38 protein-coding genes and 1 pseudogene (1 of these 39 cut by a window edge) are annotated in these 40,431 nt (G+C 65.1%); 12 read left to right on the top strand and 27 right to left on the bottom strand.

Translation table 11 applies throughout. The annotated features are described in order from the left end of the window. Positions 1-305 (top strand): HNH endonuclease signature motif containing protein (locus tag AB0O58_RS16735; protein ID WP_366238508.1); only part of this gene is annotated, 305 nt, incomplete at its 5' end. 113 nt (positions 306-418) lie between these two features. On the opposite strand, the gene lepA is transcribed toward AB0O58_RS16735, so the two are convergent. After that, positions 419-2,260, bottom strand: coding sequence for a translation elongation factor 4 (gene lepA, locus AB0O58_RS16730; protein ID WP_283541631.1), 1,842 nt, complete (start codon positions 2,258-2,260; stop codon positions 419-421). A gap of 154 nt (positions 2,261-2,414) precedes the next feature. Here lepA and AB0O58_RS16725 point away from each other — a divergent pair, with 154 nt between their 5' ends. Then, positions 2,415-2,984, top strand: a complete 570-nt coding sequence (locus tag AB0O58_RS16725) for a type II toxin-antitoxin system PemK/MazF family toxin (RefSeq protein ID WP_027497518.1) — start codon at positions 2,415-2,417, stop codon at positions 2,982-2,984. Between the two features lie 48 nt (positions 2,985-3,032). Here the strand turns inward: AB0O58_RS16725 and AB0O58_RS16720 are convergent, their stop codons facing one another. From AB0O58_RS16720 to AB0O58_RS16710, 3 genes are read right to left on the bottom strand one after another with little or no spacing between them, the layout of a single operon-like run. After that, the gene (locus tag AB0O58_RS16720; protein ID WP_196248540.1) at positions 3,033-3,875 is read right to left on the bottom strand and encodes a transglutaminase family protein; all 843 of its coding nucleotides are present in this window, start codon (positions 3,873-3,875) and stop codon (positions 3,033-3,035) included. Continuing rightward, the gene (locus tag AB0O58_RS16715) at positions 3,872-4,846 is read right to left on the bottom strand and encodes an alpha-E domain-containing protein (RefSeq protein WP_032368183.1); all 975 of its coding nucleotides are present in this window, start codon (positions 4,844-4,846) and stop codon (positions 3,872-3,874) included. Before AB0O58_RS16715 ends, AB0O58_RS16720 begins: the two co-directional genes overlap by 4 nt. Beyond that, complete coding sequence (locus tag AB0O58_RS16710) at positions 4,847-6,400, bottom strand: circularly permuted type 2 ATP-grasp protein (RefSeq protein WP_230073984.1); 1,554 nt, start codon at positions 6,398-6,400, stop codon at positions 4,847-4,849. It abuts the gene before it with no gap. Positions 6,401-6,755: 355 nt separating this feature from the next. On the opposite strand from AB0O58_RS16710, the gene rpsT reads away from it, so the two are divergent. Beyond that, positions 6,756-7,016 carry a 30S ribosomal protein S20 gene (gene rpsT, locus AB0O58_RS16705; RefSeq protein ID WP_027497522.1) on the top strand — a complete coding sequence of 87 codons (261 nt, stop codon included), beginning with the start codon at positions 6,756-6,758 and terminating at the stop codon, positions 7,014-7,016. Positions 7,017-7,091: 75 nt separating this feature from the next. Here the strand turns inward: rpsT and holA are convergent, their stop codons facing one another. The 11 genes from holA to AB0O58_RS16650 form a co-directional block, all read right to left on the bottom strand. Continuing rightward, a complete protein-coding gene (gene holA / locus AB0O58_RS16700; RefSeq protein ID WP_179273972.1) occupies positions 7,092-8,069 on the bottom strand; it encodes a DNA polymerase III subunit delta in 978 nt (325 codons plus the stop codon). A gap of 50 nt (positions 8,070-8,119) precedes the next feature. Next, entirely contained in the window at positions 8,120-9,706 is a 1,587-nt protein-coding gene (locus AB0O58_RS16695; protein ID WP_366238507.1) for a ComEC/Rec2 family competence protein, read from the bottom strand. Next, positions 9,703-10,659, bottom strand: a complete 957-nt coding sequence (locus AB0O58_RS16690) for a ComEA family DNA-binding protein (protein ID WP_080736433.1) — start codon at positions 10,657-10,659, stop codon at positions 9,703-9,705. Before AB0O58_RS16690 ends, AB0O58_RS16695 begins: the two co-directional genes overlap by 4 nt. Positions 10,660-10,766: 107 nt before the next feature. Then, a complete protein-coding gene (locus tag AB0O58_RS16685) occupies positions 10,767-11,615 on the bottom strand; it encodes a DegV family protein (protein WP_027497526.1) in 849 nt (282 codons plus the stop codon). Beyond that, complete coding sequence (octT, locus tag AB0O58_RS16680) at positions 11,612-12,364, bottom strand: diglucosylglycerate octanoyltransferase (protein ID WP_032399931.1); 753 nt, start codon at positions 12,362-12,364, stop codon at positions 11,612-11,614. Before octT ends, AB0O58_RS16685 begins: the two co-directional genes overlap by 4 nt. Next, positions 12,351-13,004, bottom strand: a complete 654-nt coding sequence (locus AB0O58_RS16675) for a histidine phosphatase family protein (protein WP_027497528.1) — start codon at positions 13,002-13,004, stop codon at positions 12,351-12,353. The genes octT and AB0O58_RS16675 overlap by 14 nt, the downstream gene beginning before the upstream one ends. Beyond that, the gene (rsfS, locus tag AB0O58_RS16670; RefSeq protein WP_027497529.1) at positions 13,001-13,390 is read right to left on the bottom strand and encodes a ribosome silencing factor; all 390 of its coding nucleotides are present in this window, start codon (positions 13,388-13,390) and stop codon (positions 13,001-13,003) included. Before rsfS ends, AB0O58_RS16675 begins: the two co-directional genes overlap by 4 nt. Next, positions 13,387-14,211 carry a nicotinate-nucleotide adenylyltransferase gene (gene nadD, locus AB0O58_RS16665; protein WP_080729207.1) on the bottom strand — a complete coding sequence of 275 codons (825 nt, stop codon included), beginning with the start codon at positions 14,209-14,211 and terminating at the stop codon, positions 13,387-13,389. The genes rsfS and nadD overlap by 4 nt, the downstream gene beginning before the upstream one ends. Beyond that, positions 14,208-15,623, bottom strand: coding sequence for a VWA domain-containing protein (locus AB0O58_RS16660; protein ID WP_032370229.1), 1,416 nt, complete (start codon positions 15,621-15,623; stop codon positions 14,208-14,210). Before AB0O58_RS16660 ends, nadD begins: the two co-directional genes overlap by 4 nt. Position 15,624: 1 nt before the next feature. Beyond that, on the bottom strand, positions 15,625-16,506 hold the full coding sequence (locus AB0O58_RS16655) for a MoxR family ATPase (RefSeq protein WP_027497532.1): 882 nt from the start codon (positions 16,504-16,506) through the stop codon (positions 15,625-15,627). Between the two features lie 51 nt (positions 16,507-16,557). Beyond that, complete coding sequence (locus tag AB0O58_RS16650; RefSeq protein WP_366238506.1) at positions 16,558-17,838, bottom strand: glutamate-5-semialdehyde dehydrogenase; 1,281 nt, start codon at positions 17,836-17,838, stop codon at positions 16,558-16,560. A gap of 114 nt (positions 17,839-17,952) precedes the next feature. Between AB0O58_RS16650 and AB0O58_RS16645 the strand changes: the two genes are divergently transcribed. Further along, entirely contained in the window at positions 17,953-19,071 is a 1,119-nt protein-coding gene (locus AB0O58_RS16645) for an NADH:flavin oxidoreductase/NADH oxidase (RefSeq protein WP_366238505.1), read from the top strand. Positions 19,072-19,091: 20 nt separating this feature from the next. Here the strand turns inward: AB0O58_RS16645 and AB0O58_RS16640 are convergent, their stop codons facing one another. From AB0O58_RS16640 to AB0O58_RS16600, 9 genes are all read right to left on the bottom strand, one after another. Further along, entirely contained in the window at positions 19,092-20,048 is a 957-nt protein-coding gene (locus tag AB0O58_RS16640) for a D-2-hydroxyacid dehydrogenase (protein WP_206498209.1), read from the bottom strand. Then, on the bottom strand, positions 20,048-21,478 hold the full coding sequence (locus AB0O58_RS16635) for an MFS transporter (protein ID WP_051365181.1): 1,431 nt from the start codon (positions 21,476-21,478) through the stop codon (positions 20,048-20,050). Before AB0O58_RS16635 ends, AB0O58_RS16640 begins: the two co-directional genes overlap by 1 nt. Before the next feature lie 111 nt (positions 21,479-21,589). Continuing rightward, on the bottom strand, positions 21,590-22,786 hold the full coding sequence (locus AB0O58_RS16630) for a M20 family metallopeptidase (RefSeq protein WP_032374435.1): 1,197 nt from the start codon (positions 22,784-22,786) through the stop codon (positions 21,590-21,592). Then, positions 22,783-24,129 (bottom strand): PLP-dependent aminotransferase family protein, encoded by a 1,347-nt coding sequence (locus AB0O58_RS16625; RefSeq protein WP_241258037.1) that lies wholly within the window; start codon positions 24,127-24,129, stop codon positions 22,783-22,785. Before AB0O58_RS16625 ends, AB0O58_RS16630 begins: the two co-directional genes overlap by 4 nt. A gap of 3 nt (positions 24,130-24,132) precedes the next feature. After that, positions 24,133-25,311: a Xaa-Pro peptidase family protein gene (locus AB0O58_RS16620; RefSeq protein ID WP_032374568.1), complete on the bottom strand. Its 1,179-nt coding sequence runs from the start codon at positions 25,309-25,311 to the stop codon at positions 24,133-24,135. Between the two features lie 221 nt (positions 25,312-25,532). Then, on the bottom strand, positions 25,533-26,246 hold the full coding sequence (locus AB0O58_RS16615) for a GntR family transcriptional regulator (protein WP_230593412.1): 714 nt from the start codon (positions 26,244-26,246) through the stop codon (positions 25,533-25,535). A 14-nt stretch (positions 26,247-26,260) separates the two neighbouring features. After that, the gene (locus AB0O58_RS16610; protein ID WP_032368192.1) at positions 26,261-27,736 is read right to left on the bottom strand and encodes an NAD-dependent succinate-semialdehyde dehydrogenase; all 1,476 of its coding nucleotides are present in this window, start codon (positions 27,734-27,736) and stop codon (positions 26,261-26,263) included. After that, complete coding sequence (locus AB0O58_RS16605; protein ID WP_032400034.1) at positions 27,733-30,618, bottom strand: FAD-binding and (Fe-S)-binding domain-containing protein; 2,886 nt, start codon at positions 30,616-30,618, stop codon at positions 27,733-27,735. Before AB0O58_RS16605 ends, AB0O58_RS16610 begins: the two co-directional genes overlap by 4 nt. A gap of 23 nt (positions 30,619-30,641) precedes the next feature. Next, positions 30,642-31,907 (bottom strand): aminotransferase class III-fold pyridoxal phosphate-dependent enzyme, encoded by a 1,266-nt coding sequence (locus tag AB0O58_RS16600; protein WP_032374571.1) that lies wholly within the window; start codon positions 31,905-31,907, stop codon positions 30,642-30,644. A 105-nt stretch (positions 31,908-32,012) separates the two neighbouring features. Between AB0O58_RS16600 and AB0O58_RS16595 the strand changes: the two genes are divergently transcribed. Genes AB0O58_RS16595 through AB0O58_RS16585 form a run of 3 tightly spaced genes read left to right on the top strand, consistent with a single transcriptional unit; the run spans position 32,013 to position 33,781 of the window. After that, positions 32,013-32,900, top strand: a complete 888-nt coding sequence (locus tag AB0O58_RS16595) for a ribokinase (protein ID WP_080736431.1) — start codon at positions 32,013-32,015, stop codon at positions 32,898-32,900. Next, positions 32,897-33,367, top strand: a complete 471-nt coding sequence (locus tag AB0O58_RS16590) for a helix-turn-helix transcriptional regulator (protein WP_032399929.1) — start codon at positions 32,897-32,899, stop codon at positions 33,365-33,367. Before AB0O58_RS16595 ends, AB0O58_RS16590 begins: the two co-directional genes overlap by 4 nt. 9 nt (positions 33,368-33,376) lie before the next feature. Then, positions 33,377-33,781 carry a VOC family protein gene (locus AB0O58_RS16585; protein WP_027497546.1) on the top strand — a complete coding sequence of 135 codons (405 nt, stop codon included), beginning with the start codon at positions 33,377-33,379 and terminating at the stop codon, positions 33,779-33,781. 19 nt (positions 33,782-33,800) lie between these two features. Here AB0O58_RS16585 and crcB read toward each other — a convergent pair whose 3' ends face one another. After that, on the bottom strand, positions 33,801-34,175 hold the full coding sequence (gene crcB / locus AB0O58_RS16580) for a fluoride efflux transporter CrcB (protein ID WP_027497547.1): 375 nt from the start codon (positions 34,173-34,175) through the stop codon (positions 33,801-33,803). Then, on the bottom strand, positions 34,172-34,585 hold the full coding sequence (locus AB0O58_RS16575) for a CrcB family protein (RefSeq protein WP_080736430.1): 414 nt from the start codon (positions 34,583-34,585) through the stop codon (positions 34,172-34,174). The genes crcB and AB0O58_RS16575 overlap by 4 nt, the downstream gene beginning before the upstream one ends. Before the next feature lie 45 nt (positions 34,586-34,630). On the opposite strand from AB0O58_RS16575, the gene AB0O58_RS16570 reads away from it, so the two are divergent. The 5 genes and pseudogenes from AB0O58_RS16570 to AB0O58_RS16550 all read left to right on the top strand — a co-directional run bounded on the left by AB0O58_RS16570 (position 34,631) and on the right by AB0O58_RS16550 (position 40,183). Then, positions 34,631-36,748, top strand: a complete 2,118-nt coding sequence (locus AB0O58_RS16570; protein WP_032399928.1) for a RecQ family ATP-dependent DNA helicase — start codon at positions 34,631-34,633, stop codon at positions 36,746-36,748. A 126-nt stretch (positions 36,749-36,874) separates the two neighbouring features. After that, a pseudogene (gene ectA / locus AB0O58_RS16565) lies at positions 36,875-37,447 on the top strand (diaminobutyrate acetyltransferase); the annotation flags it as partial. Between the two features lie 48 nt (positions 37,448-37,495). After that, a complete protein-coding gene (ectB, locus tag AB0O58_RS16560; protein WP_045841368.1) occupies positions 37,496-38,773 on the top strand; it encodes a diaminobutyrate--2-oxoglutarate transaminase in 1,278 nt (425 codons plus the stop codon). A 38-nt stretch (positions 38,774-38,811) separates the two neighbouring features. Continuing rightward, positions 38,812-39,210, top strand: coding sequence for an ectoine synthase (locus AB0O58_RS16555; RefSeq protein ID WP_027497550.1), 399 nt, complete (start codon positions 38,812-38,814; stop codon positions 39,208-39,210). 154 nt (positions 39,211-39,364) lie between these two features. After that, positions 39,365-40,183, top strand: coding sequence for a Sir2 family NAD-dependent protein deacetylase (locus tag AB0O58_RS16550; protein WP_032368456.1), 819 nt, complete (start codon positions 39,365-39,367; stop codon positions 40,181-40,183). Here the strand turns inward: AB0O58_RS16550 and proB are convergent. Beyond that, on the bottom strand, positions 40,156-40,431 hold the final stretch of the coding sequence (gene proB / locus AB0O58_RS16545) for a glutamate 5-kinase (protein ID WP_045841369.1). It continues 855 nt past the right edge of the window; only the last 276 of its 1,131 coding nucleotides appear in the window; its start codon lies beyond the right edge, outside the window; its stop codon occupies positions 40,156-40,158. The two genes, AB0O58_RS16550 and proB, sit on opposite strands and share 28 nt — an antisense overlap.

Raw genomic sequence — 40,431 nt, 5'->3', positions numbered from 1 at the left:
GCATTCCACAACACCAAACGTTCGCACCATCACGGGCGTCACGAGAAGCACCCTCCTCGGTTGCGCCTCCGCGTGCCGCTAACTTAACGGCATTGCACCACATCTGGCACTGGGCCGATGGTGGCCCCACCGACATGAACAACCTCGTCCTCCTGTGCGGATTTCATCACCGCCTCGTCCACCACTCCGATTGGGAAGTCTTCATCGGCACCGATCAGCACCCCTGGTTCGTACCCCCGGCATCCGTCGACCCGTACCGAGAACCCCGACAATCCCACGCACGAGCCGGCCCCCACATCGCATGAGCCCGCGCAAACACGCACCAGCCCCACACAAACACACCAGCCCCGCACCGAGAACACGGTGCGGGGCCGGAAAGGTTGCGTTACAACGATTTCAGAGAGCGGAAGTCCCGTCCCTACTTCTTCGGCTTGTCCGACGAGGACTCCGAGGACAGTGCCGCCACGAAGGCTTCCTGCGGAACTTCGACCCGTCCGATGGTCTTCATTCGCTTCTTGCCTTCCTTCTGCTTCTCGAGCAGCTTGCGCTTACGGCTGATGTCGCCGCCGTAGCACTTGGCAAGCACGTCCTTACGGATGGCGCGGATGTTCTCGCGGGCGATGATGCGAGATCCGATAGCAGCCTGAATCGGCACCTCGAACTGCTGCCGCGGAATCAGTTCCTTCAGCTTGGTCGTCATCTTGTTGCCGTAGGCCGCAGCGGCGTCCTTGTGGACGATCGCGCTGAAGGCGTCGACGGCCTCGCCCTGCAGCAGGATGTCGACTTTCACGAGCGCTCCGCTCTGCTCGCCGATCTCCTCGTAGTCGAGGCTGGCGTATCCACGAGTACGTGACTTCAGGATGTCGAAGAAGTCGAAGATGATCTCGGCCATCGGAATCGTGTAGCGCAGTTCGACACGAGTCTCCGACAGGTAGTCCATACCGCCGAGCTCGCCTCGTCGCCCCTGACACAGCTCCATGATCGAGCCGATGAACTCGCTCGGCGAAATGATGGTGCACTTGACCATGGGCTCGAACACTTCCCGCGCCTTGCCCTCGGGCCAGTACGACGGGTTGGTGACGATGTGCTCGGCACCGTCTTCCATCGAGACGCGGTAAACGACGTTCGGCGAGGTCGAGATCAAGTCGAGGTTGAATTCACGCTCGAGCCGCTCGCGGGTGATCTCCATGTGCAGCAACCCCAGGAAGCCGCAGCGGAAGCCGAATCCGAGAGCCACGGAGGTCTCCGGCTCGTAGGTCAGGGCCGCGTCGTTGAGCTGAAGCTTTTCGAGGGCGTCGCGCAGATCCGGGTAGTCGGAGCCGTCGAGTGGGTAAAGGCCCGAGTAGACCATCGGCCGTGGCTCGCGGTAACCGGTCAGCGGCTCGGTAGCACCCTTGCGGAACGTGGTGACGGTATCGCCGACCTTGGACTGACGGACGTCCTTGACGCCGGTGATCAGGTACCCCACCTCGCCGACGCCCAGGCCCTTCGTGGCCTTCGGGTCCGGCGACACGATGCCGACTTCGAGCAACTCGTGCGTCGAGCCGGTCGACATCATCGTGACCTTCTCACGAGGGTTGAGTGCGCCGTCGACCACTCGGACGTAGGTGACGACGCCTCGGTAGGTGTCGTAGACCGAGTCGAAGATCATCGCGCGGGCAGGCCCGTCCGGGTTGCCGACCGGAGCCGGCACCAGCTTGACGACCTCGTTGAGCAGTTCTTCGACGCCTACTCCGGTCTTGCCGGACACCCGCAGCACGTCGTCGGCCTCGCATCCGATGATGTGCGCGATCTCGGCGGCGTAGCGATCCGGGTCGGCAGCAGGCAGGTCGATCTTGTTGAGCACAGGGATGATGGTGAGCTCTTTGTCGAGAGCTAGGTAGAGGTTCGCCAGTGTCTGCGCCTCGATGCCCTGAGCAGCGTCGACGAGCAAGACAGCACCTTCGCACGCTTCGAGCGCGCGGGACACCTCGTACGTGAAGTCGACGTGGCCGGGGGTGTCGATGAGGTGCAGAACGAATTCTTCGCCGTCGACGACCCAGGGCAGACGCACGTTCTGCGCCTTGATGGTGATGCCGCGTTCGCGCTCGATGTCCATCCGGTCCAGATACTGCGCACGCATCGACCGGTCGTCGACGACGCCGGTGAGCTGCAACATCCGGTCTGCCAGCGTCGACTTTCCGTGGTCGATGTGGGCGATGATGCAGAAGTTCCTGATCCTGGACGGATCGGTGAACGTCGTGTCGGCGAAGCTGGGCACTCGTATCCTTCGGCTGGCGTGTTCGAAATGAGCGAACGGGTTTCCCTATCGTCCCACGAGCGGAACGGTGCGCCGTCCCCGGCTGTCCGTCGTGGCTGGTCGCCCGGTGAGTCAGGGCGGTTTGTAGCGCTGCCGCCGTGGCTACACTCGCCGCATGGCTGGCAACTGGAGCAGATTCGGCAAGGAACTGGGCAAGATCGCACTGCGCGAGGGCCCGAGGCTACTGCGTCAACTACAGAACTCCGGTGCGCTGCAGAAAGGCAAGGACGCGATCTCCGGAAGCGCGTCGCGCACACCGGCTCCGGCACCTCGCCCCGGCCGTCCGGTGGCATCGCAGACCAGGCCGACCGCCCAACGGGCGCGGACCATCGAGTACTCCCCCGATCTGGACGGCAAGGCCGATCCGGGTGAGATCGTCTGGACCTGGGTTACCTACGAGGAAGACGCCACTCAGGGCAAGGACCGCCCGGTGCTGGTCATCGGGCGTGAGGGCAACGATCTGCTCGGCCTGATGCTGTCGAGCCAGAGCAGCCGCGACGGCGACCGCGACTGGCAGTCGATCGGATCCGGTGCGTGGGACGCCGAGGGGCGACCGAGCTGGATTCGTCTGGACCGAGTTCTCGACGTGCCCGAGGACGGTATTCGTCGCGAAGGCGCAATCCTCGGTAGAGCTCAGTTCGAGTCCGTGGCAGATCGGTTGCGTCGGGACTACGGCTGGAACTGACCTCGTGCGCGTTTTGCGTATCCCTGGGTACGCAAAACGCGCACGACGCTAGGCCAGTCGCGTGATCTCCACGACCACGTCGAGAGCCGTCGAACCGCCGCCGGAGAAGATGCCCTTGAGCGGCGGGACGTCGGCGTAATCACGGCCGAGTCCTACCGACACGTGCTGCTCGTTGACGGCGATGGCGTTGGTCGGGTCGTAGCCCCACCACGCACCGGTCCAGGCCTCGATCCAGGCGTGAGACTGGCCCTCGACCGTCGCACCGATCGCGGCCTGCTTCTTCGGATGCAGGTAGCCCGAGACGTACCGACTGGGGATGCCGACGCTGCGCAGCATCAGCAGCGTCAGGTGGGCGTAGTCCTGACACACACCCTTCTTCTCCGACCAGGCCTCCACCGCCGAGGTGTGCACACCGGTGGTACCGGGAACGTACGACATCTCCTGGTTGACCCAGTTGGAGATCTCGACGACCGATTCCTGCGGCGGCAGACCCTTCGACAGCTTTTTCGCGACCGACGCGAGTTGCCTGTTCTTCGGCACGTACTCGGTGTTGTCGAGCACCTCGTTGAAGCGGTCGGTGATCGGGTCGCTGGCCAGCTCCTCCCATGAGGCGTTCTCGTCGGGGTAGACGAAGGGGTCGGTCTCGACCACCGACGAACCGGTCACCTCGAGCTCGGTGTGCGGCGCGTGCAGGTCGAATGCCGTCACCGCCGTTCCCCAGTAGTCGGTGTACCGGTAGGAGCGGGTCACCGGGTTGGTCTCGACTCGGTTCAGAATGACGTTCTGCCGGTTGTCACTTCGCGGCGTCAGTCGAGCCTCGTTGTACGACGACGTCACCGGTGCGTCGTACTGATAGCCCGTGGTGTGCACGACACGCATACGCCAGCTCACAGTTCACCTTCCAATTGATCTTCGTATGTGCCGGACCCGGCATCGGTCCACGCCACCCACGGCGCGGCATGGAAGTACTGCTTCGAGATCGCCTCGCCGAGTTCGCGGCAGGTTTCCTGCAATGCCAGCAGCCGATCCTGCAGGTCCTCGAGAATTGCACCGGGACGCAGGAATTCGAGCTCACTTCGAGCGCGACCGAGTAGGCGCTGCGCCTCGGCGCGGGCACCGACGCGACTGTTCGGCTGATGATCGAGCTGGTCGAGAGACCGTTCCGCCTCGGTCAGTGCGTAGAACACCGAACGCGGAAAGAGTCTGTCCAACAACATGAATTCCAGTACTCGCTGGGCATCGAGCGCGCCGCGGTAGGTGCGCAGGTAGGTGTCGTGGGCACCGGCCGAGCGAAGCACAGTGACCCAAGCCGGCGACGACGGCCGGTCACCGGCTCGCGAGAGCAACAACCGAACGATCATGTCGATGCGCTCGACCGAGCGACCGAGCAGGAGAAAGCGGTAGCCGTCGTCGTGGCTGAGGGTGGAGTCCGCGAGACCGGCGAACATCGCGGCGCGCTCCTCGATGTAGCTGAAGAACTCGGCCGGGCCGGTGCGCTTGGACGCCCTGATGCGCTCGTTCAATCCGTTGTACGTGGTGTTCAAGCACTCCCACATCTCACTGGACGTGACTTCACGCGCACCTCGGGCGTTCTCGCGCGCACTCGACAGTGAGTCCACGATCGAACCCAATCCGTCGCGGCTGAAGGCGACGACCTCGGTAAGCGACCACACGTCGAGCGAGACGTCCGGCTCGTGCTGGAAACCGAGCACTCGCAACAACACTCGCGAAGTGTGGTCGGGATCGACTGTGGCGTCTTCGAGAAGTTGGTGGACGGTGACATCGAGAATGCGGGCCGTGTCGTCCGCTCTCTCCACATACCGCCCGATCCAGTAGAGCGACTCTGCGTTGCGCGCGAGCATTTACTGTCCACCGCCGTTCGAGTCCGAGTTCGTTGCCTGCTGCTGTTGCTGCTGCTGCTGCTGATTCATTTGTTGGTCCATCGTCAGCTCCGGGCCTTGTTCGGCCATCGGTGACTCCGGCGGAACGCTGACGATCTCGTCACCGGCGAGCTCCTGCTCCTCCTGCGACGTACGGGTGGCGAGCACCCACGTGTCCTTGCTACCGCCGCCCTGGCTGGAGTTGACCACCAAGGACCCCTCCGGCAACGCCACCCGGGTCAGACCGCCGGGCAACACCCAGACGTCGTCGCCGTCGTTGACCGCGAACGGCCGCAGGTCGACGTGACGGGGTACCAAGCGATCGCCGATCTTCGTCGGCACCGTCGAGAGCTGTACGACGGGCTGGGCGATCCAGCCGCGCGGATCCGCGCGGACCTTCTTGCTGATGGTGGCGAGTTCCTTCGGCGAGGCGTCGGGTCCGAAGACGATGCCGTAGCCGCCAGAGCCTTCCACCGGCTTGATGACCAGTTCGTCGATGCGGTCGAGGACTTCCTCGCACTCGTCGTCGAGCCAGCACCGGAACGTGTCGACGTTGGCCAACAGCGGCTTCTCGCCCATGTAGTAGTCGATGATCGTCGGTACGTACGTGTAGACGAGCTTGTCGTCGCCGACGCCGTTTCCGACGGCACTCGAGATGACGACGTTGCCTGCGCGGGCGGCGTTGACCAGACCTGCCACTCCCAGCACCGAGTCGGGACGGAACTGCATGGGGTCGAGATAGTCGTCGTCGATTCGTCGGTAGATGACGTCCACCTGACGCTCACCCTCGGTGGTGCGCATGTAGACGATGTTGTCTCGGCAGAACAGGTCTCGACCTTCGACGAGCTCGACGCCCATCAGCCGAGCGAGCAGCGAGTGCTCGAAGTACGCCGAGTTCGCCACGCCCGGAGTGAGAACCACCACGGTCGGGTCGGCCTCGTTGAGGGCGGCCGATGCGCGCAGTGCCCGCAGCAGGTGCGAGGCGTAGTCGCCGACGGCACGCACGCGGTGACTGGCGAACAGGTCCGGGAACACCCGGGCCATGGTCCGGCGGTTCTCCATGACGTAGGAGACGCCCGAGGGTGAACGCAGGTTGTCTTCGAGGACACGGAACGTGCCCTGCGCGTCGCGCACGAGGTCGATTCCGGCAACGTGGATACGTACGCCGTTGGGCGGGGTGATGCCGACGGCCTCACGGTGGAAGTGCTCGCACGACGTGATCAGCCGTTTCGGGACGACGCCGTCCCGCAGGATTTCCTGGTCTCCGTAGATGTCGGCGAGAAACATCTCGAGAGCCTTGACGCGCTGCTTGATGCCGCGTTCCAGACGCGACCACTCCCCTGCTGCGATGACTCGGGGCACCTGGTCGAGCGGGAACGGGCGTTCTTGGCCGGACAGTGAGAACGTGATGCCCTGGTCGACGAACGCGCGTCCGAGCGCATCCGATCTGGCGTCCAGGTCCACGGCGTTCGCCGGGGCGAGCGCCGTGTGGATTCCTTTGTACGGCGTTCGAGTACGACCGTCCGAGTCGAACATCTCGTCGAAGGCGAGGCTGTACTTTCCGACGTCGGAGTACCCCCCGAACACCCCGTCTGCATCGGGTTCGACACGATCCGCTGACTTCGTTCTGGTCGCTTTGGCCTTGGAGGCGGCATGCGTTGCCGATCGCGGACTCATCCTGGCAATGTTGCTACAGAGACAGGAGTTAGGCGCGGTAGAAGCGTTAAATTCTTGAAACGGCTGTGGAGGGCGACGCCGGATTGGGTTCTGCCGTCCTGTGCTGGTATTCTCGATCTTCGGCGCAGGGCTCAACGCTCAGCAGCAGACTTCGGGCATTCCAGCATGGATCGCCCTGACCGGAATACCGACGAAGACGACAAGGATTTTACGCGTGGCCAATATCAAGTCCCAGAAGAAGCGGATTCTCACCAACGAGCGTGCACGCCTGCGCAACCAGTCGGTGAAGTCCTCCCTTCGCACCGTCATCCGCTCGTTCCGCGAGGCACAGGCTGCGGGCGACAAGGACAAGGCTTCCGAGATTCTCCTCGATGCCGGCCGCAAGCTCGACAAGGCTGCCAGCAAGGGCGTCATCCACAAGAACCAGGCCGCCAACAAGAAGTCGGCACTGGCTCTCGCAGTCAACAAGCTCTGATCTCGTACTGAGCTCGACCGAGCCCGCTGCATCCGACGAGGACGCAGCGGGCTTTGTCGTGCGCCGGGCACCCCGCTAGCGGTCACCCAACGAGGCGACCTCGGCGACAGCTCGCTCCACCGCGTAGTCCGCGTCCGCTGCTTGGCCTTTGACGTCGGCGTTCAGTTGCGCCACTACGCGTAGGGCCTGCGCTATCGAGCGGCCGTTCCAGCCGCGCGCTTGGCCCTGCGCCTTCTTGATCTTCCAGGGCGGCATTCCCAGTTCGCCTGCCATCCGGAACGGGTCACCGCGACCGGCCGAGCCGACGAGCGCGATGGTGCGCACGGCATCGGCTAGCGCATCCGCGAGGAGAACGTGGGCCACTCCACGGTGCATGGCCCACCGCAAGGCTTCGAGAGCGCCGGCTCGATCACCGATGACGGCCTTGTCCGCGACGTCGAATCCCGATACCTCCGCCTTGCCCGAGTAGTACCGACGCACGGCGGCCAGATCGACTTTGCCTCCGGTATCGGAGACCAACTGTGAACACGCCGAGGCCAATTCGCGGAGTTCGTTACCGACGGACTCGACGACAGCCTCGATCACCTCGCCGCTGACGCGGACGTCCGCCGCGCGAAACTCGCCTCGGACAAAATCGATCCGCTCGGCCGGTTTGGTGAGCTTGACGCATTCGTGGACCTGAGCCCCGCATTTCTGGAGGGCACCGACCATCGCTTTGGCGCGGCCGCCGCCGGAATGCATGACCACCACGACGGCACCCTCGGGTGGATCGGTAGCCGCGTCGAGCACCAGAGCGACTGCATCCTTACCGGCCTCGGCCGCCGCCTCGAGTACGACGACACGGTCCTCGGCGAACAGCGACGGACTCAGCAGTTCGGCGAGCTCGGGAGCACTTGCGTCACCGGTCCGCAGCCGGGTCACCGGGAGGTCCTCCCCCGGGATCGCCGCATTCGCACGCACCTGCGTCACGATCGCGGCCACCGCACGATCCATCAGTAGTTCCTCGTCGCCGAGTACCAGATGCAGAGGAGCCACACTCGAAGTCACGACCATGATCGTGCCATGCGCCGCCGACACCACGGACATCCGCTTCGGACCGTCACTCACCACACGACGTGGGCCGTCCACAGCGCCAGAAGTGCAATCGCGAACGTGGCCGACACCCAGCGGAACAACACCCATCGCAGCGCGCCCAGGACCACGACAGTGCCGACGGTCGCCGCCGCGATTCCTCGGACACCCTCCGGAACGACGACCGATGCTGCCGGCACCGACGCCGCCCGCTCGGCCACCGTGATCAACCACCACAACGGTGCCGACGCCAGTTGCACCGTCATGTCGGCGAGCGAGGTACTGACCACAGCCAACACCGCCGTCACGATGCCCACCACGGTGATGGGGGCGACGACCGGCGAGACCAATACGTTCGCAACCACACCCACCACGCTGAAGGTTCCCGCCATTGCCGCGACGACGGGCGCCGTCACCACGTGGGCCGCCGCGGCGACCGCCACCACCTCCGCAGCTGCCCGGGGCCATCCTCGGGCCCGCAGCCAGTCCACCCAGATCGGTGCCACCAGCACCAGCCCCGCGGTGGCGAACACCGACAGGACGAATCCGACGTCCACGGCGAGCCGCGGCCACCACCCGAGTAGTGCCAACACCGCGCCGCACAAGGCCGGGACCGCTTGCTTCCGTCTGCCGGTCACCAGGGCCAGCAAACCGATCGACCCCATCACCGCGGCGCGCAACACGCTCGGGGACGGTCTGGCCACGACGACGAAGGCGATCAGAACGACGAAGGCAATCGTGACGGTGGCGCGAGGCCCGATCCCTATGCCGCGCAACACCAACAGCACGGCACCGATCAGGATCGAGAAGTTCGCACCCGACACCGCCGTCAGATGCGTCAAGCCCGCGGCTCGGAAGTTCTCGACTACCTGCTCGTCCAATCGTGAGACATCGCCCACGACGAGGCCCGGCAGTAGACCTGCCCGGTCCGACGGGAGCGAATTCTGCGCCACGTCTGCCAGATTCGAGCGAAACGAGCCCGCCGCCGACGAGACCGGTCCGGGCTCACCCACTGCCACCGGCGGACCGGTCGTTCGGATGACGGCCACGGTCATATCGGACCTGGTGGGTACCCCGAGCCGGCCCCGGACCGTGATCTGCTGGCCCGGAAGCAGTGCCGACCATGTCGACTCCGGTGCCACGATCGATACCCGGCCGCCGACGTAGAGCGCCTCGCCACCGACATCGACGCGGGTCATCTCCGCCTGCAACATCACCATCGGCGGCCCGGGCGCGGGTAGGCGTCGCGGATCTTCTTCGAGATCGACCACTGCCGTGATCCATGCCCGATTCTGCGCGGCCGCAGCCACTGGATGCTCCGCCACCGAGCGCATCTGGAGCCAGATCGCACCGCCGAAACACAACGCCACGACGATCACCGCGGCCGCCCCGGACCACACGTGTCTCGCAGTGTCCGCTCGACCCGTCGAGATCCTGTGCAGCACAACGGCTCCCAGCACCACGATCGCGCACGTCACCACCGTGGCCGTCACCGCCGCGCTCGGACCGGCGAGAATACCGGTCGCAGTGATAGACCAGGATGCCGCCGCCGCAGGAATCAGGCGGATGTCGAAAGGAACTGGTTCCTCCGAGTCCGTCGACGACGGCACCCCGGTCACGAGACTCGGACCAGGTCGCGAATCTTGGTGAGCCGGCCCGGGCCGATACCGTCGACCTCGGCGAGCTGATCGACCGATACGAAGCGGCCGTTCGTGTCTCGCCAGCTCACGATCGACGTTGCCGTCACCGGTCCCACACCGGGCAGCGCATCCAATTCTGCGACCGTGGCCGTATTGAGGTCCACTGCTCCGCCGGCGGCCGGGCCCGCCTGGTCCGTCGTCGAACCGGCAACTCCGCCCGGCCCTGCGCCCTGACCCGACGTGGTGCCGCTGACCGGAGGGGCCGCCGGAGCCGGCACGAGCCCCACGACGATCTGATCGCCGTCCGACACCCGAGCTGCCATGTTCAGCGCCAACAGATCGGCACCCTCCACGGCCCCTCCCGCTGCGGCCAAGGCGTCGGCGATGCGCGAGCCCGGTTGCAGCCGAACGAGACCGGGATGCGCGACGAGTCCGACGACACTGACGACAAGTTCTGTTTCCGCGACCGGTGCCGTCACAGCCGTCTTGTCCGGCGACCGGCCCGACGACCCGGATTCGGACATCGTTGAGTCCGGCGCGCGGGTATCGGCGGCGTCGGTGGAGACCACCGCCAGTGGCGGTGCGGGCGCAGGCGTCGGCGCATCTCGAAACACCGCGAAGCCGGCGACGAGGACCACGAACACACCCGCCGCCGCCAACGCCTTCACACCGGGTCGGCCGGGATCCACCCGCGCGAATCGCCACCGCTGCGGTAGCAACGACGACCATGGTGATTCGGGACGCTGCGCGGCAGGAAGCAGCCACTCCGGATCGGGACGCACGACGCCGTCCTGTGGTTGCCCGATCGGCGGCTCGCCCTGGGGGTCATCGAATTCGTCGACTCGGCGCGGCTCGGCGCGCGCGGAATCATTCTGCCTCCGCACGGAATTCAATCGTGCCACCGTGTGTGCCCGATCGTCGTCGCCGCCCATGTCTCAGGACGCTAGCGCCTTCCGGACGAACCCGACCGGGGCGAACGGTGGTCGCGAACTGCCCTGTGCACAACCGAGAGTCTGTGGATGACGCGGCTCGATACGCCCTACCGATGACCAGGAGCGACGACTACGCCGACGGCACCGGGACCGACGTGTGCACCGAGCACCGCACCGAACGGCAGCACGTCGACGCTGGTCAGGTCCGGGATACGCGCCATCAGCATGGCTGAGACGTCCTCGGCTCGCTCGGCGCACTGCATATGATGCACAGCCACGACAACCCCGGATTGCGTACCGATGTCGGCCGCCGCGGCAGCTGCCGCGTCCACCAGCTTGCTCAGTGCTTTCGAGGAGGTTCGCGTCTTCTCGCGCAACACCAGCGCACCATCGCTGATGTGCAGCACCGGCTTCATCGCCAGGGCCGTACCGAGCAGGGCTGCGGCAGTGCCGATACGGCCGCCGCGGCGCAGGTGATCCAATCGATCGACGACGATGAAACATCTCGACGACGCAGACCTGCGAACAGCATTGTCGTAGACCTCGTCGAGTCCGGCTCCACCCGCTGCGGCATACGCTGCTGCCAGCGCCGGGTAGCCCAATCCCATTCCGGCAGAACCGGAATCGACAACCTTCACCAACGATCCGATCTGCTCGGCGGCCTGCCGCGCAGCCTCCCAGGTGCTCGACAGGCCCCGGGAGATGTGCAGTGCGACGACGCCCGCCCCGCGACTGCGTTCGAGAGCTGCGGCATAGACCTCGGTCAGCTCGCCCGGAGACGCCCCCGCGGTCGTCACCGGCTTTCCGTCGGTCGATTGTTCGGGAATCTCGTCGATACCCTCACGATGGTCGACGCCGTCCACCAACACATGCAGCGGTGCCACCGTGATACCGCACTCGGCGGCTATGGACGCGGGCAGGCAGGACGACGAATCGGTGACGACGGCGACGGTCATGGGTGCCGGATCGCTGCCGCCGCTGCCACCGGTCGCAACACCGTCAGCATTGCGTCGGCCACGGCCACGTGTGCATCCCAACCCCAGTGGATTCCGTCGGGGTTGGCGTTCTCGGACTCGATGTTCGGACGAACTGCCTCCGCGAGATCGACCATCGGAACACCGTTTTCGTCGCTCCAGGCACGCAGCGCTCGTACCGCGGGCTCGCGCCCCGAATGCACCCGCCCGTAGGCGTCGCACCGATGCACCGACGGATAGGTACCGATGACGGGCAATTCCGGCCGCACGTAGGCCAATGCGGCGCGGGTCTGCTCGAGGTAGTCGACACTCAGTCGCGGCGGAAGCGCCACCGGCCAACCCAGATGCGACAGGACCGGCTGCACCGCTTGATAACCCGCGCGAACGACCCGCCGAAGTGCGGGCGGACGGATGTAGCGGATCTGCTCACGCAACGCGGTCGGTAGCGGCGACGGCAACGAGTCCATGCCGCCGATTCCGAGTACGACGGCACCGGCCCGCGGTATCACCGCCCACACTCGCGGATCCTGGGTCAGAGCCCACCACGCATCGCGGCTCGTCCAGCCGATGCGGGCTACCAGCTCGACATCCCAATCCAGCTCTGCAGCAACGATATTGGGCCACAGCCGAGGATCGTCGACCGGCAGCCCGCCCTCGGGTCCGTAATAGCTCAGCGAGTCCGCCAGCACGAGCAGCACGGGGCGCGCGGCGGCCTCCTCAGAGGACGTCACTGGCCACCCGCGCCGAGGCGTTCCAGACGTCGAGCCGCCAGGACGGGTTGTCGCCGGGTCCGTGCGCACCGAGCTGTACCCAGCTGGTGTTGGCGAGGCCGCCGAGCACCGGCCAGCGATCGGTCGGCAGTGCGAGCAACGCTGCGGTCAGGGCAGCGATCAACCCTCCGTGCGCCACGAGCACCAGTGGTCGCTGGTCGCCGTCGGCACCCCACTCGGGGACGCCGCCGAGGAGCTCACGCACCAGCGGCACGCTGCGGTTCGCAACGTCGATGCGACTTTCCCCACCGGGCGGGGCGACGGTTGCGTCGGCACGCCAGGCCGGACGCGCCCCGGGGGCGATGTCGTCCACCTCGGTGTGGGTGAGTCCCTGCCAGTCGCCGAGATGTGTCTCCCGCAGCCGCTCGTCCGTGGACACCGGGACTCCAGCCGCGTCCCCGAGAGCTTCCGCAGTGTCGAGAGCGCGCTTGAGATCGGACGAGACGATGCGGATGGGCGCGCGGACAGCCAATTCGGCCGCAGCCGTCTTCGCCTGACTGCGGCCCAGCTCGGACAGATCGGTATCGAGCTGGCCCTGCATACGGTCGGTGGCGTTGTAGTCAGTCTGACCGTGGCGAAGCAGGATGAGCCGCCGGATCATTGCTCCGGTTCCGGTGCCGGATGCTGACCGAGGCCCGGAACCTCGATCGTCGGGCAGTCCTTCCACAGTCGCTCGAGCGCATAGAAGTTGCGCTCTTCGTTGTGCTGGACGTGCACCACGATGTCGGAGTAGTCCAGCAGCGCCCAGCGGCCCTCTCTGGTACCTTCGCGACGCACCGGCTTATGTCCGGCCTCACGAAGCTGGTCCTCGATGTTCTCCACGATCGAGTTGACCTGACGCTCGTTGGGCGCGGAGGCGATCACGAAGCAATCGGTGATGTAGAGCTGGTCGGAGACGTCGAGGATCACCACGTCGCTGGCCAGTTTGTCGTCGGCTGCGAGCGCGGCGATACGCGCCATCTCGGCGGCTTCGGCTGTTGCAGTCACTTCGGTGTACTCCCACTCGTATGGCTCGGGTTCGCGGTCACTGCGCTGGTGACCGACCCGGCCGGTTGCTTCTTCTGTGGCGCCGGTTCCGACATGGTGACGGATCCGTCGAGGCGCTGCGCGCCCCGTGGTCGATAGAGGTTCCTCTTCGAGATGTATTGCACGACGCCGTCCGGGACGAGGTACCAGACCGGCCGATTTTCACCGGCACGACGTCGGCAGTCCGTCGACGATATCGCGAGTGCCGGGATTTCCATCAATGTGAGAGTGTCGGCGGGCAACGATCGTAGATGGTTGGCCAGATGATCGACGCCGAGCTCGAACCCCGGCCGCGTCACTCCGACGAACTTCGCGAGCTCGAAGAGCTCCTCCCAGTTCTGCCACGTCAGGATGGACTCGAGCGCATCGGCACCGGTGATGAAGTACAACTCGGCATCGGGGTGCTGCGCTCGAAGATCCCTCAGGGTGTCGACGGTGTAGGTCGACTTTTCTCGGTCGACGTCGACCCGGCTCACCGAGAACCGAGGATTCGACGCGGTGGCGATGACCGTCATCAAGTAGCGGTCCTCGGCCGGGCTGACCGACCGGCCCTCCTTCTGCCACGGGGTCCCGGTGGGAACGAAGATGACCTCGTCCAGACCGAACGTGGCCGCCACCTCGCTCGCAGCCACGAGGTGACCGTGGTGAATGGGGTCGAAAGTGCCGCCCATGACCCCCAACCGGAGAGTCGGCGTGGTGTTCGTGTCCTCACCGGGGCCGGATTCGTGCTGCACAACCGACGATTCTACGTCCGTGGCAGCGACGCCGGTTACACGCCTCATACCGGCAACAGTCGTGAGACCACCGTCGCGAGCTGTTGGGCCGACCGACACTCGTGCATCGCAATCACGTCCGCATACACCTTGGCCGCCGAATCACCGGATCCCCACTGAGATTTGGGCTCGGGGTTGAGCCAGTAGGCGTGCTTGGCCACCGAGACGATTCGGGCCAACGCCGGCAGCTTCGGTTCGCGATAGTTCGTCCGGGCATCGCCCAGAACGAGAACCGAACTGCGGCTGGTGATGACCTGCGCGTACTTCTCGTCGAACGTCGTCAGGGCATGCCCGTAATCCGAATGACCGTCGTAGGTCACGAGGTCCGCTTCCCGCACGATCCGGCTCATGGCTGCCCCGAGGTCTGCCCCGGAATCGAAGAACCGCGTCACCTCGTCGGTGGAGTCGACGAACGCAAAGATTCGCACCCGGGAGAACTGTTCACGAAGAGCGTGCACCAGCAGCAGGGTGAAGTTGCTGAATCCGGCCACCGACCCCGAGACATCGCACAGCACAACCAGTTCCGGCCGGGCACGACGCGGCTTACGCTCCACCAGATCGATGGGAATACCGCCGGTCGACATGGATTTGCGCAGCGTGCGTCGCAGATCGATGGAGCCGTGCCTGCTTCGACTGCGGCGCACCGCAAGTCGCGAGGCCAGCAACCGCGCCAGCGGTGCGACATTACGCCGCAATGCAACCATCTCCGCGTCCGAAGCACGCAGGAAATCGACTTCCTCCGCCAGTTTCGGCACGCCGTAGCTCGCTACCCGGTCGCGGCCCAGTTTCTCGGCCGACCGTCGCCTCGTCTCGCTCTCGACCATCTTGCGTAGGTCGGCAATGCGTTGCGCTGCAGTACGTTTGGCCACCTCCGACTCGTAGTCGTCGGTGGGCCGATCCGGCGCGTCGTCACTCCGGCCCAGCAGGCCGTCGAGGATCTTGCGAAGCAGCGTGTCGGGAGCAACATCACGCAACGCCTGATAGGCCGAGAACGACGGCCCGTTCGAAGACTTGTACTGACCGAGCTCTTCGACCATCTGGGCCGCCAGCATCTGGGTCAGTTCGGCCGCCTCCGCCGAGTCGTCCGAGAGCAGTTCGACGATCAGTTCACGCAACGCATCGATATCGACCTCGCCTGTCTCGGTGCGAGGCAGCGCGGTGTCGATCTGCCCCGAATCCCTGGTACCCGATGCCACCGGAAACCACAGGTCGAACAACGCGTCGAACACCCCGCGGTGCGTCGGACGTCGCAGCAGCGCGCAGGCCAGCCCCTCGCGGACCGCTTCTCGGTCCAACAGATCCAACACCGCCAGCACGCGTCCGGCATCGACGGTCTCCGACGGCCCCACCGAGATCCCACGCTTACGCAACGCCTCGACGAAACCGACGAGATGCCCGGGAATTCCGTGTGGGGCGAGCATGTCAGTTCAGCCGCAGTTCGGCGGCGGCGCGCACCTGATCCGACTGATGCTTGAGCACGACTCCGAGCGTCGACCGGACCGCGTCGTCGTCGAGGGTGTCCATGCCGAGGGCCAGGAGTGTGCGACCCCAGTCGATCGTCTCGGCCACCGACGGCAACTTCTTGAGCTGCATCCCTCGGAGCACGCGGACGGTCTTGATCATCTGCTCCGCGATCGCCTCGGGCAGTTCGGGAACGCGGCTGGCCAGGATTCGACGCTCGAGGTCCGCGTCGGGGAAGTCGAGGTGCAGGAACAGGCAGCGGCGCTTGAGAGCTTCCGACAGTTCGCGCGTGGCATTGGACGTCAACACGACGAACGGGGTGCGCTCCGCCGTGATCGTGCCCAGCTCGGGAATGGTGATCGCGAAGTCGCTGAGCACCTCGAGCAGCAGGCCCTCGATCTCGACATCTGCTTTGTCGGTCTCGTCGATCAGGAGCACGGTCGGCTCGGTTCGGCGAATGGCCTGCAGCAACGGCCGAGCCAGCAGAAACTCCTCGGAGAACACGTCGAGCTTCGTCGAGTCCCAGTCGGCACTCGAGCCGGATTGGATACGCAGGATCTGTTTGGCGTGGTTCCACTCGTACAGAGCCCTCGCCTCGTCGACGCCCTCGTAGCACTGCAGTCGCACCAGTTCGGCTCCGGTCGACTGCGCGACCGCGCGCGCCAATTCGGTCTTGCCGACTCCGGCGGGACCCTCGATCAACAGCGGCTTGCCGAGGCGATCGGCGAGAAAGACCGATGTGGCCGTGGCCTTGTCGGCCAGATACCCCGTCTCGGCCAGACGGGCCTGAACATCGTTCACGCTCGCGAACAACGGTGGTGTCGTCGGTAGGGCACGGTCCACGTCACAACTCCTGGAAGATCGGGTCTGGCGGGTCGAGTGGCTGCAGGCCGGTCAGACGGGTCTGACGTGCCCGTCGCCCCACACCGTCCATTTGGTCGAGGTCAGCTCGGGCAGGCCCATGGGGCCGCGGGCGTGCAGCTTCTGGGTGGAGATGCCGATCTCGGCACCGAAGCCGAACTGCTCGCCGTCGGTGAACGCGGTGGAGGCGTTGACCATCACGGCAGCCGCGTCGACTCGTCGGGTGAATTCGCGCGCAGCACCGATGTCCGACGCGACGATCGCCTCGGTATGGCCGGTGCCGTATCGGTCGATGTGGCCGATTGCCTCGTCGATGCCGTCGACCACCTTCAGCGCGATGTCGAGCGAGAGGTATTCCTGCGACCAATCGTCGTCGCCTGCAGGAACCAACCCCGGCAGATCACCGTGCACCGTGACACTGTGCATCTGGAACGCCTGCAACAACCTCGGCACCATGGTCTCGGCGATCGCGGCATCGACCAGCACCGTTTCGGCGGCGTTGCACACGCTCACCCGGCGGGTCTTGGCGTTGAGCACGATCTTCTCGGCCGTCTCCGCGTCGGCGGAGGAATGCAGATAGACGTGGCAGTTACCCACCCCGGTCTCGATGGTGGGAACCGTGGCATCACGCACGACCGCGGCGATCAGACCCGCTCCCCCACGCGGGATCACGACATCCACCAGCCCGCGGGCCTGAATGAGGTGGGTGACCGTCGACCGATCAGCACTACCGAGCAGTTGTACGGCCGATTCCGGCAGCCCGTGGCTCGTGAGCGCACCCTGCAGCGCCTCGACCAGGGCTGCGTTCGACTGCGCCGCGGACGAGGACCCCCGCAGCAGCACTGCGTTCCCGGATTTGAACGCCAGACCGAACGCGTCGACGGTCACGTTGGGACGCGCCTCGTAGACCATGCCCACGACGCCCAGCGGAACCCGCATCTGCCTGATCTCGAGCCCGTTGGGGAGCGTCGATCCGCGGATGACCTCGCCGATCGGATCGGGTAGGCCCGCCACCTGCCGCAGCCCGGCGGCAATACCGTCGATGCGCGGTGCCGTCAGCCGCAGCCGATCGAGCAGACCCTCGTCCGTTCCCGCAGCGCGGGCGATCTCGATGTCGGCGGCGTTGGCTGCGAGCACCGGCTCCGCTGCGGCCAGCACGGCGTCGGCCGCGGCATGCAGCAGCGAATCCTTCTCCGCAGTGGTCAGCAACGCCAGTGCACGTGAAGCGACGCGGGCTCGGCGAGCAGCCGAGTGCACGTTCTCGTGCTCGTCGGCAGAGGACGGCACCGAAGCGGCCGAGACGGAAGCAGTCATGCACTACACACTAATAGGGCCGGGGAATGAAGCTGCATCTCCACGTCGTTGCAGCACAGCGTGGACATCGCCGACGTCACCGACGTCGAGACCGACAGACCGGAGGAACCACCTGTGAGTGCCCTGTTCGAGCCCCTGACATTGCGCGAGCTCACCTTTCCCAACCGGGTATGGATGGCACCGATGTGCCAGTACTCGGCCGACGAGACGGGCGAGAACGTCGGCGTCGCGGGCGACTGGCATCGCACCCACCTGGTGAGCCGCGCGATCGGCGGAGCCGGCCTGATCATCACCGAGGCCACAGCGGTCAGCCCCGAGGGCCGAATCAGCCCGTCGGACCTGGGCATCTGGAACGACACACAGGCCGACGCACTGGCCGAGATCGTCACCGAGATCTCGTCCTTCGGTACCGTGCCGGGCATCCAGCTGGCGCATGCGGGCCGGAAGGGCTCGACGGCGGCTCCCTGGCTCGGTGGCACATCACTGCCCGCCGAGGATCCCCGGAGCTGGGAAACCGTGGGCCCGAGCGCCGTACCGTTCGGTCGTTACGCGACACCACGGGAAGCGACAGCCGACGACATCGCAAAGATCGTCGACGATTTTCGTAACGCTGCGCAGCGCGCACTGAAGGCCGGGTTCCAGGTAGCCGAGATACACGGCGCGCACGGATACCTCCTGCACCAATTCCTCTCGCCTGCCAGCAACACGCGCACCGACGCCTACGGCGGCGACTTCGCGGGACGGACTCGCCTGCTGATCGAGGTGGTCGACGCGGTCCGTGAGGTGTGGCCGGCCGAGCTTCCGGTGTTCGTCCGTCTGTCGGCAACGGACTGGCTCGACGAACCCGAGAAGTCCGATGCTGCAGCCGACTTGGAAGCTCCGAGTTGGACCTCTGATCAGACTGTCGCGCTGGCGCAGATACTCACCGAGCACGGCGTGGATCTCGTCGATACGTCCACCGGCGGGAACGTACGCGCCGAGATTCCGGTCGAACCCGGCTACCAGGTGCCGTTCGCACGGCGTATCCAGAACGAGACCACGATGCCGGCCGCAGCGGTGGGGATGATCACCGAACCGAAACAGGCCGACGACATCGTTTCGCTCGGCGAGGCGACTGCGGTGCTCCTCGCCCGCGAGCTGCTGCGCGATCCGTACTGGCCACGGCGCGCGGCCCGCGAACTCGGAGTGGAGATGGCACCGGCAGTGGCACCGCAGTACGAGCGGGCCTACTGACAGTCACATCACGAGACCGGTCACACCACGAAACCGAGCTTCTTGTCGACGACGTTGCGCAGCTGTTCGCCGCGGAAGTATCGCTGCGCGTTGTCGGCGAAGACGTCGGCGAGACGACTCTTCCACCCCGACGCGTCCCCGCTCATGTGCGGAGTGACGACCACGTTCTCGGCCGCCCACAGCGGGTGGTCGGCCGGGAGCGGCTCGGTCTCGAAGACGTCGAGCGCAGCCCCGGCGAGGTGTCCGGAAGCGAGATGCGTGAGCAGTGCATCGGTGTCGAGTAGCTCGCCGCGACCGACGTTGATCACCCTGGATCCGGGCTTCATCGCGGCCAACACGGAATCGTCGACCAGGCCCCTCGTCTGTTCGGTCAGCGGGGCAACCAGAACCAGGTAGTCGGCCCGCCCTACTTCGTCCACCAGATCATCACTGGCGTACACGGTGCCGAAGTCTCCGTCGCCGCCTCGCGCTGTTCGACCCACGCCGGAGACCGACATTCCCACAGCACTCAGCAGAGTCGCGATGGCACGCCCGATTGCTCCGGTGCCCACGATCATCACGTATGCACCGTCGATGCGTTCGGTCTCGCGGTGCTGCCAGGTCTTCGAATGCTGCAGTGTGCGCGAACGTTCGGAGTCCTTCGCGAACGCCAGAATCTGAGCCAGCACGAACTCCGCGATAGGCCGGTCGAACACTCCACGTGAATTGGTCACGACCACATCGGATTCCACCAGTTCGTCGAACAACAACGAGTCCACTCCGGCAGCGGCGATATGGATCCACTTCAGCGAACCGCACTGCGGCCATGCGGATTCGACTGCGGGCGAGAAGAAATCCCACAGCAGCAGGGCATCGGCGCCGTCGACGGCCTCGGCGAGCGTGTCGGCGGTGGCATATCTGATGTCGGCGACCTTCGCGACGGAATCGAGTCCGTCGGGAAGGTCGCCGGCATGCAGAACGGCCAGAACCGGACGCACTACTTCGACTTGTATCCGACGAGCTCGACGCCGGACGCAGCGACCTCGTCGTCGTTGTCACCGGGGCACTGGGTGCCGCGCAACGACCGGCCCGCGGTCTCTGGCATCAACAGGATCGGAACGAACGCGATGGCAGCTGCGATCATCATGTACCAACCGGGGATCAGGTTGGAACCCGTTCGGTCGATCAGGAACGTCAGAATCAGCGGTGCCGTGCCGCCGAAGAGCGCCGTGGAGACGTTGTATCCGATGGCGAACGCTCCGTAGCGCACCTGGGTGGGAAACAGTGCGGGCAGCGTCGACGACACGCAGGAGCACATGATGACCAGCAACACGCCGAGACCGAGCAGGCCGATGCTCTGGCCGATCAGGCCGGTGTTGATGATCAACAGAAACAGCGGGACGCTGAAGACGAAGTACCCCACACAGGCGACCAGCAGCAACGGCTTTCGGCCCACCCGGTCGGACAGAGCGCCGATGGGGTTGATGATCAACATCATGATGATCATGATGGCCACGAGAGTGAAGTTGGACTGAGTCGTGCTGTGCCCCAACGTGTCGCTGAGGTACGAGGGCAAGAACGTGAGCACCGTGTAGTACGCGATGTTGAGCAGCAGCACGAATCCCATCAGAATCAGGATTCGCTGCCAGTACGTCAGGGTGGCCTTGAGGGAGGTGACTGCTCCACCTGCACCTTCTTCGACCGTGCCGCCGTCTTCCTTGGCCTCGGCGAACACCGGAGAGTCCTCGAGCCGGGTCCGCAGCCACAACGCGACGATGCCCAGCGGGAGCGTCACCAGGAACGGGATTCGCCAGCCCCAGGCCTCCATGGTCTCGTCTCCGAGCCCGACGTTGAGCAGGGTGCACAGGGTGGCCCCGCCCACCGTGCCTGCGAGGGTGCCGAATTCGAGGAACGACCCGAAGAATCCGCGGCGCTTGTCGGGCGCGTACTCGGCCATGAACACTGCTGCGCCGCCGTACTCACCGCCGGTGGAGAAGCCCTGCACCAGTCGGCAGACGAGCAACAGCAACGGTGCTGCGATACCGATGGTGTCGAACGTCGGCAGCACACCGATCGCCGCCGTGGCCAACGTCATCATCGAGACGGTCAGGACGAGGACCTTCTGACGACCGATGCGGTCGCCGAGCGGGCCGAGCACGATGCCGCCGATGGGGCGAATGATGAACGACGCGGCCAGCACGGCGAACGTGGAGAGCAGGCTCGCTCCCCCATCGTCCGACGGAAAGAAGTTGGCGGCGATGTAGACGGCCAGGTAGCCGTACACCGCGTAGTCGAACCACTCCACGGCGTTGCCCAGTGCGGACCCGCCGATCGCGCGATGCAGAATTTTCGTTTCGTTCGCGCTGAGTGTGTCGGTACTCGGCGGATATCCGGTCGGCGAAGCTGCCGACCCTGAAGTTTCGGTCACGGTCCAATACCTCTCGCTTTATGACAACGTGGAGCGTCGGTTTGGTACTTCGCAGCGTCCGACTTTACGTCGACGCCGGGCGCACGTCTCGAACAACCCCCTCTTGGAAAACTAAAGACCAGGTGGCGCAGCGATTCTGGTGGCGATCAACGCGTACGCCTTTGCGCTGTCGGTCAATTGCTGCACGGCGACGGACTCGTCCGGCCGGTGCGCCTGGTTTTCGATCTCCCCGGGACCGAGCACGACGGTGCGGATACCCATCTGCTGTGCCACGAAACCACCATCGCACGAAGCAGTCCAGATGTCAGTGAAACCGGCAGATCCGATGTCGCGAACCGATTGCATTGCAGTGGTGACCAATCCATCGTCCGCAGCGGTGAGAAAGCCCGGCATTTCCATCGACACCTCGAGATGTACCTCGATTCCCGAACCGGTGATACCTGCCGCGTCGATGCGCGAACGCAGGTCGTCCACCACCTCCGCAGCGCTCTCGCCGGGTAGCAGCCGACGGTCGACCGTGAGTACGCACCGGTCGGCAACCATCGACGTACCGGTGCCTCCCGTCACGGTGCCCACGTTCCAGGTAGCGGGACCGAGTTCGGCGTGTGGATCCTCGTCCAATTCGATCTGCCAGTCCTCGATGACGGCGACGATGCGGGCGGCAGCGGATATCGCATTGGCACCGTTACGCGGCCGACCTGCATGAGCCGAACGCCCGCGCACGTCGATCTCGATATTCGCGGCTCCTCGGCAACCGACGATGGTCACCAGGTCCGTCGGCTCGGCCACCACGCAACACTGGAAACGACGGGGCCCCGGGTCGGCGACGAATGCTCGAATACCCAAGCCCGTGTCTTCCTCGTCCACCAGACACGCCAACGTCATCGGGAAGCGATCTGCAAGACCGGCATGGTTCACCGCATCCATAGCGGCCACCACTGCGGCCACTCCCCCCTTCATGTCGCATGCTCCCCGTCCGACCATGCGCCCCTCTCGCACGACCGCGGTGAACGGATCCGTCGTCCAGCCCGTGCCCGCCGGAACGACGTCGGAGTGGCCGACGAACAGGACCCCGGGGGTGTCATCGGGTCCGATCGAGGCGATCACGTTCGGTCTGCCGGGAGCGACCTCGATCGTGCGAACGTCGAATCCCAGTGCGCGACATCGCTCCGCGAGTATTTTCGCGCATTTTTCTTCGGTGTCGCCCGGATTTTCACCGCCCGCCTCGATCAACGCGGCTGTGAGAGAAACGATCTCGTTCTCATCGACGGCGTCGAGCAGAGACTGCTGGGCACTCGGAACGGTCATCGCGTGGGGTCGGAGGCGAGCAGATGCTTCGATTTTTCCACCGCGACGGCCAACCGCCTGATGCCTTCCTCGATGCGCTCGGGTGTCGACGAGGCGAAGCACAGCCGTAGCGAATCGTGAAACTTGCCGCCCACCGACAACGCCGGTCCTGGAATGTAGGCAACACCCTCGGCCAGTGCGGTTTCGAACAGATCCTGCGTCGAGAAATCGTGGTCGTTTCCACGCAATGTCGCCCACAGGAAGAAGCCCCCGTCGGGATCCGTGGTGGACATCGCGTCACCGAAGTGTGTCGCAATGCTGTTCTGCATCGCCATCTTTCGCGGTAGGTACACCGCAGCCAGCGACCGCAGGTGCTCCTCGAGCAGCCCGCGCCGGATGTACTCGGCCACCATCCTCTGGGCCGGAAGATTCGTACAGGTGTCCATCGCCTGCTTGGCGTTGACGATCAACCGACGCGCTTCGGGGGCCGCGTCCACCCACCCCACGCGCAGACCGGGAGCGATCATCTTCGAGAAGGTCCGCACCGAGAAGATCAGCGGATCGTTCGGACTCAGCGCCCCGAAACTCGGAATCGGGTCCCCCGAGAAACGCAGCAGGCCATAAGGATCGTCGTCGAGAATCACCGAACCCCATCGGTGTGCCAACTCGATCAACAACAGTCGACGCTCGAGCGAGAGCGTGACCCCGGACGGATTCTGAAAGTTGGGAATCACGTAGATCATCTTCGGTAGACGCCCGGCTCGCTCGACGAGTTCGGGTAACGCCTCGACGATCAGACCGTCACTGTCCATCGGTGCCTCGAGAATGTCGCCGCCGTAGCTCAACACGGTGGCAGTTCCGTTGGTGTACGTGGGACTTTCGACGATGACCAGATCACCGGGATCGACGAACAGCTTGCAGGCGATGTCGAGACCCTGCATGCCGCCCGAGGTGATGACGACCCGATCCTCGGACGTGGGTTCGCCGACGGACTCGAGATACGCCAACAACGCGTCGAGCAGACCCGGATCACCCTCGGTGGCACCGTAATCGAAGGCGTCCGCTGTGAGGACACTGCCGGCGATCTCGGTGAACGCGGCAGCCGGAACCGTCTCGGCTGCAGGAGATCCCATCGCGAACCTGACGATGTCGTGTTTCTGGGCAGCGAGAAGCGATGTCGACGAGTCGATCACCGATCCCACCAGTTGGTCGGTGCGCAGGGCCCAGGGAATGGCAGGAGTGGAGCCCGCGGAACGACCCTTCTGGGCGGGAGTGGAGCCCGCGGAACGACTCGGGGTGGCAGGAGTGGAGCCTGCGGAACGACCCTTCTGGGCAGGAGTGGAGCCTGCGGCGGAGGTGGTCATGTCTCACTCCTTCGTCAGTAGTTCTCGGGGGTATGCGGTGAATGTTTCGACGCCGGTGTCGGTGACTCGGACTGCTTCGGACACCTCGTATCCGTAGTCGTCCATCCACATTCCGCCGATGATGTGAAAGGTCATGTTCTCGGCCAGGACGGTCTCGTCGTCGGTGCGTAGGCTCACCGTGCGCTCGCCCCAGTCGGGGGCGTACGCGACGCCGATCGAGTAGCCGATGCGCGAGGGTTTGTGGAGGCCATGCTTGGCCAGGCTGGTGTTCCATACCTGAGCCAGCTCGGTTGCGGTGACCCCGGGGCGGACCGTTGCCAGTACCTCGTTCAGCGCTTCACCGGTGGATTCCGCGAGGTATTTCAGACGCGGACTCGGCTTGCCGAGCACGATCGTGCGGGCCATCGGAACGTGGTACCGCCGGAACACGCCGGCCAGTTCGACGACGGTGGTCTCGCCGCGTACGAACCGTTGATCCGACCACGTCAGGTGCGGAGTGTCCGCTCCTGCCCCGGTCGGCAGCATCGGCACGATGGCAGGGTGATCGCCGCCGAAGTCGGCAGTGCCGCGTACCTGTGCGTTCATGATGGCGGCAGCGGCATCGCACTGCCGTTCCCCTACCGAAATTGCTTGGTGCGCAGCAGACATCGCGGCCTCGCACACCGTCGCCGCACCGCGCATCAACGCGATCTCGGCCGGCGACTTGACCACGCGGATCCAATTGACCAACTCGTACGAGTCGGTGAATCGGTACTCGGGTAGCGATTTGACCAGCGCTTCGAAGGCTTTGGGGCTGAAGTAGTACGAGTCCATCTCCAGTCCCACTTGACCGTGCTCGAAGTTGTTGACCAACCCCAACTCTCGTAGCTTGGCGGCTACCCAGACGAACGGGTGGGTGTCTCTGCGCTGAACGAACGTCTCCGGGTATCCGAAGGTGTGGTCCTGCGGCAACCACGACGTACGGAACGCACCGTTGGCATCCATCTCGCGAGCGAAGAAGTACAGCTCGCCGTCCAGCGGCACGTACAGCATCTGCGGGGTATAGAACGAGAGTGCGTTGTAGCCCAGCAGATAGTAGAGATTCGCGGGGTCGGTGACGATCAGCGCAGTCAGGTTCTGCGACGCCATGCGCTGACGGACGGCTGCGAGCCGGTCGGCGTATTCCTCGTCGGTGAACGTGATGGGCGTGCTGTTCGGTACGTCCGGGTAGCGAGCCAGGCCGGGAGCAGCCCGTCCTGGAGTCTGCGCGGGTCCGATTGCGGTGACGTAGGCATCGTCGGATGAGGCGTTCACGGGCACCCCCTTCGGGAGGTCTTTTAGTAGATTGTTGACAATCAGGCTATCCGCAGGTGCCGGTGGGGAGCAAGGGCTGCCGTGTTAAAGCTGTGTTGCGCCCGAAGGCTCTACCCGGGTGTGGCGAGTACGGATTGCTCGGCCTGCTCGTCGACCATGGCTCGCGTCAGATCGTGCACGGCGGTGTCCATGTGTTCGTGGACGCCATTCTCGAGCGCATCCCAATCCGATCCCAGCAGCAGATCGACGATCAGCTGATGTTCCTCGACCAGGGCTTCGGGACGGTAGTAAGCAGTTTCGAGATTTGCCATGCAAATGCGTGCCTCGGCCGCCAGCGTGGCGTACATACGAGACATCCGACTGTTTCTCGTGGCCGCTACCAGGGCAGTGTGAAAGGCAAGGTCGCGTTCGGCGAGGCCACGCCAATCCGCCCGATCGATGAAAGGCTGCATCTGCATCACGATGGCCGAGAGTTCGTCTGCGGTCTTGATCAGCTGGGCACGATCTCCATGTACCAGAGTCCATGCCGCACCGACCTCGATCGCTGCACGCGACTGGTAGATCTCGGCGACGTCGCCGCTGCTGAGCTCGACGACGAACACACCGCGGTTGCGGTAGCTGACGAGCAGTCCCTCCTGATTCAGACGCTGCAACGCCTCTCGCACGGGGCCACGTGAAATCTCCAGCTCCGCCGCGACATTCGCCTCGTTGATCTGTTCTCCGGGCGCGTAGGACCCGTCGATGATGCGATCGCGAATCTGATCCGCGATCACCATCGACGTGTTGCGTGCGTCGATCGGTGTCAGGCGTCTCGAACCGGGCATGATCAGAACCTTCCTCAGCTGCGGGGAATCGCGAAGTATTTGTACTCCAGAAACTCGTCTATTCCGACTTTCCCGCCCTCGCGGCCGAGTCCCGATTGTTTGACACCACCGAACGGGGCTGCCGGATTCGACACCAACCCGGTGTTGAGCCCCACCATGCCCACCTCTAGGCGCTCCCCCATTCGCAGAGCCCGATCGATGTCCTGGGTGAACACGTATCCGACCAGTCCCCATTCGGTGTCGTTGGCCAGCGCGACGACCTCGTCCTCGGTGTCGAAGGGAACGATGGCGGCCACCGGTCCGAATATTTCCTGGGACATCAGATCCGATTCGGTATCGACATCGGTCAGGACGGTCGGTGGGTAGAAGTAGCCCGGCCCGTCCGGGGCCGCACCACCGACGACGGCGCGGGCACCGCGCGCGAGAGCATCGTCGACCAGAGCCTGGACCTTGCCCCGGCCTGCGTCGTCGATCAGCGGCCCCACCTCGGTCCCGTGAGAAGCGCCCGCGCCCACCCTCAGCGCGCCCATTCGGTCGGCCAAAGCATCCGAAAAGCGTTGTGCCACACTGCGGTGAACGAAGAACCGGTTCGCTGCGGTACATGCTTCGCCCATGTTGCGCATCTTGGCAACCATGGCTCCGTCGACGGCGCGGTCGAGATCTGCATCGTCCATGACCACGAAGGGTGCATTCCCGCCCAGCTCCATCGACGTCCGCATCACCGTCGCCGCCGCTTGTTCGAGCAGAATCTTGCCCACTGCCGTGGATCCTGTGAAGCTGATCTTGCGGGCAGCGCCGCTGCTCATCCACGACCCCACGACACCCGACGCATCGGTGGTCGGCACGATGTTGACGACGCCCGCAGGCACCCCCGCCTCGTGGAGAATCTGCACCAGCGCAAGTGCCGTCAGCGGCGTCTGCTCGGCGGGCTTGAACACGACGGTGCAGCCTGCCGCAAGGGCAGGCCCGATCTTGCGAGTTCCCATGGCCAGCGGGAAGTTCCACGGCGTGACGAGAATGCAGGGCCCGACCGGCGCGCGGGTGACCACGATGCGGTTCTTCCCGTCTCCGGTCAGGGTGTGATCACCCGAAATGCGTACCGCTTCCTCGGAGAACCAGCGAAAGAACTCGGCTCCGTACGCCACCTCGCCGCGCGCGTCGGCGAGCGGTTTACCCATCTCGGCGGTGATGATCGCAGCGAGCTCCTCCGAGCGGGCCATGATCATCTCGTATGCCGTCCGCAGTATGTCGCTTCGCACTCGCGGTGCGGTGGCCGCCCACTCCGCCGCGGAGTCGACGGCTGCAGCGAGCGCTTTCTCTGCGTCCGCGATACCGCCGTCCGCAACCGTGGCGATGACCTCGCCTGTGGCCGGGTCCACGACATCGAATCGGGCGTCCGATACCGACGGCACCCACTCACCACCGATGAAACAGTCTGTGGGAGAGGTGATGCGCGGACGCGTGAGGCTGGTGGTCGAGCTGGCGGTCATGGCCGCGGTCCTTTCGTCGAACGTGGATCGAGTATCTGTGCCAGGTGTACGGATGCATCGTCGCCCGAGTCACCGGTCAGTTGGCGCACCTGCATGTGACAGCTGAATCCGTCGGTCAGAACAGGAGTGTCGGGTTCGGTGGCCCGCAACGCGGGCGCGAGAGCCTGCTCGGCGACATCCATGCTGAGCTCGTAATGCCGACTCTCGAAACCGAAATTACCTGCTACACCGCAACATCCGGTGGCCTCACGTACCGACTCGATGCCCACGGCGGCGAGGGCTCGGCGCTGCGTTGCATCGCCGAAGACGGCGTACTCGTGGCAGTGAGTCTGCACCGTGACCGCAGCCGGCATGTCGCCCGAGGGCTGCCAGCCCGCGCTTGCCTGATCGATCACCGCTCCCGCGAAGCTCTGGACGCGTGCCGCGACCCTCCTCGCCGCGTCCGTGGGGACCAGTTCGGGCATGTCCTTACGGAACGCGGCCGCACAGCTCGGTTCGGTCACGACGATCGGCCTGTCGGTACCGTCGTCCAGCGCCGCAACGGCTTTCGTCAGCTGCTTGCGAGCGGACTTCAGCTGACCCGTCGAAATCCACGTCAAACCGCAACACACATCCGTTCGGCATTCGGTGGTGCGTCCGGAGTCTTCGAGAACGCGTTGTGCCGCACCCGCGACCTCGGGGCGAAAACCTTGTGTGAACGTGTCGACGACGAGCACCACATCGGCGTCGCGGCCACCGCCGACTCGGACGGCATCGGCCAGTTCCTTCGACGACGCGAACCGAGGCAATGCGCGTTCGGTGGTCAGCCCACCCAGACGTGCCGCCACTGCCGACACCCGGGGTGTCAGCAGACGATTGAGCAGCGGTGCCGTTCGCTTCGTCACCGCGAGCCATCGAGGCAACCACCCGAGCGAGTAGTGCGACAGCGGCCGCAGCCGCCTCGCGTAGTGATGGTCGAGGAACTCCGATTTGTACGTGGCCATGTCGACGCCGACGGGACAGTCCGAGGAGCAGGCCTTGCACGACAGGCAGAGATCGAGCGACTCCGCAACGTCCTTCGATGCCCATCCGTCGGCCACCGTCGGAGAACTGCGCACCATCTCCTGCAGCACCCGCGCCCGGCCCCGCGTCGAATCCTTCTCGTCACCCGTCGCACGGTAGCTCGGGCACATGACGCCACCGGTTGTCGTTCGACATTTCCCCACGCCCACACAGGATTGGGTGGCATGGACGAACGGGTCCAGATCGGGTCGCGACCCTATCTGGTGCAGATCGAAGCTGGTCTTCCACTCCCGGGCCGGGATGCCTTGAAGCATCAGGTTGTCCATCAGGGGTTCGGGGTCGGTGATGGATCCGGGGTTCAGGATTCCCGCGGGGTCCCAGATGCGCTTGAACCGGGAGAAGGCGTCGAGCATGCGAGGGGAATACATGACCGGCAACAGCTCCGAGCGTGCGCGGCCGTCACCGTGCTCGCCCGAAAGACTGCCGCCGTGCTTGACGACGACGCGTGCGGCAGCGCGCAGGAAGTCGTACATCACTCGTCGTCCGGCGTCGGTGCGTTGGTCGAAGGTGATCCGTACGTGCATGCAGCCGGCACCGAAGTGGCCGTACATCACTCCGGTCAGATTGTGTTCGGCCAGTAGCGAATTCAGGTCCGCGAGATACGCCGACAGGTTTTCCGGTGCCACGGCGGCGTCTTCCCAACCGCCCCAGGACTCGACTCCACTCGCCAGGCGCGTCGCCAAACCGGCACCGTCCTCGCGCACCCGCCACAACGCTGCGCGATCGGCCGCATCGGTCACGATACGACCCTCTTTGACGCGCCCGAGCCGACCGAGAGCCTCGAGCAACCGAGATGCCTTGTCCTGCACCTCTGTCGCGTCGGCCCCGTCGAGGTCGACGTACAACCAGGCATTTCCTGCAGGGAGCCCTCGTACCGAGTCCGGTCCGCGGCGATACTCCATCGTGCCGGCGATGTTGTCGTCGATTCCTTCGACGGCGGCGGGTGAGAACTCGAGAATGGTCGTCACGTCCGCCGCGGCGGCCACCACGTCGTCGTATCCGAGACACAGCAGCAGTGCGGCTGGGGGTACGGGCACGACGGCGACGGTCACCGACACGATCACCGCGCAGGCACCTTCGCTTCCGACGAGGGCCCGGGCAACGTCGAAACCGTTCTCCGGCAACAGATGCGAGAGGTGGAATCCCGATACCTGACGCGGGATGCGACCCAACTCGACCCGCAGGAGGGCCAAGTTGTCGGACACCAGCGAGCGCAGCTCGTTCGAGATACGTTCGGCTGCAGCGACAGCCGCCGAGTCCTGGGTTCGCAGCGCCTGCACACCGGTGCGGGTGACTCGCAGCAGGTATCCGTCGGCGGTCACCACGTCCATGGCCACCGTGTGATCGGCGGTGCGTCCGTACCGCACGGAGTGGTTACCGCACGCGTCGTTGCCGACGGCTCCGCCCACTGTCGCGCGGGTCTTGCTGGACGGATCGGGCGCGAAGGTGAACGCACCGTCGGTCCGCGTCACCAGCTGACGTTGCAAGTCCGAGATGACGATTCCGGGCTCGACGACGGCAGTCCTGGACTCGGTGTCGACCGAGAGCACCCGGTTCATGTGGCGCGAGAAGTCGAGGACGATCCCACGGCCGATTGCGTTGCCCGCCATGGAGGTACCGCCGCCACGCCCGATGACGACAACGTCGGCGGCGGCACACAGCGACACGACCGTAGCCACTTCGTCGGCGCTGCGCGGAAAGACGACAGCGGCCGGCGGGACTCGGTAGTTCGACGCGTCGTAGGAGTATTCGGCCAACCGTCGGGACGAATCGTCGACGTCGATGCCCAGTCTTCGCACTCGCTGTACGAGTGCGGGCACCTCGGAACGAACTGGGGCTGCTGTCACAGCACGTTCTTCAATGTCCGCGACAACGCGTCGAGTCCGAACGTCATCTCGTCGTCGCTCACGATCAGTGCGGGGATGATACGAACCACGTTGCCGAGCGCACCGCAGGTGAGCAACAGCAGCCCTTCGTCGATGGCACCCTGTTGCACCCGCAGAGCAGCGGCGGCGTCGGGATTGCCCGAGCTGTCGACGAATTCGAGCGCCTGCATCAATCCGAGTCCCCGAGCATCACCGATGGCCGGGTGCTGTTCCTTCAGCGCGAGAAGGCCGTCGAGGAGAACTCGGCCCTGCGCTGCCGCGTTGTCGACCAGCCCTTCCTCGCGCACGACGTCGAGGGTAGCGACTCCCGCCGCAGCAGCGACGGCGTTGCCGCCGTAGGTTCCGCCTTGCGACCCCGGCCATGCCTTGCCCATCAGCTCTGCCGATGCGGCGATCGCCGAAATCGGGAACCCGCTGGCGAGTCCTTTTGCGGTGATGAGGATGTCGGGGGTGATCGACGAGTGCTGATGGCCCCAGAACGTTCCGGTGCGTCCGACTCCGGCCTGCACCTCGTCGACTATCAGGACGATGCCGTGGGTGTCGGCGCGTTCGCGCAAGCCCTCGAGGAATGCAGGGGGTGTGGGGAGGTATCCGCCGTCGCCCAGCACCGGCTCGATGATGAACGCAGCCGTATCGGCGGGGCTGGACATCGTCATCAACAGGTAATCGAGTTCCTTCAGCGCGAAGGCGACTGCGGTGTCCATGTCCCATCCGTACCGAAATGCATACGGAAACGGTGCGATGTGCACCCCACCCATGATCGGCGAGAATCCCGATCGGAACTTGGTTCCCGCCGTGGTGAGCGATGCAGCCGCCACCGTTCGCCCGTGGAAGCCGCCGTGGAATGCAACGATGTTCGGTCGACCGGTTGCCATGCGCGCCAATCGGATCGACGCCTCGACTGCCTCGGATCCCGAGTTCGCGTAGAACACACTGTCCAACCCGGCAGGCAACACTTCTCCGAGCTTGTCCGTCAGCGCGAGCAGAGGCTGATGCATGACGGTCGTGTATTGGGCGTGGATGATCTTGCCCACCTGTTCGCGAGCTGCCTCGACCACGCGGGGATGGCAGTGACCGGTGCTGGTGACGCCGATCCCGGTCGTGAAGTCGAGGTACTTGCGCCCGTCGGTCCCGATGATCCAGCTGCCCTTTCCGTGGTCGACGACGATCGGGGTCGCCTGCTTGAGTGCGGGGCTGAGGTGGGTGCGAGTCGACGCTGTCATGGGTGCCATCGTCACCCACCGATTACGGATTGTCAACAATCTGCAATTACGAATTCGGGGCCGGATCACGCCGTTCGGTCGAGCCCAGGGCGATAGGGTTCGGTCGTGTCCGCATCGAACCCTCGCTCGAACAGCCCACGCATCGTCGTACTGGGCAGCATCAACATGGACCTGATCACTCGGACCCCCGCCCTGCCGGAACCGGGCGAAACCGTGTTGGGGACCTCGTTCGACACCGCTCCCGGCGGCAAAGGTGCCAACCAGGCGATCGCGGCGTCGAAATCGGGAGCTCGCGTGAGCTTCGTCGGGGCGGTCGGGGACGACGAATTCGGGCCGACACTGCGGCACACACTCACCAGCGCAGGCGTCGACGACCGTGCTCTGCGAACCGCAGCAGGAGCGTCCGGTATCGCCGCCATCACCGTCGACGACCGAGCCGAGAACAGCATCGTGGTCGTCGCCGGAGCCAACGGCGGTGTACACGAGCTCACCGACGACGACCTGGCAATCATCGACGAGGCCGATATCCTGCTGTGCCAGTTGGAGATTCCTCTCGAGACCGTGCTCGCGGCGTTCGAGTACGCGCACTCCCACGACATCGTGACGATGCTCAACCCGTCCCCCGTCCGGGATCTGCCCGACGCTCTGGTTGCCGCCACCGACGTCCTGGTGGTCAACGAGGCCGAGGAAGCGCGCATCGGGAGCCGAGCGGACGACATAGAACATGTGGTCACCACGCTGGGCGCACGAGGCGCGAGATACCGCGGCTCGGAATCGTTCGATGTACCGGCGCCGAAGGTCGAGGCGGTCGACACCACCGGAGCGGGCGACGCTTTCGCCGGGGCACTCGCGGCGTCCTGGTCGAGCGGTCCCCGCGCTGCAGTCGAATGGGCCGTCGCCGCAGGTGCTTTCGCTGCGACGGGAGCCGGCGCGAGCGCGTCCTCGGGAACGACGTCCCAGATCCAATCCCTCCGCAGTTCGGACGCGCGATGAGTGCGTACGACCCGACCGAGCTCCGCCTGCTGCGCCGCGCACGCGATCGAATGGATCGCGATTTCGCGCAACCGCTCGACGTCCCGTCACTCGCCAGAACCGCGCTGATGTCCACTGCACATTTCAGTCGCCGGTTTCGGGAGGCCTACGGCGAGACGCCGTACGCGCATCTGATGACACGACGAATCGAGCGCGCCAAAGCACTGCTGCGGCGCGGAGACGTCACGGTCACCGAGGCGTGCTTCGCCGTCGGCTGTACCAGCCTCGGGTCGTTCAGCTCGAGATTCACCGAGATCGTGGGCGAGACACCGAGCGCCTACCGCGCCCGCGATCATCGTGGCAGCCACGCCGTACCCAGCTGCACCGCGATGGTTCTCGGACGCCCGATGCGAGGGCCCACATCCCCGACGGCGGCGGTGACCGAGCCGAGCAGAATCGAAGAAGCATCTGCGGCCGGGGCGTCCTAGCCTTCATCCATGACACTTTCACTGAGCCACGTTCACGTCTACACCGACGACCCCGATGCCTCGGTTGCGTTCTACCGAGACGCTCTCGGACTCGAGGTCAAGAGCGAGGTGGCCAACGACGGCTACCGCTGGATCACGCTGTCCACCAGCGAACAACCCGAGATCGAGGTCGTGTTGTCGCAGCCGCACGCGGGCCGTTCTCGGGAACTGGGCGATCAGCTCGCCGCGCTGCTGGCCAAGGGCGAGTTGCCGGGACTGCTGTTCCGCGCCGACGACCTCGACGCCGCGTTCGAGCGGATCCGCGCGGCGGGTACGGGCGAGATACTGCAGGAGCCGACGAGTCAGCCCTGGGGTGCCCGCGATGCCGCGTTCCGTGATCCGGCCGGAAACATGGTGCGCGTCAGCCAAGCCTGAAGTGTGGCGCCCGCCTCGACTACAGAGCCGAGGCGAGCGCCAGACCGCCGCCGCACGCGAGTACGGACGCCACCAGCGTGCCGATCGCGTTGACGGCGGCGTCGACCCGGCGGCCCTGCTGCAGTAACCGCACGGTGTCCACGGTCGAGGTACTGAAGGTGGTGTAGCCCCCACAGAACCCGGTTCCGAGAACTGCCTGCGCATCGGTGGAGCCGGCGCGCAGCATCACCCAGCCGGCCAGCAACCCGAGCAGGAACGAGCCCGAGATGTTGATGCCGACGGTTGCCCACGGGAAGCTCGTGCGCGAGCTCAGCCGTGACTTCACCTCCGCATCGACGAAGAATCGCGCGACCGACCCGAGCGCGCCGGCCAGGATCACCAGGGCCGCGATCATCGGATCACTCTGTTGGCGAACATGATTCCGGCTCCGGCCGCCACAACTCCCAACACCACACTGACGACGGCATATGCCGACGCCAGTCCGGTGAACCCGCCCCGGACACCCTCGACCGCTTCGAGGGCGAAGGTGCTGTACGTGGTGAACGCGCCACAGAACCCCGAACCGCCGAGCAACCGGAGCCGACGCCGTCCACCCGTATCGGGACCACTGCGCAGCAGCGACTCGAGCAGCAACCCCAGCACGAAAGCACCGACGATGTTGATTCCGAAGGTGGCGAGAGGCCACTGCGACGTCGTGTGCGGGAGACGTTCCTCGATCGCATAGCGAGCAGCAGTGCCTGCCGCGCCGCCGACGAACACCGTCGCCAAGGCCGCGAGGTTGCGGTGCGATGCCGGGTCGCTCACCGCCGGCTCTGCTCTCTGTCGTACCGATGCTGCACGATGAACAGTATGACGACAGCGACGCACGCGACCGTAGGCAACTTGCGCGAAGACGCCGAAAGGCTGCTGCGTGAGCTCGCCGGCCCCGAAGCGGTGTTGCGCGAGGACCAGTGGACGGCAATAGAGGCGCTGGTCGTGCACCGTCGGCGTGCGTTGGTGGTCCAGCGGACCGGTTGGGGTAAGTCGGCTGTCTACTTCATCGCCGCGAAACTACTGCGCGCCCAGGGTCTGGGACCGACGGTCATCGTGTCGCCACTGCTGGCGTTGATGCGAAACCAGGTCGCCTCTGCGCAGCGCGCCGGGGTGCGGGCGGCGACCATCAACTCGGGCAACATGACCGAGTGGGACGAGATCCATCAACAGGTGAACTCGGGCGAGCTCGACGTGCTGTTGGTCAGCCCCGAGCGCCTGAACAATCCCGACTTCCGCGACCAGGTGCTGCCGTCGTTGGCCGGTGACGCCGGCCTGGTCGTGGTCGACGAGGCCCACTGTGTCTCCGATTGGGGACATGATTTCCGGCCCGACTACCGGCGGATCCGCACCCTCATCGCCGAACTGCGCGACGGCATACCCGTGCTGGCCACCACGGCGACCGCGAACGACCGGGTGGTCGACGACGTCGCCGCCCAACTCGGGGTCGGCGGCGGAGACACCCTGGTCCTACGCGGCGGACTCGCACGAGACTCACTACGGATGTCGGTGGTGCGGATCGAGAACGCCACCGAGCGCGCAGCGTGGCTCGGCGATCACCTGAAGACCCTGCCGGGCTCGGGAATCATCTACACGCTGACGGTCTCGGCCGCCAAGGATCTCGCCGCGCTGCTCACCGACCAGGGCCACGTCGTGGCGTCGTACACCGGTCAGACCGACCCCACCGAACGCGAATCACTCGAAGCCGACCTACTCGCAAACCGGGTCAAGGCGCTCGTCGCGACCTCCGCACTCGGCATGGGGTTCGACAAACCCGACCTCGGCTTCGTCGTGCACATGGGGGCACCGTCCTCGCCGATCTCCTACTACCAGCAGGTCGGTCGCGCCGGCCGCGCCACCGAACGCGCCGACGTCGTGCTCCTCCCCGGCCACGAGGACCGGCAGATCTGGAGTTATTTCGCCTCCGTCGCATTCCCGCGGGAACATCTCGTGCGACAGGTCATCGAGGCACTCGATACCGACAAGGCTCAGTCGACCCAAGCTCTCGAGCCACTGGTCGAGCTCAATCGCAGCAGGCTCGAGATGGTGCTCAAGGTCCTGGACGTCGACGGTGCCGTCAGACGCGTCCGTGGCGGTTGGATGGCCACCGGTGAGTCGTGGACGTACGACGCGAGCCGCTACGAACGCCTCGAGCAAGCCAGGGACCGTGAGCAGCAGGCGATGCTCGACTACCAGAGCACCGATGGGTGCCGGATGGAATTTCTTCGTCGGCAGCTCGACGACCCCGATCTCGGCGCACCCGGCACCGAGTCCGACCGTTGCGGCCGATGCGACAACTGCACGGGCGAGCATCTCTCGTCCGCGGTCGATGCCACGTCGGTCGACTCTGCGAGGGCCCGGCTCGATCGCCCCGGACTCGATCTCCAGCCCCGAAAGCAGTGGCCCAGTGGGATGAAAAAGCTCGGTGTATCGCTCTCGGGCAAGATCGGCAACCCGCACCGACCGGGTCGCGTTCTCGGCCGCCTCACCGACCTCGGGTGGGGTGGACGCTTGCGAGCCCTGCTGGATGCACCCGACGCTCCCGTCACCGAAGCGCTGGAGAAGGCCTGCATCTCGGTGCTGGCCAACTGGGACTGGGCCGACCGCCCGACCGCCGTGCTGGCCCTGGACTCCCCCACCCACCCGCTGCTGGTGCGCTCGGTAGCCGAGCGCCTGGCAACCGTCGGGAAGCTGGAGAACCTGGGAGTGATGCAGGTCAGACCGGGACATCCTCCGGTATCGGCCGCAAATTCGGCCTTCCGAGTTGCCGGCCTGGTGGACTCGTGGGAGGTTCCGGACGTATCGTCCGTAGACGGGCCGATTCTGCTCGTCGATCTGCTCACCGACACCGGTTGGACGTTCACGTGTGCGACCGCTGCACTGCAGGCTGCGGGAGCGGATGCGATCCTCCCCTTCGCATTGGCAACGCCCAAATAGGGCGCATTGGCATCGCCGAACCAGGGCCTTCTCGGAATGCGAGTTTGAAAACGCGCCAGATGGGTACCGCCAGCCGATCCCGAAATATGTGAGCACCATCACAATCGGCGGTTAACCAGGCAAAGCATGTTCGATTCGGGCGTCGATTCTCCGACGCACTCGATATGCTCCCGCCTCCTTGTTACGGTCGTATTTCCTATGAAGCCTGCATTGCTGAGAGGTACCCCGCTCACTGCGCCGGACGCAGTGAAGTTTCGTAAGCCACAGATCTCCGACGGAGTCCGGCTCTGGGAGATCGCAAGAGATTCACGAGTTCTGGATCTGAACTCCAGCTACTCGTACGTGTTGTGGTGCCGAGATTTCGCGGCCACCACCGTCGTGTCCGACATCGACGGCCGCGCAGTCGGTTTCGTCACCGGATACATCCGCCAGGACGCCCCTCGAACGCTGTTCGTGTGGCAGGTCGCCGTGGATGCGGACCAGCGCGGCAAGGGACTTGCCGGTCGCATGCTCATGGAGCTGCTCGACCGCCTCGAGCCACAGGGCATCACGCACCTCGAAACCACGATCAGCCCGGACAACGAAGCGTCCATCGCAACCTTCACCAGCCTCGCACGCAAGCGAGGTACCGACATCGTCAAGTCGGATTTGTTCGCGCCCAACGATTTCCCTGATAGCCACGAAGCAGAAGAGCTCTACACCGTAGGCCCGGACGCATCGCGGAATTACGAAAGGAACAAGCAGAACATGACCGAAAAGAACACAGTGACAACAGAGAAGCCCGACGTATTCGAGACCGTCGAGTCCGGCGTGCGTAGCTACAGTCGCCAGTGGCCCGCCGTATTCACCACAGCGAAGAACTCGGTCATCACCGACGAGAACGGCAACGACTACCTCGATTTCTTCGGTGGCGCAGGCGCACTCAACTACGGCCACAACAACGACATGATCAAGAGCGCGTTGGTGGACTACATCACCAGCGATGGCATCACGCACGGACTCGACATGTCCACCGTCGCCAAGCGTGAGTTCCTCGAGTCGTTCAAGAAGAACATCCTCGACCCCCGCGGCTTGGACTACAAGGTTCAGTTCCCCGGTCCGACGGGCACCAACACCGTCGAGGCAGCGCTCAAGCTCGCTCGCAAGGTCACCGGGCGCGAGGCGATCATCAACTTCACCAACGCATTCCACGGCATGACACTCGGCGCGTTGTCGGTCACCGGCAACTCGATGAAGCGAGCTGGCGCCGGAATTCCATTGGTGCACACCACTCCGATGCCGTACGACAACTACTTCGGCGGCGTCACCGAGGACTTCCAGTGGTTCGAGCGCGTTCTCGACGACTCGGGCAGTGGATTCAACCGACCGGCCGCGGTGATCGTAGAGACCATTCAGGGCGAGGGCGGAATCAACGTCGCACGACCGGAGTGGTTGCGCGCGTTGGCCGAACTGTGCTCGCGACGCGAAATTCTGCTGATCGTCGACGACGTGCAGATGGGCTGCGGCCGCACCGGCCAGTTCTTCTCGTTCGAGGAAGCCGGCATCACCCCGGACATCGTCACCCTGTCGAAGTCCATCGGCGGCTACGGCATGCCGCTGGCGCTGACACTGTTCAAGCCCGAGCTGGACGTCTGGGCACCGGGTGAGCACAACGGCACCTTCCGCGGCTTCAACCCGTCGTTCGTCACGGCAAAGGCAGCCATCGACCACTACTGGTCCGACGACAAGTTCGAGAAGGAAACCCTCGCCAAGGGCGAGCACATCCAGGATCGGTTCATGAAGTTGTGCGCCAAGTTCGACGGCATCTCGACTCGCGGTCGCGGCATGGTCCAGGCTCTGGTGTTCGACGACGCGGAGTTGGCCGGCAAGGTGTCTCAGCTGTGCTACGACGAGCGTCTGCTCGTCGAGACCGCGGGCCCCAAGGACGAGGTCGTCAAGCTTCTTCCCCCGTTGACCACGACGATCGACGAGCTCGACCGCGGCCTGGACATCATCGAAAGTGCAGTGGCGAAAGTTCTGTCCTAGCAGCGTCCAGCACACACCGACATCGAAGGAGACATCGCATGATCGTTCGCACCACCGAAGAAATCACCGGAACCGACCGCGACATCTCGAGCGAGGACGGCAACTGGCGCAGCAAGAGAATCATTCTGGGCGGTGACAAGGTCGGCTTCTCGTTCCACGAGACCACCATCCAGCCCGGAACGGTGAACAACTTCCACTACGCGAACCACGTCGAAGCGGTGTGGCTCATCGAGGGTGAAGGAACGCTGACCGATCGCGAGACCGGACAGACGTACGAGCTCGGACCGGGGTCGATGTACCTGCTCAACGGGCACGAGCGTCACACCGTGGAGCCGCGCACGACAATGCGCATGCTGTGTGTGTTCAACCCGCCGGTCGTCGGCAACGAGACGCACGACGAAAACGGCGTGTACCCCCTCGTCGAGGTACCTGCGTAACGCATTTCGTCACAACACCGGGCCCGCACCGACGCATCGTCGGTGCGGGCCCGGTGTCGTCGTTGTCGGTCGATGCGTGACACGACTCTTCGCTATCCTGGACGAGGTGAATGCTCCGACCGCGCCCGCGGAAACGTATCGGCAATTGCTCTCGATGCTGGACGGAAGAACTGTTGCAGTGCTCACCGGTGCCGGCATGTCGACCGACTCCGGAATTCCGGACTATCGGGGTCCGAAGTCACCACCGCGCAATCCGATGACTTTTCAGCAGTTCATCGGTGATGCCGAGTTCAGAAGGCACTACTGGGCGCGTAATCACGTGGGTTGGCGACACATGGACGCGGCAGTGCCCAACGACGGCCACCGAGCCCTGACCCGTCTCGAACGCGCAGGAGTCGTCACCGGCATCATCACCCAGAACGTCGATATGCTGCACACCAAGGCCGGCAGCCGCAACGTCATCGATCTCCACGGTGTCTACGCCCGCGTGCGCTGCCTGAACTGCGAGCGGTTGGTGTCGAGGTTCGAGTTGGCCAGACGCTTGGATCGAGCCAACCCCGGCTTCGTCGAATCCGTTGCTCCGGCCGAGGGCGTCGAGATCGCACCCGACGCCGACGCGATCATCTCGTCCACCGCGCATTTTCGGATGGTCGATTGCGAATCCTGTTCCGGCATACTCAAACCCGACATCGTCTATTTCGGCGAGAGTGTCCCCAAACCGCGCGTTGCCGAGGCCTTCGACCTCGTCGATCGCAGCGACGCGCTGCTGGTGCTGGGGTCCTCGCTGACCGTGATGTCGGGCCTGCGATTCGTCAGACACGCGTTCAAGACCGGCACGCCCGTTGTCATCGTCAATCGGGGTTCTACCCGTGGCGACGAATTCGCCTCTCTCACACTGCATACCGGCTGTTCGGAAACAGCGACAGCGCTGGCCGACGCGTCCGATCAGGCGCGGACGAGATCGTCCGCGTGAACCACCGGACGCTGTAGCTCCGCGGCCAACTCCCCCGTGGACCGCCCGAGCATTCCGGACAACTCCCCGGAGTCGTAGGCGACGACCCCACGGGCCACCAGTACACCGTCGGTATCGACGAGAGAGACGACGTCTCCGCCGTGAAAAGAACCGGACACGGCCGTGATCCCCGCAGACAACAACGACCTGCGCCGCTCGACGACTGCTCGCACGGCACCGGCATCGAGGTGTAGCTCACCTGCCGCATC

Source organism: Rhodococcus sp. NPDC080181, assembly GCF_040702225.1.
Lineage (GTDB): Bacteria > Actinomycetota > Actinomycetes > Mycobacteriales > Mycobacteriaceae > Rhodococcoides > Rhodococcoides fascians.
Note: the sequence above shows the minus strand (reverse complement) of the source record. Positions and strands in the feature narration are given on the sequence as shown.

Coding starts and splice junctions, on each gene's coding strand:
- AB0O58_RS16570 (WP_032399928.1), top strand. CDS start 34,631: ATGACGACAGCGACGCACGCGACCGTAGGCAACTTGCGCGAAGACGCC.
- AB0O58_RS16660 (WP_032370229.1), bottom strand. CDS start 15,623: ATGCTCGCCCCACACGGAATTCCCGGGCATCTCGTCGGTTTCGTCGAG.
- AB0O58_RS16675 (WP_027497528.1), bottom strand. CDS start 13,004: ATGATCCGGCGGCTCATCCTGCTTCGCCACGGTCAGACTGACTACAAC.
- AB0O58_RS16625 (WP_241258037.1), bottom strand. CDS start 24,129: ATGACCACCTCCGCCGCAGGCTCCACTCCTGCCCAGAAGGGTCGTTCC.
- AB0O58_RS16685 (WP_027497526.1), bottom strand. CDS start 11,615: ATGACCGTCGCCGTCGTCACCGATTCGTCGTCCTGCCTGCCCGCGTCC.
- AB0O58_RS16615 (WP_230593412.1), bottom strand. CDS start 26,246: ATGCCCGGTTCGAGACGCCTGACACCGATCGACGCACGCAACACGTCG.
- AB0O58_RS16690 (WP_080736433.1), bottom strand. CDS start 10,659: ATGGGCGGCGACGACGATCGGGCACACACGGTGGCACGATTGAATTCC.
- holA (WP_179273972.1), bottom strand. CDS start 8,069: ATGGTCGTGACTTCGAGTGTGGCTCCTCTGCATCTGGTACTCGGCGAC.
- AB0O58_RS16600 (WP_032374571.1), bottom strand. CDS start 31,907: ATGACAGCGTCGACTCGCACCCACCTCAGCCCCGCACTCAAGCAGGCG.
- AB0O58_RS16650 (WP_366238506.1), bottom strand. CDS start 17,838: ATGACTGCTTCCGTCTCGGCCGCTTCGGTGCCGTCCTCTGCCGACGAG.
- AB0O58_RS16715 (WP_032368183.1), bottom strand. CDS start 4,846: ATGCTCGCGCGCAACGCAGAGTCGCTCTACTGGATCGGGCGGTATGTG.
- AB0O58_RS16555 (WP_027497550.1), top strand. CDS start 38,812: ATGATCGTTCGCACCACCGAAGAAATCACCGGAACCGACCGCGACATC.
- AB0O58_RS16630 (WP_032374435.1), bottom strand. CDS start 22,786: ATGACCGTTCCGAGTGCCCAGCAGTCTCTGCTCGACGCCGTCGATGAG.
- nadD (WP_080729207.1), bottom strand. CDS start 14,211: ATGAGGCGTGTAACCGGCGTCGCTGCCACGGACGTAGAATCGTCGGTT.
- AB0O58_RS16710 (WP_230073984.1), bottom strand. CDS start 6,400: ATGTTCGACTCGGACGGTCGTACTCGAACGCCGTACAAAGGAATCCAC.
- AB0O58_RS16725 (WP_027497518.1), top strand. CDS start 2,415: ATGGCTGGCAACTGGAGCAGATTCGGCAAGGAACTGGGCAAGATCGCA.
- ectB (WP_045841368.1), top strand. CDS start 37,496: ATGACCGAAAAGAACACAGTGACAACAGAGAAGCCCGACGTATTCGAG.
- AB0O58_RS16590 (WP_032399929.1), top strand. CDS start 32,897: ATGAGTGCGTACGACCCGACCGAGCTCCGCCTGCTGCGCCGCGCACGC.
- AB0O58_RS16550 (WP_032368456.1), top strand. CDS start 39,365: ATGCTGGACGGAAGAACTGTTGCAGTGCTCACCGGTGCCGGCATGTCG.
- AB0O58_RS16610 (WP_032368192.1), bottom strand. CDS start 27,736: ATGACCGCCAGCTCGACCACCAGCCTCACGCGTCCGCGCATCACCTCT.
- AB0O58_RS16585 (WP_027497546.1), top strand. CDS start 33,377: ATGACACTTTCACTGAGCCACGTTCACGTCTACACCGACGACCCCGAT.
- crcB (WP_027497547.1), bottom strand. CDS start 34,175: ATGATCGCGGCCCTGGTGATCCTGGCCGGCGCGCTCGGGTCGGTCGCG.